We start from the raw sequence: 53,809 nt of genomic DNA, 5'->3' as shown, positions 1-53,809 counted from the left end.
GAGCAATGCGCCCGCACCGCCCTGCCCCGGCTGGCCGCGCCGGTGAAGCTGGACGCGCTGCTGCGCGGGTGGGATTCGGCGCGCGCGCTGTTCTTTGCCGACGAGAATGGCGGCGATCCGGCCGCTGCCGCCTTTGCCGCGCACACCGGCCCCGCCGCCTTGCTGACCGGCCCGGAAGGCGGCTTCGACGCGGAGGAGCGCACCGCGATCCGCGCCCACGCCGCCACCCGCGCGATCACGCTGGGGCCGCGCATCCTGCGCGGGGAGACGGCCGCGATGGCCGGAACCGCGCTGTGGATGGGGACAGCGGGCGACTGGTAGCAATGCTTACAATTTGCTGGCATCGCGGCCTGCAAAGCACTAACTCCCGCCCATGAGCACCCGACAGGTTTCAGATCGCAACGATCCCGTGATCGAAAGCACCGCCCAGCTGATCGCCCCGATGATCAAGGGCGAAAAGCCGCGCGACCGCTGGCGGATCGGCACCGAGCACGAAAAGCTGGTCTTCGCCCGCAGCGATCATCACGCCCCGTCCTACGAGGAACCGGGCGGCATCCGCGACATGCTGAAATCGCTGGAGGATTTCGGCTGGGAACCGGTGGTCGAAGGCGGCAACGTCATCGCGCTGTCGGGCAGCGACGGGGCGATCAGCCTGGAACCGGCGGGCCAGCTGGAACTGTCCGGCGCGCCGCTGGAAAACCTGCACCAGACCTGCGCCGAAACCGGCCGCCACCTCGATCAGGTCAAGGCGATTGGCGAGCGCACCGGCACGGGCTTCCTTGGCCTCGGCATGTGGCCGGACAAGACCCGCGAAGAACTGCCGATCATGCCCAAGGGCCGCTATGCGATCATGCTGCGGCACATGCCGCGCGTGGGCACGATGGGCCTCGACATGATGCTGCGGACCTGCACGATCCAGGTGAACCTCGATTATTCGAGCGAGGCGGACATGGTGCAGAAATTCCGCACCAGCCTGGCGCTGCAACCGCTGGCGACCGCGCTGTTCGCCAATTCGCCGTTCACCGATGGCAAGCCCAACGGGTTCCTCTCATACCGCAGCCATATCTGGTCGGATACCGATCCGGCCCGCACCGGCATGCTGCCGTTCGTGTTCGAGGACGGGTTCGGCTACGAACGCTACGCCGAATACATGCTCGATGTGCCGATGTACTTCGTCTACCGCGACGGCAAGTACATCGACGCGGCGGGGCAAAGCTTCCGCGATTTCCTCGACGGGAAACTGCCCGCGCTGCCCGGCGAACGCCCGACGGCGAGCGACTGGCAGGATCACCTGTCCACCGCGTTCCCCGAAGTGCGGCTGAAAAGCTTCCTCGAAATGCGCGGTGCCGATGGCGGGCCGTGGAGCCGGATCTGCGCGCTGCCCGCGCTGTGGGTCGGCCTGCTCTATGACCAGACCGCGCTCGATGCGGCATGGGACTTGGTCAAGGGCTGGGACATGGACGGGCGCGAAGCCCTGCGCTCCGCCGTGCCGAAGCTGGGGCTGGATGCGCCGCTGCCCAAAGGTGTTTTTGGGGGCGGCGGCAAGCTGAAAGATATTGCCGCCGAAGTGCTGGCCATCTCGCGCAGCGGCCTCGCCGCGCGGGCGCGGCTGAACAAGGCGGGCGACAACGAATGCGCCTTCCTGAACCCGCTCGACGAAATCGTCGCCAGCGGCAAGGTTCCGGCGCAGCGCCTGCTCGACAAGTTCCACGGCGAATGGAACGGCGACCTGTCGCGCGTGTACGAGGAAGCGTTCTGATGACGGTCGCGGTGATCGGGCAGTTCCGCATTCCGGCCGAGCGGATGGACGAAGCCCGCCCCGCGATGCGCAAGGTGATGGACGCCACCCGCGCCGAGGACGGCTGCATCGAATACAATTATGCCGAGGACGTGCTGGACCCCGGCCTGATCCGGGTCAGCGAAGTCTGGGCCAGCCGCGAGCAGCTCGCCGCGCATCTGAAAACGCCGCACATGGCCGTCTGGGCCGAAGAACGCGCCGGGCTGGGCCTGACCGGGCGAGCCATCACGGTTTATGAAGTGAGCGGATCGGAAACGATCTGAGGCGGCAGGAGGCGGGCTTACTCCGCCGCCTGCAACACCGGACTGCGCCGCCCCGCAATCCCCTGCCACAGCTGGTGCAACGGCGCGGTGATGAGGCCGTGGCGGTTCATCCACGCATGGTATTCGCCATACTTCGGGTCTTCGCCCAGCAGGTGGGCTTCCTCGGTCTTGGCCCGCCAGAAGTAAATCGCGCTGACACAGCCCAGGAAAAACGTGTTGCGCACCGCATCGACCAGCGACCCGCTGGTGACGAGGAACGGCAGCACCGACACCCACCAGAACGCATTCTTCGACAAATAGGCCGGATGGCGCGTGTAGGCATAGGGGCCGTTGGTCAGCACGCCGCGATAGGTCAGGTTGGAAAAGCGGATGCCGAACGCGATGGTCGCCCAGGCGTAAATCGCGGTGAGCAGCACCAGCAGCCCGGCCCAGCCCCACATCAGCGCGGGGTATTCGCCCAGCCAGAACGTCCAGTCCGCCGTGTTCGACTGATAGAACAGCGGCCCACCGCCCTGCATCAGCTGGAACGGCGGATAACACGCCAGCGCCGCAACCCAGCCCGCGAGGTAGGGGTTGGCCGAGCGGATCTGCGCGTCGAGCGGCTTCATGGTGAGGATATAGCCGACCGTGCCGATCTGTTCGTCGAACACGAACATCAGCAGCACCAGAATGCCGGCGAAGGCCACGGGATTGGCGAACTGATCGGACCAGTCTTTGCCCACCAGTTCCGCGAACGCGGCGGGGACGATGGCGATCATGAAGGCGGTGAAAAAGCCCTTCACCGCCCAGGCGCGCAAGTGAATCCAGATCATCTGCGGATCGTGCGCCTCACGCCCGACCAGCGCCGCGCCGAAATGCCAGGACGCGTCGCGCGGCTCCACCAACACCCGGTCGAGCCAGATGACGTAGGGGATGGAGAGCAGGAACAGCGGCACCGCCGCCAGCCCCAGCACCTGCATCGAGATCGCGTAGAAATCGTCCCAGTACCACCGACCGAGGCAATAGAGCCCGGCGATCAGCGCCCACGTGGCCCACAGCCCCGCCAGTTTCGTGATCGAAATGTCGATAATGTCCGCCACAGGGCGCGGATTGTCCCAGTCGATTCCGGTCGAGGGGCGGCGGTGGACCTTGTCCACCAGCACCGACCACAACACCATCGGCAGCGCGGCGGCAACCAGCCCGAACAGCGCCGCCATCGGCCCGGTCAGCCGCCCGCGCTCTGCCGACAGGCCCAGCAGCGAGGCGATCTCGGGATAGAAGTGACAGAACAGAATCCACGCGCACAGCCCGCCCACGCCGACAAAGCCGACGGCGGACGAAACATCGCTGGCGGGCCGGGGATCGGCCACGGGATTGCGCGCGGTCATCCCTCCGCCTTAACGGCGAAGGGTTAAAGGGCCGGTAACGCGGGTCAGCGGAACGCGGTGATCCGGCCGCTGTCGTCCAGCACATAGAGCGTGCCGCCCGCCACGATCGGGGCCAGCGTGACCGGCTCCTTCAGCTCGGCAAACAGGCGCGGCTGGCCATCGGCGATCCCGGCGGAGTGGATTTCCCCGCGCGAGTTGGCAAACCACAGGCGCTCCCCGGCCAGCACCGGACCGGTCCAGAAGATCGGGTTCTTCTTCTTTTCCGGATTTTCATACTGGGCCAGCTGCGCCAGCCAGCGGACCTTGCCGGTGGTGCGCGCCATGCACAGCAGCTTGCCATCGTCGGTCAGCGTGAAGATCCAGTCGCCCGCGATCGCCGGGGTGGAAATCCCCGCGAGGTTGAGTTCCCAGATGCGCTGGCCGGTCACCAGTTCATAAGCGGCCATGCGCCCGCCCTGACCCAGCGCATAGACCCGGCCGCGGTCGATGATCGGATCGGCGTCGATGTCGGTCAGCACGCCGACCGACGTCGACAGCGAAGTGCGCGCCAGCGCGTCGTTCCACAGCTGGCGGCCGTTTTCATAGCGGAACGCGGTCAGTTCACCGGTGGAAAAGCCCGCGATCACGGTGCCCTGCCCGGCAGCGGGCGCGGCCACGCCGAACACCCCGGTCTGCCCGGTGGAGGAGGTTTCGTTCCAGAGCGGCGCGCCATCCGCCGCGTTGAGCGACCACAGCTGGTTGTCCATGGTCATCACGAACACCGCGTTATAGGCGATGGTCGGCGAACCGCGCAGCGGCCCGGCCGGCTTGACCTTCCACAGCACCTTGCCGTCGGTCGCGTCCAACGCGGCGACTTCGCCCATGCCGGTGGTGATGTAAACGCGCCCGCTGTCATAGGCCGCGCCGCCGCCATAGACCGAGTTGGAGCCATCGCCCTGGATCTGGAAGCCCTGCCGCCAGCGGGCCGCGCCGGTCTGCGCGTCAAACGCGTGAACCACGCCATCGGTGTCCATCACGAACAGCTGTCCGCCGCCGACCACCGGCGAAGCGCCCAGGCGCTGCTTCTTGGTCGAACCGGCGATCTGCACCGACCACGAGCGGGCCGGGCTGGCCGACAGGGCCAGGTTGCCGATGTTCTTGTTGGCGGTGCCGCCGGCCTGCGGCCAATCGGCATTGGCCGTGGCGGGCGGCACGATCACGCTGATGCCGGCCAGCGCCGGATCGACCTTGGCCGACGTATCGACCTTCGACAGGATCGGGATGCGGTTGCCGATGGTCGGCGTCGTCGGCTTGTCCTTGCCGCCGAACACGCCGCAGCCTGACAGGGCGACGGCCAGGACCACCGCCAGCGGGGCGGCCAGACGGCGGGTAATTTGGGGTGACGGCATCATCTCGTCCTTGTGACTTTGGGTCAGTTCTGCGCCGGGGCCACAGTGGCGGCGGCATCGCCTGATTCGTATCCGAGCTGCCCCGCCAGCTGCCGCATCCGCGACGCCAGCGATTGCGGCACATCCTTGTCCTTGCCGATCGCGGCGAACAGCGGCCCGGCCAGATCCGGCTTGCCCTGCTTGAGGTAGGCCATGCCCACCAGCTCGCCCGCGCTGCCGAACCACGGATTGCCCGGCACGGCCAGCGGCTTCAGCCGGTCGATGACCTGCTGCGGCGGCACGGCGTCGAACCGGATCGCCAGTTCGCGGATCGCGGCCAGATCGCGCAGCGGCTGCGGCGCTTCCGGATTGGCGGCCAGCGCGGCAAATTCCTTGGCGGCTTCCTCTGCCTTGCCGGTCTGGACCAGCGCGGCGGCATGGAGCATCGCGGCATTCGCGCGCGCGCCCGCGCTACCTTCGCTCTTCAGCGCTTCCAGATCCTTGAGCGCGGCCCCGGCAGAGGTCGGCCCGGCAGCCAGCCGATCGAGCACCAGCGTGGTCTTTTCGCTGACTTCGCCAGCGGCCTGCTTGACTGAGTGATCCCAGTACAGATAGCCGCCCAACCCCGCCAGCAACAGCGCGATGCCGCCGCCGATCAGCTTGCCGTAACGCTTGGCAATATCGACCATCTGCTGCTCGCGCAGCGCTTCATCCACTTCGCGCAGGAACACGTCCTGCTGGGCCGCATCGCGATCATTCGCAGGCTTGCCGGAAGGTGCGGAAGGAGTGGTAGGCAGGGCCAATTCGGTATGCTTTCTGGTAAACTACGCTCTGGCGGGCTGTTTAGCGCAAGGGTGGGCCTTTTCAACGCCCGATCTGTGGCTTTTGCCCGCTTAAGCGCGGGTGAATGAGAGTAGAGCGCGGATCAGGGAAACTTTACCTTCCCCATCGCCCCGGCATAGATCCGCGCATAAGTCGCGACCATCGTCGCTTCGTCATACTCCGCCTCCACCTTCGAGCGGTTTGCGGCTCCGATCACCGCGCGGGTCTGGGCATCTGCGGCAAGGTCGGCCAGCGCTGCGGCCAAGGCCGCGTCATCGCCGATGGGGGTCAGGAACCGGCGGTTCGGCTCGGCCACCATCGCCGCCACATCGCCCACTTGCGGGGCGACCACGGCAAGCCCGGCGGCCATCGCCTCCACCACCGAAATCGGGAACTGTTCGCTGTCGGACGAGAGCGCGAACAGGTCGAACAGGCCCACCACCCTGGCCGGATCGGGCGCGAAGCCGGGCAAGTGGACGCGGTGGCCGATGTTCAGCGCGACCGCCTCTGCCCGGATTGCATCGCGTTCCGGCCCTTCGCCGACAATCACCAGCTGCCATTCCTCGGGCAGCGCGGCAAAGGCGCGGACCAGCCGGGGCAGGTTCTTGACCTTGCGCAGGCCCGCCAGCGTGCCCAGCCAGTATTCGCCGGGATGCTTGATCAGGCGCGGCAGGACATCGGGCTCTGGCCGGTGGGCATAGGCTGCAACGGGAATGCCGTTCGGCACCCGCCGGACCCTGGCTGCCGGTTGCTGCCACACGGTGCGCGCGATCTGTTCCAGCCGCTGCGAGGGCACCACCAGCGCCTGCGCGCGGAACAGCGCGATGCGGCGGAACAGGTTGCGCGCGGGCTTCAGCCGCTCCGCCTCGTCCTGGTTGAAGCCATCCTCGTGATGCACCAGTGGCGGCAGGTTGAGCGCCTCGGCAAACAGGGTGTGGGCCATGACCGCGTCCATGGCGCCCCAGTTATAGGTCAGCACCAGATCGAACCCGCGCATCGCCTGCGCAATTCCCATCAGCCGGCGCGGCCAGGGGCGGCCCGCCAGCGCCGGGAAATCATCCGGATAATGGACGCTGATCGCCGGATCGACCGCGCTGGCCGCGCCCAGTTCCCCCGGCACCGCCGACACGACGGTGTGGTCGATTCCCGGCCCGAACGCGTTCATCAGCTTTGCCGCGCGCAGTTCCTTGCCGCCCGGCGAAAAGCTGGAATGCAGATGCAGCAACCGCAGGCGCGGCGCCGCTGGTTTCGCGCTCATCCAGCCACTTTGGCCAGCAGCCGCTGGATCGCGGCGAACGATTCCGGCTCATCCAGCGTGGGCGCATGGCCAACGCGCGGGACGGTGACGGTTTCGCAGCCCGGCAGGCGCGCGGCCATCGCCGCCAGCGTTTCCGGCGTGAACAGGTCCGACAATTCGCCGCGCAGCAGCAGCACCGGCTTGCCCGCCAGCCCGTCAACGCCGGGCCACATGTCGACCCCGGCTTCGCCACCCGGCTGCGAGAACGGTTCGGCGATCTTCATGTCGTAATCGAACACGATCCGCCCGTTGCTGCCCACCACCATGCAGCGCTTGGCCATCGCCAGCCAGTCCTCGGCCGTGAAATCGGGGAAGGCCGACCCTTGCGATTCCTCCAGCGCGCGCGCGGCGTGCATCCACGTGGGGAAATTGCGGCCCTGCCCGACATAGCCGCGAATGCGCTCCAGCCCCTCGGGGTTGATTTCCGGCCCGATGTCGTTGAGCACCGCCCCAGCCAGCTTTTCGGGCGTGGTCATCGCCATGATCATCGTCAGCAGCCCGCCCAGCGAGGTGCCGATGGCCACGAACCGCTCGATCCCGGCTTCCTCGAACAGCGCGCCCAGATCCTGCACGTATTGCAGCGGGTTGTAGGTGGCCGAATCCTTGGCATAGGCGCTGTCGCCCCGGCCCCGGTTTTCAGGGCACAGCACCCGCCATTCGCCCGCCAGCCGTTCGGCCAGGGTTTCGAAATCGCGGGCATTGCGGGTCAGGCCGGGCAGGCAGATTACCGGCGGACGGTCTTCGCGCCCGACATATTCGCGGTAATGCAGTTTCAGCCCGTCCCGGCTGGTCCAGAAACGGTCGGCGTAAGCGGTCATGGTAATGCCAGAAATCCTTGTTGGCGCAGCTTGTGCCGCGCGAGGTTCATCGCCACTATTGCCCGATGCGCGCAGAACCGCAAGCCGCCGGCTATTCACCTGACACGCCCATTTCGGCACTGGCCCCGTGGCTGGCCGATCCGGTGCGCGCGGCGGACTTCCCCGCCACCACACTGCGCTTTCGCAACCGCCGCTGGGACAACGCGGTTGGCCTGGCCGACCTGACGGATGCGGACTGGACCCGCCATTTCGGCCGGTTCGAGGCCCTGCCCGGCAATCTGCCCCAGCCACTGGCGCTGCGCTATCACGGCCACCAGTTCCGCGTATACAACCCGGAACTGGGCGATGGCCGGGGCTTTCTGTTTGCCCAGCTGCGCGATGGTGCGGGCCGCTTGCTGGACCTGGGCACCAAGGGCTCCGGGCAGACACCGTGGAGCCGGCAGGGCGACGGGCGCCTGACGCTGAAGGGCGCGGTGCGGGAAATCCTCGCCACGGAAATGCTCGAGGCGCTGGGGGTCAACACCAGCAAGACATTCTCGGTGATCGAGACGGGCGAGGACCTCTACCGGCAGGACGAGCCCTCGCCCACCCGCTCCGCGGTGATGGTCCGGCTGAGCCACGGTCATATCCGGATCGGCACGTTCCAGCGGCTCGCGGTGCTGGAGCAGCCGGACAACATGGCCGCGCTGATAGAATATTGCCTGGCGCAATTTCCCGGACCGCCCCCGCCCGCCGACGCGCCGGGGCGGGATGAACCGGCGGTGATCCTGCTGCACCAGGTGGTCGAACGGCTCGCTGCGCTCGCCGCGCAGTGGATGGCCGCCGGCTTCGTTCACGGCGTGCTCAACACCGACAACATGAACATTTCGGGCGAAAGTTTCGACTATGGCCCGTGGCGCTGGCTGCCCCGGTGGGACCCGGCCTTCACCGCCGCCTATTTCGACCACAACGGGCTTTACGCATTTGGCCGCCAGCCGGAAGCGCTGCACTGGAATTGCGGGCAACTGGCCATCGCGCTGCGCCAGCTGGTCCCGGCTGAGCCGCTGATTGCCGCGCTCAATCGCTTTGCCCTGCTTTACCAGCAGGCGCTGGCCCGCCAGTTCCTGTGGCGGCTGGGGCTGGAATCGCAAGGGTTCGAAGCCGATTCCGCGCTGATCGCCCACGCCGAGCGCGCCATGCGCGACAGCGGCTCATCGCCCGACGTGTTCTTCCACCGTCATCGCCATGGCGCCAATCCGCCTGACGGGGACTTTGGCACGGCGCTGCGCGGCTATCGTCCGGCTGGCGCGGCGCACCCGTTGTGGAACGAGCCGGCTCCGCCAACCCTGGTGCTCGACGAGGTCGAACGGATCTGGTCAGCCATCGATACGGCGGACGACTGGGCGCCACTGGCCGAGCAGATTGCTGCGATCCGGCGGCTGGGCGAAGCACTCGGAGTGCCGTGGTAAGCAAAAAGTCAGGGTTTGCGGTTATCAGGGGCGCAAGGCTTTTCTTGGACAAGCGGACCAGCTAAGGCTGGGCCTCTCCCCGGGGTCGCAACCGGCATACCAGAACTGGGACGGGAATTTTGGGCACTTCGCAGATCATTTCCTTTGAACCCGCCACTGGGGCGGAACTGTGGCGCGGCAAGCGCGGCAACGTGGACGATATCGTGGATCGCGCCCGCCGGGCTTGGCCGGCCTGGGCCGCGCAGCCGCTGTCCAACCGCATGGAACTGATGCGCCGCTTCGCCAACGAAGTGCGCAAGGACGCGGAAAAGCTCGCTACCCTGATCTCCCGGGAAACCGGCAAGCCGCTGTGGGAATCCCGCACCGAAGTCGAGAGCGTGGTCAACAAGGTCGAGATTTCGATCCGTGCCTATGCCGAGCGGACTTCGCAGCGCAAACTGGACGGCGCGCTGCAGGGCACCGCCGCACTCCGCCACAAGCCGCACGGCGTGATGGCGGTGCTGGGCCCCTACAACTTCCCCGCGCACCTGCCCAACGGCCACATCGTCCCCGCGCTGATCGCGGGCAACGCGGTGGTGTTCAAGCCGAGCGAGAAAACCCCCGCCACGGGCGAGGCGCTGGTGCAGTGCTTTCACCGCGCCGGGATTTCCGCCGCCATCGTGCAGCTGCTGGTCGGCGGCCCGGAGGAAGGACAGGCGCTGGTCGCGCATGACGGGATCGACGGCGTGCTGTTCACCGGCAGTGCCCACGCCGGGATCGCGATCAACCGCAAGCTCGCCGCCCGGCCGGACAAGATCGTCGCGCTGGAAATGGGCGGCAACAACCCGATCGTGCTGTGGGACACGCCCAAGATCACCGATGCCGCGGCGCTGGTCGTGCAATCGGCCTTCACCACTGCCGGGCAGCGCTGCACCGCCGGTCGCCGCCTCATCATCAAGTCGACCATGTATGACGCCGTGATCGCCGAGGTGAAGCGCCTGGCCGACCGGATCATCGTGGGCGCCCCGTTTGACGATCCCGCCCCGTTCATGGGCCCGGTGATCGACAACCAGAGCGCCGACGGGCTGACCGAAAGCTTCCTCTACCTGCTCAGCCACGGCGGCAAGGCGATCAAGCACCTGGTCCGCCCGCGCGACGACCTGCCGTTCCTGTCCCCCGCGATCATCGACGTGACCGGGGTGAAGGACCGGCCAGATGTCGAACTGTTCGGCCCGCTGCTGCAAGTGATCCGCGTGGGCGATTTCGACGAAGCCATTGCCGAGGCGAACAATAGCCGCTTCGGCCTGTCCGCCTCGCTGGTGGGCGGCACCCCGGCGGAATATAACCGCTTCTGGGCCAACATCCGCGCCGGGGTCATCAACTGGAACCGCCCGACCAACGGCGCTTCCTCGGCCGCGCCCTTCGGCGGCGTGGGCCTGTCGGGCAACCATCGCCCCAGCGCCTATTACGCCGCGGATTACTGCGCCTATCCGGTGGCCTCGAACGAGATGGAACAGCCGCGCGCGATGATCGGCGTGGGCCTGCGCGAAAGCTGATCAGCCGCCGCTGGTGACCAGGTTGACCTCGGTCACGCCCGCACGCTCACGCACGAACAGCGCGAACACGCTGCCGCCCGCTTTCCCGGTCAGCGTCAGGTCGGCACCCGCCCGGCCAGCGGTCAGGGCAAAGCCGCCCTTGCCCGCCACGGTGGCATAGAAATCCACGACTTCGCTGCCGGGAACCGGCGTCTGGAAATTGACGGCGCGAATGCGGCACCCGGCGGCATCGCTGCCAGCCGCTTCCTGCACGTGTCCGCGCGGGTAGACCGGCAGGGCTGGCGGCAGTTTCGCGGCCCATGCGGCGGTATAGCCCAGTTTGTCGGCACAACTGCGGCCCCACGGGAGCGCGCGCACCAAGGCTGCGGCAGTGGCGGCATCGGCCGGCGAAGTTTCCTGCTCCGCACTGGCCGCAGGGGCCGCGCGCAGGGCCCCGCCCACCAGATCGAGTGCAGCGGCTCGGGCCGCGTCGAGTTCGGCCTGACCGCGCTTGAAGGGCGGGATTTCACCCGCCGCCGGTCCGCCCCCGGTCAGCGCAGCGTTGCCCCGGTTCTGGCTGGTCAGGTCCGGGTCGGCCATCAGCGGGTCGGCCAGCGCAGCGGTGACTGCCGGGTCGCGCTCGGCCAGCGGGTCGGCCTCCGGCGCGCCCGAACCGCAAGCGGTGAGCAGCAACACGACGGGCAGAAGCATGGCGCGGGCGGCGGACATCACCGCACCTCTAACCCACCGCTGGTTAACAAGAAAGCGCCCCCGGATCGCACGGACCCGGAGGCGCAAGGTTCAGGGAGAGGGAAGTCCCGTGAAAAAACTCAGCGGCAGCTCGATCCGCCGCGATCGATCGCGCGGCCCAGCAGTGCCCCGCCCGCAGCGCCGAGAATTGCGCCAACCGTGCGGTCGCCCCGGCGGCCAGCGACTTCGCGGCCAATCAGCGCACCCGCCACGCCGCCGATCACAAGGCCCGTCGTGCCGTCGCTGCGGCGGCAGTAATAGCGGCCATCGTCACCATGCCAGACGCGGGTGTTGGCATAGATCGGCTCGTCATAACGCACGCGGGTCTGGTAGCGGCCATAGTCGCCATAGCCCCGATCGCGGCGGTAATCGCCCCGACGGGTTTCGTAACGGCCTTCGTAGCGGTCATACCGGTCCCGCTGTTCCCAGCGGCCACCGCGATCGTCCCAGTCGCGGTCGCGGGCGGCGGCAGGCATCGCGGTTGCCAGCACGGCGGGAACGGTCAGGGCAAGGGCGGCAGTCTTGAGGAACTTCGACATGATCGTTCTCCTGATCTCTTGCGTTCAGCTATAAGCCCCTCAACCTGAACGAGCGGCAACCGCGCTGTCAGGAACGCACATTTTGCGTGTCGCGGTGATTTTTCTTCGCTAGCGCGACCAGCGGATGGAACACGATCAGCCCGTGCCGCGCAAAAGCGGCCTGCCTTTCGCGCTGGGCGCACACCTCATCTGGGGTCTGCTGCCGCTCTACCTGGTGCTGTTCAAAACGGTGCCACCGTTCGAATTCGTCGGCTGGCGGATCCTGTTCACGCTGCCGGTCTGCGCGCTGTTCGTGGCCGTCGCGGGACAATCAAAGGAACTGTGGGCCGCGCTGACCAATCGCCGCGTGCTGATGCTGCTGACGCTCAGCGCGCTGCTGATCGCCACCAACTGGCTGACCTATATCGTCGCGATCCAGCAGGGCCACGTCTTCGCCGCCAGCCTGGGTTACTACATCAACCCGCTGGCAAACGTGCTGGCGGGCACGCTGTTCCTGGGCGAACGGCTGAGCCATCGCCAGTGGGGGGGCGTGGCGCTGGCGGCGGCGGGGGTTTCGCTGCTGGCATGGGACGCGCTCGACATGCTGGGGATCAGCCTCGCGCTGGCGGTCTCGTTCTGCGGCTATGGGCTGGTGCGCAAGCTGACCCCGGTGGGATCGCTGCCGGGGCTGACGGTGGAAACCATCGTCCTGCTGCCGCTGGCCGTGGGCCTGATCGGCTGGGCGGCCACGACCCCGCAGGGCATTTCGTTCGGCCACGAATGGTCGCTCAGCGCGCTGCTCGCCTGCGCCGGGCTGGTAACCGCCGTGCCGCTGATCCTGTTCGCGGTGGCGGCGCAGCGGATGGATTATTCGGTGCTGGGCATGGTCCAGTATATCGACCCGACGATGGTGTTCGTGCAGGCCTTCTTCCTGTCGTCCGAGCCGCTCGGCACCACGCAGGTCGTGTGCTTCATCCTGATCTGGTGCGCGATTGCGCTGTTCGTGTGGGACCTGCTGGCCAAGCGCAAGGCCGCGCGGGCGGCTTAGAGTCTGTTTCAGTTACACTGAAACAGTCGCGGCACCGGCCCACTCCCCCGCCCGGCCACCCATAGGGTACTATTGTTGGGTGGCCGGGCGGGGGAGCGGGCCGGTGCCGCTTCCACGCTAGTGGAACAGAATCTAAACCAGCCGCCAGCCCAGCGTTTCGCCCGCGTGGAACGGCACGATGGCGGTCCCATTCGCGTCGATCACCTCTGGCACCACCACGTCCCCGCGCTCCAGCGTCACCGTGCCTTCGTTCAGCGGCAAGCCGTAGAAGCGTGGGCCGTTTTCGGATGCGAACGCCTCGAACTTGTCGAGCGCCCCTTCCTGATCGAACGCGGTGATATAGCTTTCCAGCGCGAACGGGGCATTGAACAGACCCGCACAGCCACAGGCGGCTTCCTTCAGGTGCTTGGCATGCGGCGCGGTATCGGTGCCCAGGAAGAACTTCGCGCTGCCCGAAGTCGCCGCCTTGCGCAGCGCCAGCCGGTGCTTTTCGCGCTTGGCCACCGGCAGGCAATAAGCGTGCGGGCGAATGCCGCCGACCAGCATGGCGTTGCGGTTGAGGTGCAGGTGCTGCGGGGTGATGGTCGCGGCCACCTTGTCGCTCGCCTCGGCCACGAACTGCGCGGCTTCCTCGGTCGTGATGTGTTCGAACACCACCTTCAGGTCAGGCATGTCGCGCACCAGCGCGGTCATCGTGCGGTCGATGAACACGGCCTCGCGGTCGAAGATGTCGACGTGCGCATCGGTCACTTCGCCATGCACCAGCAGCGGCATGCCGATCTTCTGCATCGTTTCCAGCACCGCGCGAATGTTGGCGATGTCCGTCACCCCGTGGGCGGAGCCAGTGGTGGCATGCGCCGGATAGAGCTTTGCCGCAACGAACACGCCCGCCGCAAACCCGCGCGCGACCTCCTCCGGGTCGGTCGAATCGGTCAGATAGAGCGTCATCAGCGGGGTGAAGTCGCTCCCCTCCGGCAGCGCCGCCAGGATCCGGTCGCGGTAAGCCGCAACGCCCGCCACGTCGGTCATCGGCGGCGAAAGATTGGGCATCACGATGGCGCGGGCGAACTGGCGCGCGGTCCACGGGGCGACCCCGGCCAGCAGCGCTCCATCGCGCAAGTGCACGTGCCAGTCATCAGGGCGGCGGATCGTCAGGCGAGTCGGGATGGTCATCCCTTCCCCTTAGGCAAAGCGCCCCCTATCTGTCATCCATGACTGCAACCCGCCTCACCGCTCGCGCCGTAATCCGCCTGTCCCCGAGTGAGCCGGACGAGGATGTCCGCGCCTTTCTGCAGGGGTTGGTGACGAACGATGTGACCGGCGCGCTGCCGGCCTGGGCGGCACTGCTCTCGCCGCAAGGCAAAGTGCTGTTCGACTTCATCGTCCACGGTGACGGCGCGGACCTGCTGATCGACTGCGAAGCCGCCCATGCCGATGCGCTGGCCAGGCGCCTGTCGCTCTACCGCCTGCGCCGCAAGATCGCCATCGCCCGGGACGATTCGCTGGCGGTTCACTGGCAGGCCGGCACCGGCCCCGCCCCCGATCCGCGCCTGTCCGCACTTGGTCAGCGCTGGCTGGGCGCGCAGGAAGGCGAAGCGGCGGATGCGGCGTGGCTCGCGCACCGGCTGAGCCACGGCGTGTGCGAAGGCGCGGCAGAACTGACCGACCTGCTCTGGCTGGAATGCAACGCGGCCGAACTGGGCGGCGTCAGCTTCACCAAGGGCTGCTATGTCGGGCAGGAAAACACCGCGCGGATGAACTGGCGGCAAAAGGTCAACCGGCGGCTGGTGGTGCTGCCGCTGGCGGCATCCGATCCGGCCCGCCAACGGACGACCTACCCGGAGCTAGGGCTTGCCGTCGATCATCGCCGGGTCGAGGACATCGCCCCCGAATGGTTGCCGGAGTGGCTGAACCTGGCCTAGCCAATCGGCCCCGGCACCACGATTCCGGCGTGGACTGCCGCTTCGACCAGCATCTTTTCCGCCGTATCGCGCGCCGAACTGCGCGGCAGGCCCAGCGAGTGCGTGAGGGCGCCGCCCATCAGCGCATCGCCCAGCGCGAGAAGGCACAGGGCGTGAGTCGTGTCGCGCATCTGCCCGGATCCGAAATCATCCAGCCCGGTCACCAGATCGTGAATCACATCGACGATCGGATCGAGCGCATCCTCGTTCCCGCTGACCAACATCCAGCTGGCCAGCGCGGCACCGCCTTCCTTGTCGAAGGCATCGAACGTCAGGTCGACCACGTCGCGCGGGCTGCCCTGCCCCGTCCGGCTGGCGATCACCGCGTCCTCGATCGTGGCGCAGATGGTGACGGCCAGGTGTTCGGCCAGCGCCTTTTGCAGCCCTGCGGCCGAGCCGAAATGGTGGAGCAGGTTGGCGTGCGTACGCCCGATTCGCGAGGCAACCGCCTTCAGCGTGACCGCCTGCGGCCCCAGTTCGATCAGCAGCGCGCGCGCGGCTTCCAGGGCCGCAGTGCGGCTCTCTTCCTGGGTGAGACGCTTCCTTATTGACATTGGTGTCAGTTACTCTATCTTTAGCGGCATGAACGCACCGACCAAGTTCCCGCTGGAACCCAACTCCGCCCTAGAACCCACCGCCCCGTCGGGCAAGGCACCTGTGGCCGATCTGGTCACGCCGACCCCGGACGATCTGGTGATCACCATTCGCGACCAGCGTTTTGGCCGCACCAGGCAGCCCAGCCGCTGGTGGCTGAACAACGATCCCATCGCCACCGCCTGGCACAACGCCCTGTCGGCCACGTTCCCGCGCGGCGAGGCCATGTTCATCGAAGCGGTCAAGGCCCACCGCGATGGCGTGCCGCCGAAGCTGGAAGAAGAAATCCGCGCTTTCGTGAAGCAGGAAATCAACCACACCCGCGAACACGTGGTGTTCAACAAGGCGGCAGTGGATGCCGGCTATGACCTCTCGAAGATCGACGCGCGGCTGGAAGAACTGATGGCGATGATCAAGCAGCGCCCGGCGATCGTGAACCTGACCGCGACGATGGCGCTGGAACACTACACCGCGATGATGGCGCACGAATTCCTGGCCAACCCGCAGCACTTCGCGGGCGGTGAGCCGGAAACCGTGGCGATGTGGCGCTGGCACGCGATCGAGGAGATCGAGCACAAGGGTGTCGCGTTCGACACCTTCCGCCATGCCACGCGCGACTGGAGCCGCTGGCGCCGCTGGAAGCTGAAGTCGCTGATGATGCTGGTCATCACCGTGAACTTCATCCGCAACCGCTGGAACGACACGCTGGAACTGCTGGCGCAAGACGGGCTGACCGGTCCGAAAGTGAAGCTGAAGCTGGCCTGGTACCTGCTGGGCACTCCCGGCGTGCTGCGCCGGATCATCCCGGCCTGGTTCGCCTATTTCATGCCCGGCTTCCACCCGTGGAACCACGACGACCGCGCCCTCATCGGCAAGGCCGACAGCGAGTTTCAGGACGCCCGGCTCCAATCGGCCTGAGCGTATTCCTCAGAAAAGAAAGGGCCCCGAACCGCGCTGGTTCGGGGCCTTTTTGTTGGGTTCAGGCGGCGCGCATGGCCGGAACGCCATCGTCGCCGCCGTCGCAGCTGCCGGGTTCCCCCAGCTCGATCGCGTGGATGGCGGCTGGCACCGTGCGCCCGCGCGCGCGGCTATAGCAGGCGCGCATTTCGCCGGTCGGGCGAAAGCCGGCCTTGCGCAGCACCCGCGCCGAAGCGGGATTGTCGGTGAACGGCCCCGCCGTCACCCGGCGATGCCCCAGCGTCCGCGCCAGACCCAGAACCGCGCGCGTGGCCTCGGTGGCATAGCCCTGCCCCCAATGGTCAGGCGCGATCCAGTAGCCCAGTTCCGCCCCGCTCTCACCGCGCATCAGCGCAATCCCGCCGATGATTTCGGCCGGTGCGGCGCTGGTCGGCAGGGTCACGAAAAAGTTCGGCAGGCGCGGATCCTGCGGCTGGCGCAGGAAGGCGCGGGCGTCGTCCGCGGTGTAGGGCCACGGTGCCTGCGCCAGATTGCGGACCACCGCCTCGTCAGCGATGCCGCCCAGCAGTTCTTCCCAATCCTCCGGCCAGCCGGGCCGCAGGAACAGCCGTTCGCTGCGAATAAACATTTGATCGCACTCCCTTCGTCGCCCCGCAGCCCGCGTAGGGGCCTTGCGTGACATTGCCATTACGGCTTTCCTCGGCGGAGCCGGGCCGCACCAGCCCGCACCGATACCAGTCGGAAAACCAGCCAAAGGGAGCACGAAAAAAGGGAGACAGGCCTGGCCCGCTCCCTTGTAAAGTCGGCTTCTGGTGCCGACTGGGCCATCCCGTCAGGATGGCCCTTTATCGACCATCCGCTTATTCGGCGGCGACAGCCATGTCGACCGACACGTACTTGCGGCCAAGCTTCCCATCGTGGAAGCGCACGCGGCCTTCGGTCAGCGCGAACAGGGTGTGATCCTTGCCCATGCCGACGTTGGCGCCCGGGTACACCTTGGTCCCGCGCTGACGGATGATGATGTTGCCGCCGATCACTTCCTGACCGCCGAACTTCTTCACGCCAAGGCGGCGGCCTGCTGAGTCGCGACCGTTACGCGAAGAGCCGCCTGCTTTCTTATGTGCCATCTCGAACTACTCCGGAATCTTATTCAGCAGCTGCGGCCGGTTCGGCCTTCTTGGCGGCGGCCTTCTTCGGCGCAGCCTTGGCTTCGGCGCCACCCACGGCGACGATGCGCAGCAGGGTCATCTGCTGGCGGTGGCCGTTGCGACGACGATAGTTGTGACGGCGACGCTTCTTGAAAACGATCACCTTTTCCGACTTCGCCTGCGCGATGATCTCAGCCGAGACGACAACGCCCGCAGCATCCTTCACTTCGCCGCCGTCGCCGGCCAGCAGAACGTCGCTCAGCGTGATGGTCTCACCAGCTTCGCCAGCCAGCTTTTCAACCGCGATCTTGTCTCCGGCGGCAACCCGGTATTGCTTGCCGCCCGTGCGCACAACTGCGAACATCGTATCGTATCCGTTCGTTAATCCTGACCGCACCGCCCGGTTTCGGACAATGCGCCAGACGCCCCACCTGAACGGCAGGGGTCCGGAAGAAGGGCCGCCGATAGTGCAAGGCCGCCGTGCTGTCAACGCTGGAAGCGCCGGAAAGTCACGCCCTATGGCAGTCCGCGCCCGGCATGCTATGGCCGGACGATGCACCGCTCATCCCCCATCCTGCTGCTCGCCGCAAGCGCACTTTCTCTGGCCGGCTGCGCCAATGACATTGCCGAATATCCCTCGCTCGCGCGGCGTCCGGCCGAACGGGTGAGCGGCGCGGCATTGCCCGCTGCCGCCAGCACGCAGCCCGGCCCGGCCCCATCGGCGGCGGTTCTGGGCCGACTCGATTCGCTGGTCTCCACCGCCCGCGCCGCGGACGAACGCTTCTCCGCGCGCGAGGCGCAGGCCCGCGCGCTGGTCGGCAGTGCCACCGGCGCGGCGCTGGGCAGTGAAAGCTGGGCGGTGGCGTCGGTTGCGCTGTCGCAGCTAGAATCGGCCCGCAGCGATGCAATGGTGGCGCTGGCGGAACTGGATGAGCTCTATGCCGCCGCGCGAATCGACGCCGCTGACGCCCGCGCGATTGCGGCTGCCCGCGATACCGTCATCGCGCTGGTGGCCCGGCAAGACCATGTGGTGGGCGAACTGGGCGAGCGACTCGCGCGCTAGATCCAACGGTCCAGATCGGCATAGTCCTGCGGGCGCGGCTCGATCCAGCGCCACACGCCGCCCGTCTGCTCGCGCTTCCAGAACCAGCTTTCGGCCTTGAGGTGGTCCATCGCGAAGTCCGCCGCGGCAAAGGAGTCGCGGCGGTGGCGCGATGCGGCCGCCACCAGCACGATCGGTTCGGCCGGCCGCATCACACCGCTACGATGCAGGATCAGTATCCCGTCAAGCGCCCAGCGGCTGTGCACGATCCCGGCCAGCCGTTCCATCCCCGGCAGGGTCAACGGGCCATAGTGCTGCAGCTCCAGCGCCTCGACCGCGTCGTCCTGGCGGACCTGCCCCAGAAAGCTGACCACGCCCCCGGCGCTGGGATGGGCGGCGGTGAACCGGCGCAGTTCCTCGGCAGGGTCGAAGGCAGCGGTCAGCAGGCGGACATCGTCGGCCATGCTATCCCCCGCTCACCGGCGGCAGGAATGCCAGCTCATCCCCGGCAGCTAGCACCACGCCGCGATCCCCGATCAGGTCGCCGTTGAGTGCGATTCGCACGCGTTCATCCAGCAGGGCCAGCGCCAGCGCCGGATCGAGCCCAGCCAGCACCGTTTCCAGCGGACCGGGCGCAACCTCCAGCTCTGCGCAGCCCGCCAAGTCGGTCAGCCGCCCCAGGAACACCAGCCGTGCCATCGCCTAGCCTCCGGTCATCGACATATGCCGCGCCAGCGCCGGGGCGGCGCCGGGCCGGTCGATCGCAAAGGCGTGGCGCAGCGGCTTGATCCGCATGGCCGTATCGAGCGCCGCCGACAATGCCGCATCGGGATCGTCGGATCGCAGCGCGGCGCGCAGGTCCACCTGCTCCGTCCCGCCCAGGCAGGCAAAAAGCTGCCCCGTCGCGGTCACCCGCACCCGGTTGCAACCATCGCAGAAGTTGTTGGTGAGCGGGGTGATGAACCCCAAGCGCCCGCCCGTTTCGGCCACCTCGACATAACGCGCCGGACCGCCGGTGCGGTGGGGGCTGTCGGCCAGGGTGAAGCGAGCCTCCAGCGCGGCGCGCACAGCGGTCAGCGGCAGGTAGTGGTCGAACCGGTCGGCCTCTACCTCGCCCAGCGGCATGACCTCGATCAGGGTCAGGTCCATCCCCTGCCCGTGCGCCCATGCGATCAGTTCGGGCAGTTCCGCTTCGTTGATGCCTTTCAGCGCCACGGTGTTGAGCTTGACCCGCAAGCCCGCCGCCCGCGCCGCCGCGATCCCTTCCAGCACCTGCGGCAGCGAATCGCGCCGGGCCAGCCGCGCAAACCCGGCCCGGTCCAGCGTATCGAGCGAAACGTTGATTCGCTTCACCCCCGCCGCAGCGATAGAATCGGCAAACTCGGCCAGCCGGGTGCCGTTGGTGGTGAGCGTCAGCTCCTCCAACCCATCACCCAGCTTGCGCCCCAGCGCCTGCACCAGTTCGATCATGTCGCGCCGCACCAGCGGCTCGCCGCCAGTCAGGCGCAGCTTGGTCACCCCGCGCGCGATGAAGCCCAGTGCCAGCCGGTGCAGTTCCTCAAGGCTGAGCACGTCCTTGCGCGGCAGGAATTCCTGCCGTTCGGGCATGCAATAGCCGCAGCGCAGATCGCACCGGTCGGTCACCGACAGGCGCAGATAGGAAATGCGCCGCTGGAACTGGTCGATTAAGGGTACTGGCTCGCTCATGCGCCAGACGGTAACACAGCCCCGGCCCCGGCGTCATCCAGTGGCAGATATTGCCCGGTCAGCCCCTGCGCCGTGGCGAGATAGGCCAGCGCAGAATCCACTGCGTCCGGATTGTCGCTGGCGATGGCGTTGATCCGGCGCGGAGCGAAAGCGCGGCCCAGCGCGCCAACCGCCGCTTCGCGCCAACCCCGGTGCGGGTGCTCGGCCGGGGCGAATACCAGCAACACGTCACCCTCTGTCGGCAGGGCGGGAACCAGTTCGGCGTGGAACCGCGCGGCGGCAGCCAGGGGATCATCCGGCAAGCCCGCGATCCGCACCGGCTGCATCACTTGCGCTCCCGCGTCAGGGTCATGCCGATCCGTTCGCCATTCTCGCTGATCGCCAGCTTGACGATCTTCACCGTCACGGCCTCCACCCGCGCGTCCTGCACGAACAGGGTTTCGCAGATGTGATCCGCGACCGCCTCGATCAGCTTGAAATGCACGCCCTGCGGCAGGGCTTCGGACGCGGCGAACTTCAGGTCCATGTAGTTTTTGCTGGCGTCGAGCGGCGTGTCCGGCTCGTACCGGTCTGCGGGCTTCAGCCGCACGGTGATGGTGAAGCGCAGCGGCTGCGGGCGGCCGGTTTCCTCCGAATAGATGCCAGTCAGGACATCGTGTTCGAAATCAGCAACCTCAAGGATCAGACTGTCGGTCATAATTAGTATGCTTTACTTACTAAATTGCGGGCCGTCCAGATAGCAGTTGCGGCACCGGCCCGCCGAAACGGACAAGTCATCTAGCCGTTCCGCCAGCGGGCGAAAATGGCCGTGGGCAGCATGCGGCCTGCGCCGATTCCGCCCTCGCCCTCTTCGCGCACCACCAGTTCGCCGTGCTCGACCACGCCGGGCAGGTCCGCACAGGCTTCGGCCAGCAGGCCGCCGATCGCCAGCGACGACATGCGCACCGCGTAAACCGTCAGGAACAGGAACTTGCTGTCCGCATCGAGCAGCTTGGCGCAATCATGCACCAGCCCCGGCAGGTGATCCTCCAGCCGCCAGACTTCGCCTTCCGGTCCGCGACCGAACTTGGGCGGGTCGAGGATGATCCCGTCATAGCGCTTGCCCCGCCGCACTTCGCGGGCGGTGAACTTGGCCGCATCGTCCACGATCCAGCGAATCGGCCGCCCGTCCATGCCTGACAGCGCGGCATTGGCGCGCGCCTGGGTGACGGATTTCTTCGACGCATCGACGTGCGTCACCGCGCCATAGCGCGACAGCGCCAGAGTACCGACGCCGGTGTAACCGAACAGGTTGAGCGTCGACGCATCGCGCCGCTCGCCCAGTTGCGTCCCCATCCAGTCCCACACCGGGGCCATGTCCGGGAAGAAGCCCAGGTGGCGGAACGGGGTGCACTGCGCGGTAAAGCGCACGGCGTCCTCACCGTTGGGCCAGCCCAGCGGCCAACCGTCGCGCGGAACCGGGTTGGCAAACTGCCAGCGCCCGCCGCCGTCCTCGTCCGATCCGGGCACGAACTCCCCATCAGACTTCCAGCGTTCCAGCCGGGGCGCCCACAGCGCCTGCGCATCGGGGCGGATGAAGCGGTGCGGGCCGTACCGTTCCAGCTTGCGCCCGTCGCCGCTGTCGATCAGGCCATAATCGGACCAGCCCTCGCCGCAGAGCAAGCGGGCCTGCGGATCGAGATCGGCCATTATCCCCGCGCGACCGCATGGGCCGCAACATGGGCGGCAATCGTGTCATAATCGCCGGGCAACTCGATCAGGCGCTCCTCGCGCTCGAACAGGTCGCCGATCCGCGCGGGCAAGGTCGGCCGCTGGCCGGTTGCCCGTTCCACCGCGTCGCGGAACTTGGCCGGATGGGCCGTCGCCAGCGTGACAACCGGAACATCCGCGGGCAGCCCCGCGTTCCGCGCCGCATGCAGGCCGATGGCGGTGTGCGGATCGAGCAGCTCACCGCATTCTTCCCAGGCCCAGCGAATCGCGTTGGCCATGTCGCTGGCATCGGCACGGGCGCTGGTGAACAACCGGGCCGCGCCTTCGCGCTGCGCGTTGGTCAGCTGCATCACCTTGGTCGATTCGAACCCGGCCATCTGCGCCGCCAGCGCCGCGCCATCGCGTCCGCCGAGGTCGAACAGCAGCCGTTCGAAGTTGGAGGAAACCTGGATGTCCATCGACGGCGCCGCCGTGGGCGTGACCGTACCGGCGGAATAGTCGCCCGAGGTCAGCGCGCGATGCAGGATGTCGTTGACGTTGGTCGCCACGATCAGCTTCGCCACCGGCAGGCCCATCTGCGCCGCAACATAGCCCGCGAACACGTCCCCGAAATTGCCGGTCGGCACGGCAAAGGCCACTTCGCGGTGCGGCGCGCCCAGTTGCAGCCCGGCGGCGAAGTAATAGACCACTTGCGCCATCAACCGTGCCCAGTTGATCGAATTGACCGCGCCGATGCTGAACCGGCTGGTCATGCCCTGATCGTTGAACATCCGCTTCACCATCGCCTGCGCATCGTCGAACGTGCCTTCGATGGCGATGTTGTGGACGTTGGGAGCCAGCACCGTGGTCATCTGGCGCCGCTGGACGTCCGACACGCGCCCCTTGGGGTGCAGCATGAAGATATCGACCCGCGCACGGCCCGCGACCGCGTCAATCGCGGCGGAACCGGTATCGCCCGATGTCGCCCCGACGATGGTCAGCGGATCGCCGCCCCGGCCCAGGAATTCCTCGAACAACAGGCCCAGCAGTTGCAGCGCGACGTCCTTGAACGCCAGCGTCGGGCCGTGGAACAGCTCCAGCAGCCACTGCTGCTCGTCCAGCTGCTTCAGCGGGGTCACCGCCTTATGCGCAAAGCGGCCATAGGCCTGGGTAGTCAGTTCCAGCAGCCGTTCCGGCGTCAGGCTGTCTCCCACGAAAGGCAGCATGATCCGCTGCGCCAACTCGGCATAGGACAGCCCGGCAAACCCGGCGATCTCCTCTTTCGAGAAACGCGGCCATTCGCGCGGCACATACAGACCACCATCGCTGGCCAGACCGGCGAGCGTTGCGCCTTCGAAATCGAGCGCCGGGGCGCTTCCACGGGTTGAGATATATTCCATCGCGCGGCGGGCGTTAGCCGGAGTTTGCGCGAATTGAAACCCTAGAGCGCCATCCGCTTGCGCAGTGCGATCGCGTAGATCACCAGCGCGGTAAGTGCGAACAGGAACCACTGGATCGCATAGGACAGATGGTTGTTGGGAATGCTGGCCGGATCGGGCCGGGCGTTGGCATCCAGCCCGGCAAGCGGCGGATCGGCGATCAGGCGGACCGTTTCCCCGGCCCCCAGCGCGACGGTGCCGGTCACCACGCCGCCGGTCCACACGCGGGGCTGCAGATCTTTCGACCAGCCGATCAGCACTTCCGCACTGCCCCCACCCGGCAGCGGGCAGATGAAGGCATGGGCCCAGCCGGTGGTGCCAGCGGCGTTATGCCCTGCAACCGGCGCGTCCGGTCCGCTCGGTCGGCAATCCACCCGGCTGCGGCGGAACAGCACCGGCTCGGCCGCTTTGGCCGTGGCCGGGAACGGCACTTCGGCCGTGTTGCCGCCGACCGCCGCATAGCTTGCCAGCAGGGCTTCCTTCTGCTGCGCGCGGCCGAGCTGCCACACGCCCAGCGCGATCATCACGCCAATCGCTCCGACCACCAGCAGCGTCGCAAGAACCGGAATCCGCCTCATTGATCCTTCAACCGCCCTTCACCGGCATCGCGCCGGAATTCCGTTATCAGCAGTGCCGCCTTGGCGACGCGAAGGCCCCATAGCGTGGTCCCGGCCACGAACGGGATCCAGACCAGGGCATGGACCCAGACCGGCGGATGCCAGCTGAACTCCAGCCACAGCGCCAGCACCAGCGTGAGCGCGCCGATCAGCAGCGTCAGGAACGCCGCCGGTCCGTCACCCACGTTGAACTGCCCATAGTCCAGACCGCAGACCCGGCAACGCGGTGCGAACCGCGCCAGTCCGGCAAACAGCGTGCGCGCGCCGCATTGCGGGCACAGACCGAAAAGGGCAGCCGGAACGAGTCCCGGCTGCCCTTCGGATGCTTGGTTGCTGCCGTCAGGCATCAGTGCGTGGGATAGCCCCAGCCGCCCCAGACATAGACCGCGACGAACAGGAACAGCCACACGACGTCGACGAAGTGCCAGTACCAGGCAGCGGCTTCAAAACCGAAGTGCTGCTTGGGCGTGAAGTCGCCGTTGTAGGCGCGCTTCAGGCAGACGATCAGCATGATCGTGCCGATGATCACGTGGAACCCGTGGAAGCCGGTCGCCATGTAGAACGCCGAGCTGTAGGTGTTGCCACCGAAGCCGAACGGAGCGGCGGCATATTCATACGCCTGGATCGAGGTGAACAGCAGGCCCAGCGCCACCGTGGCCCACAGCCCCTTCTTCAGGCCGTCGCGATCACCGTGGATCAGCGAATGGTGCGCCCAGGTCACCGTGGTGCCCGAGCACAGCAGGATGAGGGTGTTCAGCAGCGGCAGATCGAAGGCGTTGATCACTTCCTCGATGGCCACCGGCGGGAATTGCCCGCCCACCACTTCGGCCACTTCCGAGGGGAACAGCGCGAAATCGAAGAACGCCCAGAACCAGCCGACGAAGAACATCACTTCCGAAGCGATGAACAGGATCATCCCGTAGCGCTGATGCAACTGCACCACCGGGGTATGATCGCCCGCGTGGGCTTCCTGGATGATCTTGGCGAACCACTGCCAGGCCGAAGCGATCAGCAGCGCCAGCCCCAGCCAGGGCACGACCTTGCCACCGGCCATGTCGTGCATGTTCAGCACCATGCCGGTCGTGAAGGTGAACGCGCCGATGGTGGTCATCAGCGGCACCAGATCGGGCGGCAGGATGTGAAAATCGTGATTCTTGGTTCCGGCCATGATGGTTTGGTCCCCGTTTATCCCTCTGCCCACCGCGAACGCGCGGGCCAAAATTCCAGACGCCCTTATCGTGCTGACTTCACCCGGTCCAGTGTCTTTGCGCGGCTATTCCGCAGCAACGTGGAAAGTGTAGCTCAGCGTGATCTGCTCGACGTTCTTCGCTTCCGGATCGTCGAGGATCTTGGGGTCGACGTAATAGATCACCGGCATGTCGATCGACTGGCCGGGCTGCAGCGTCTGCCGCTCAAAGCAGAAGCACTGGATCTTGTTGAAGTACTTGCCAACGTATTCCGGCTCGACGTTGAAGCTGGCGACACCTGTCACCGGCTTGTCCGACAGGTTTTCCGCCTTGTAGAACGCCATCTTGCGCGTGCCGATCCGCATCTCCTGCGTGACCTGCTGCGGCGCGAACTTCCACGGCATGCCACGGTCGACGTTGGCATCGAAACGGACCGAGATGCTTCCGGCTGCAACCTTGACGGTCGAGGCCTGCGCCTCGCTGACCTTCATGGTCGTGCCGCCAAAGCCGGTAACCTGGCAGAACAGCCGGTAAAGCGGGACCGAGGCGAACCCCAGGCCGAGCATGGCAAGGGCCCCGCCCAGCGCGATCAGGCCGGTGCGGGCGTTGCGATTGCGGGGGAGCGCGTCAGCCAGCATTGCCTTGCGGAGCCATCTTCACAAAGGTGAGGAAATAGAACAGCACGACAAAGCCCAGCAGCACCAGGCCCAGCGCAATGTTCCGCCCTTTCTGGATACGGCGGCGTTCGGCATCGTTGTTTTCCGGTAGGGTCATCGACTTATCCCATGATCCAACGGTCGGCCACCAGCGCGCCGAACAGCGCGAACAGGTAGATGACCGAGAAGGCGAACAGGCGCTTTTCAGGGCGCATGTCCATGTCCGTCGCGTCCCCCCGGAACACCGCGACACGTAAGCTGAGCAGCAGGAACACTGCCGACAGCAGCAGCGCCGAAGCGCCATAGACCGCCCCAGCCCCGGCAAACCAGAACGGTGCCAGGCTGAGCGGAAGCAGCAGCACCGCATAGACCAGGATCTGGCGGCGCGTGGAATGATGCCCGGCCACAACCGGCATCATCGGAATTCCCGCCTTGGCATAGTCCGTCTCGACGAACAGCGCGAGCGCCCAGAAATGCGGCGGGGTCCAGAAAAAGATGATCGCGAACAGCAGGATCGGCATCAGCGTGATCTCGCCGGTCGCGGCGATCCAGCCGATCATCGGCGGAAATGCCCCGGCCCCGCCACCAATCACGATGTTCTGCGGCGTGCGCGGCTTGAGCCAGATCGTGTAGACGACCGAATAATAGACGATCGAGATCGCCAGGATCAGCGCGGCCAGCCAGCTCACTGCCACGGCCATGACAAACACCGATGCGAGCGCCAGAATCAGGCCGAAACTGAGCGCGGAGTGGCGCTGCATCCGACCTGATGGCAGCGGACGATCAGCCGTGCGCTTCATCAGGGCGTCAAGGTCGGCTTCCCACCACTGGTTGAGCGCGGCCGATCCGCCCGCGCCGATGGCGATGCACAGGATCGCGGTGAACCCGATCAGCGGGTTGACCGGCCCCGGCGCGGCGAGCAGCCCGCACAGCCCGGTGAAGATCACCAGCGTCATCACGCGCGGCTTGGTCAGCGCGAAGAAATCGCGCCAGTCAGCGGGCAGCGGATGCACGGCAGGGGCAGCTTGGGCAGTCATGATCGTCGGCGCTATAGTCTGCCGCGGCGTCGCTGGAAAGGCCGATTGCTACAGTCTTTCGAGCCAATCGACGAGCAGCGCATTGACCTCTGCCGGTCGCTCCTGCTGGGTCCAGTGGCCGCAGCCTTCCAGAATGTGGCCTTCCACGTTGGGAACGAGCGGACGCATCATCGCCACCGGGTCTGCCACGGCGCCGAACAGCGACGTGGCGGGATCGCGCGTGCCGCCGATGAACAGCGCCGGGCACTCGATTCGCCGACCCCGGAACTGCTGTGCCCAGGCAAAATCGGCCTCGTGGTTGCGATAGCGGTTGAGCGGACCGCGAAAGCCCGAAGCGGTCATTTCACCGGCATAGAACGTCAGGTCCGCATCGCTCAGCCAGCCGGGCAGCCCGTCCGGGTCGGCGACATCCGGCAACCCTTCAAGGAACGTCGCGCCCAGCGGCTTGTCCCAGTGGTTGCCCAGCGGCGCATCGCCCGAGATTGAATAGAGCATCTTGCGCAGGAACGCGCGCGGATCGGCCTCGGCCTCCGCCTCGGCCACGCCGGGTTCCTGAAAGAACTCCTGGTAAAAGAACCGGCCCTGGCTGGTGAAGTGTTCGCGGAACACCTCGGTAAACGGGCGGTCCGGCACGCCCGCGAACGGGACCGACATCGCCGCCACCGCGCGGAACACGTCCGGCCGGGCCAGCGTGGAATTCCAGACGATCGGTGCGCCCCAATCGTGCCCGATCAGCACCACCTGCTGGCCCGGCACCAACGCATCGCGCAGGCAGACCAGATCGCCGACCAGCCGCTCCATCGCATAGGCGTCGACCGCATGGGGCTTGTCCGACCCGCCATAGCCGCGCACGTCGATGGCGCATGCGGTAAACCCGGCCGCCGCGACCGGCCCCAGCTGGTGACGCCACGAATACCAGCTTTCCGGAAAGCCGTGGACCATGATCGCCAGTGGCGCGGTACCGACGACAGGCCCCTCGATGGCGCAACGCAAGGTAACTTCGCCGCAGTCGATCTGGCGCAATTCGGGCATCGTTCGTCCTTCCCCTGTCGTCATCGCGTGCAGCACCACCGCACCGCGATCCGGCGCATCTTGGCGCTTCGCCAATGGATTGCCGCGTCCCTGCACGGCCCGCAATGCGGAAAGCGCACGAGCACACGAAAACGCCCCGGCTTTATGGGCCGGGGCGCGTTCGTTTCAGCAATCAGGCAAGCTTGCCGTCAGACCGTTCTCAGTGATGACCCTTGTCGTCGATGACGGGCAGGGTTTCGAACTGGTGGAACGGCGGCGGGCTCGACAGGGTCCATTCCAGCGTCGTCGCGCCTTCGCCCCAGTAGTTGGCCGGAGCCTTCTTGCCAGCGGTGAAGGCGTAGATGATGTTGATGAACCAGATCACGAGGCTTGCGGCCATGATCTTGTAGCCCAGCGTCGAGATCGCGTTCCAGTATTCATAGGCCGGGGTGTAGTCCGGATAGCGGCGCGGCATCCCCTGCAGACCCAGGAAGTGCTGCGGGAAGAAGATCAGGTTCACGCCGACGAAGAACACCCAGAAGTGCAGGTGCGACAGGAACTCGGAGTGCATCCGGCCGCTCATCTTCGGGAACCAGTAGTAGAAGCCCGCGAACAGGCCCGTCACCGCGCCCAGCGACAGCACGTAGTGGAAGTGCGCCACCACGTAGTAGGTGTCGTGCAGCACGTCGTCCACGCCGCCGTTGGCCAGGACCACGCCGGTCACGCCGCCCACGGTGAACAGGAAGATGAAGCCCAGCGCCCAGACCATCGGCGACTTGAACTCGAGGCTGCCGCCCCACATCGTCGCGATCCACGAGAAGATCTTCACGCCGGTCGGCACGGCGATCACCATCGTCGCGGCCGTGAAGTACATCTTGGTGTTAACCGACAGGCCCGAGGTGTACATGTGGTGCGCCCACACGACGAACCCGACTACGCCGATGGCGACCATCGCGTAGGCCATGCCGAGGTAGCCGAACACCGGCTTCTTCGAGAAGGTCGAGACGATCTGGCTGATGATGCCGAAGGCCGGCAGGATCATGATGTACACTTCGGGGTGACCGAAGAACCAGAACAGGTGCTGGTACAGGATCGGATCGCCACCGCCCGACGGATCGAAGAAGGTGGTGCCGAAGTTACGGTCGGTGATCAGCATGGTGATCGCGGCGGCCAGCACCGGCAGCGCCAGCAGCAGCAGGAACGCGGTGACCAGCACCGACCACACGAACAGCGGCATCTTGTGCAGGGTCATGCCCGGCGCGCGCATGTTGAAGATGGTGGTGATGAAGTTGATCGCGCCCATGATCGACGCGGCACCGGCGAGGTGCAGCGAGAAGATCGCGAAGTCCATCGCCGGACCGGTCGAGCCATAGGTCGACAGCGGTGCATAGGCCGTCCAGCCCACGCCGGCACCGTTGGCCACGCCGCCCGGCACGAACGCCGAGCAGAGCAGCGAGACGAAGCCCGCCACAGTCAGCCAGAACGAGATGTTGTTCATGCGCGGGAACGCCATGTCCGGCGCGCCGATCATGATCGGGATGAACCAGTTGCCGAAGCCACCGATGATCGCCGGCATGACCAGGAAGAACACCATGATCAGGCCGTGCGCGGTGATCAGCACGTTCCACAGGTGAAGCTGCTGGTCAAAGCTGGGGTTCGGGTTGCCGAACCACTTGGCGAACATGTCGAGATACTGGATGCCCGGCTCGGCCAGCTCGAAACGCATCATGCCCGAGAAGGCGCCGCCGATGATCCCCGCGATGATCGCGAAGATCAGGTACAGCGTCCCGATGTCCTTGTGGTTGGTCGACATGAACCAGCGGGCGAAGAAACCCGGCAGGTGATCATGATCGTCGTGTGCATGCGCCCCGTCGTCGTGCGCCTGGAAATGGTCTGCGGTAGTAGCCATGGCTAAACCTTGTCCTTGTCTAATCGGGTTCAGGCGGCAGGAGCCGGAGCGGCTTCGGCAGCGGGCGCGGCGGCAGCGGGAGCGGCTTCAGCAGCGGCGGGCGCTTCGGGCAGCCCGTCGATCTTGCCGCCCGACTGCGTCAGCACCCAGGCATTGAACTTGTCACGCGGCAGCGCTTCGATCGCGATCGGCATATAGCCGTGGCGGACGCCGCACAGTTCCGAGCACTGGCCGTAGTACACGCCCGGTTCGCGGATGGTCAGGGTCTTTTCGTTGATGCGACCCGGAACGCCGTCGATCTTGTACCACAGCGAGGGGATCGCGAACGAGTGGATCACGTCGGCTGCGGTCACCTGCAGGCGGATCGGCTCACCCACCGGCACGACCATGCGATAGTCGACGCCCATCTTGAGCGGTTCGCCGCGCTTGGCCGCTTCCTCGTCCGGCAGCATGTTCGAGATCACTTCGAACCCGCCATTGTCGGGGTAGGTGTAGGTCCAGAACCACTGGTTGCCGGTGGCCTTGATCGTCAGGGCCTTGGCTGGAGCGGGTTCGAACTGCTTGGCGATCAGCGAGATCGAGGGCACCGCGATACCCAGCAGGATCAGGATCGGCACGGCCGTCCACACCACTTCGAGGGCGGTGTTGTGGCTGGTCTTAGACGGCACCGGGTTGGCGCGCTTATTGAAGCGCAGCACCACGAAGGCGAGCAGCAGGAACACGAAGATCGTGATCGCGACGATGATATAGAGCAGCGCGTCGTGCAGGGCGTTGGCCTGATCGCCGACGTCGGAGAACTGGGTCTGGGTGCCCAGGCCGCCATCCACCGGCATGCCCTTGCCCGGAGTCGGCTGCATTGGCGTGTAGCCGCCGGGCGCAACCTTGAAGCGCGGATCGTTGGGATCAACCGCCGGAGCCGCCGGAGCGGGAGCCGGGGCGGCGACCGCCGGGGCAGCCGTTGCCGCGGCGGCATCGGTCGCAACCGCAGCCGCTTCGGTGGCGGTCGCTTCGGCGGCAGCCGCCTGGGCATTCGCCACCTGCGGCGCGGCGAGCAGCGCCAGGGAAAGTCCGATCGCCTTGATCGTGCGACCCGCTGAACGGGCAGATTGGCCGAATTTCATCGTTCTTGTGCTTTCGCTTTCCTTTGTCGGCAAGAGAACAGCATGCCCCCTCCTGCCCCATGGGAGTCACAATTTGGGAGGGCCTATACGCGCGCTTGCGAGGGCACTCAAGCGCCTCTAGGGGATATTTTTGACAGATCGCAACGACGCCCTTCGCCCGGGCGATGCAATATCGGAAAAGGACCGTAACCAATATGCAGGACGAAGACGTTCTGGCCGAGTTCCGCGCCAGCAAGGCCTTGCTGGAGGGGCATTTCCTGCTTTCGTCGGGACGCCACAGCGCGCACTACCTGCAATGTGCGCGGGTTCTGATGGACCCGATGCGGGCCTCGCGCCTCGCCGCCGCGCTGGCCGCAAAGCTCCCGCGCGAGCTGCGCAAGGAGCTGACCAAGGTGGTCGCGCCGGCCATGGGCGGGGTGATCATCGGCCATGAAATGGGCCGCGCACTAGGTCTAGAGGCCGTATTCGTGGAGCGCCCCACCGGCACGTTCGAACTGCGCCGCGGCTTTACCATCGAACCGGGCGAGAAAGTGCTGATGGTGGAAGACGTCGTCACCACCGGCCTGTCGAGCCGCGAGGCGATCAAGGCCGTTCAGGAAGCCGGCGGCGAAGTGATCGCCGAAGCCGCGCTGGTCGACCGGTCGGGCGGATCGGTCGACCTGGGGGTGCCTTTCTACCCGCTTATCGCCATCAACTTTCCGACTTATGCCGAGGACGAGCTGCCGCCCGAACTGGCCGCAACCCCTGCGGTCAAGCCGGGCAGCCGCGCAAATCCCTGATTACAGGACTCCGCACAGGACTTTGCCATGATCCCTTCCCGCCTCCGCCTGGGCGTCAACATCGACCACGTCGCGACGATCCGCAACGCGCGCGGCGGCGATCATCCCGATCCGGTCCGCGCGGCGGAAATCGTCGCGGCCTGCGGCGGCGACGGGATCACCGCGCACCTGCGCGAGGATCGCCGCCATATCCGCGACGAGGACCTGGCCCGAATCCAGGCGGCGACCAACCTGCCGCTCAACCTGGAAATGGCCGCAACCGAGGAAATGCTGGCGATCGCCCTGCGCCACCAGCCGCACGCGGCCTGCATCGTTCCCGAACGGCGCGAGGAACGCACCACCGAAGGCGGACTGGACGCGGCCGGGCAGCACAACCGGCTCTACCCCATCGTGCAGAAGCTGGCGGATGCCGGCATCCGGGTCAGCCTGTTCATCGCCCCCGAAGTGCGCCAACTCGACGCCGCGATCCGGCTGGGTGCGCAAGTGGTGGAATTCCACACCGGCGAATATGCCCATGCGGACGGCGAAGCGCGCGCGGTGGAGCTCAAGCGCATTGCCGACATGGCCGCGCTCGCCGCGCGCAACGGCATCGAACCCCACGCCGGGCACGGCCTTACTTATGACAACGTCCAGGCCGTGGCCGCGATTCCGCAACTGGCGGAATTGAACATTGGCCACTATCTCATTGGCGAGGCAGTATTTGTTGGGCTGGAGAATGCGGTGGTGAAGATGCGCGAACTGATGGACGCGGCGCGGTGATCATCGCCATCGGGTCCGACCTCTGCAACATTGACCGGATCGCCAATTCGCTGGCCCGCTTTGGCGAGCGCTTCGAGAACCGGGTCTTCACCGACATCGAACGCGCCAAGGGCAACAGCCGCCCCTTCACCAAGGCGGGCACGCTGGCCAAGCGCTTTGCCGCGAAGGAAGCTTTTTCCAAGGCGGTCGGCACGGGGTTCAAGGCCGGGGTGTTCATGAAGGACATCGGCGTGGTCAATGCCCGCTCGGGCGCGCCGACGCTGGCGCTGACGGGCGGCGCGGCGGCGCGCCTGACCGCGATCACCCCGCCCGGACACGCCGCCGTCATCCACCTGACCCTGACCGACGATCACCCCTGGGCCCAGGCTTTCGTGGTGATCGAAGCCCGCAAATTGCCGGAACCGACTGACGCATGACCGACGAGACTGTTTCCGATCCTGCCGCGCCCGCAACTGCGGATACCCCGACTAAGGCCCAGGATAAGGTGGACTGGCTGGCCGAGATTCGCAGCCTTGCGGTGATGCTGCTGGCGGTGCTGGCGTTTCACAGCTTCATTGCCAAGCCGTTCTACATCCCCTCGATCTCGATGATGCCGAACCTGCTGGTCGGCGACCGGCTGGTCGTGTCGAAGTTCCCCTATGGCTGGAACTGGGCCTCGGTCAGTTTCCACCTGCTGCCGCGCTCGGACTGGCGCGTGGCAGGCAGCACGCCGGACTATGGCGACATCGTCATCGCCGTGCCGCGCAACCGCAACGAGGACCTGATCAAGCGCGTCGTGGCCCTGCCGGGAGACCGGATCGCGCTGAAGGAAGGGCTGATCATCCTGAACGGCAAGCCGATCCGGCGCGAAATCGTGCCGACCGTGCAATTGCCCGCCGACGACCAGCTGATGTGCGGCGATGCCGTCTACCAGTCGCACTGCTACGACGCGTTCGGGCCCTATCGCACCCGGCTGCCCAGCGGACGCGATGTCTATGAACTGCCCGCCTACCGCGAAACGATGCCCAACGGCGCCAGCTTCATCGTGATCGATCATGTCCGCCAGACGCTCGACAACATGGCCGAAGTGACGGTTCCGGCGGGGCACGTGTTCCTAATGGGCGACAACCGCGATCATTCCGCCGACAGCCGCGTGTCGCTGGAGGAAAGCGGTCTGGGCGGTCCAGTGCCGCTGTCCGATGTGGGCGGGCGCGCCGAATTCACGACATTCAGCCTCAACGGCAGCGAAAGCTGGAACCCGCTGAGCTGGTGGGGCGCCTTGCGCGAAGGCCGCGCGTGGCGCAGCCTGCGGCCGGTGCACGTGCCTGAAGGAGGGAAATGATGGCCGATCTGGAAAAGGCGGGTCCGACCGACATCAGCGATCCGCTGATGCGGCAAGAGGCCAAGCGCGCCGCCGTGTGGATCGGCATGGCGGTGCTGGTCGCGCTGGTGGCGTTCCTCGCCCAGCCCCTGCTGGTGATTTTCGGCGGCATGGTGTTTGCCGCGATGATCGATGGCGGCGCCCGCCTGCTTGGCCGGGTGCTGCCGCTGCCACGCGGCATCCGGGTCACGATCGTCCTGCTGGCCGGCGTGGCGTTTCTGGGCTGGACCGCGATGTTCGCCGGGCAGCAGATCGCGGCGGAAGCCGCCGCCCTGCCCGCCATTGTCGAGACGCAGGCCCTGCGCGCGATCGACTGGCTGCAGAGCCACGGCTTCGCGATCAACGCCGCCAATATCCAGGGCATCGCGGAAAAGGCGCTGGGCGGCGTCAGCCAGCTGACCAGCGCGGTCGGCGGGGTGCTGGGCGGGCTGACCACGGCGTTCCTGATCCTGGTGATGGGCATCTATTTCGCGGCCGAGCCGCAGCTCTACCGGCGCGGCGTCGCCTGGATGCTGCCCGTGCGCGAGCGTGAGCATTTTGCCGGCACGACCGCCGAAATGGGCAAGACGCTGCGGATGCTGATGTTCGGGCGGCTGCTGGGGATGTTCGTCGAAGGGATCGCCACCTGGGCGATGCTGGCGATCTATGGCGTGCCGATGGCGGGGCTGCTGGGCCTGCTGACCGGCCTGCTGGCGTTCCTGCCGAATATCGGCGCGCCGATTTCCGGCTTGCTGATGGTCATCGTCGGCTTTTCCGGCGGCGTCGACATGGGGATCTATTGCATCATCGTCTACATCGTGGTGCAGACGGTGGACGGCAACATCATCGTCCCGATGGTGGCCAAGCGCACGGCGGACCTTGCCCCGGCGCTGGTGCTGGGCGCGCAGCTCATCATGGGCGCGCTGTTCGGGATCATCGGGCTGATGCTGGCCGACCCGCTGGTTGCGATGATCAAGGTCGCGCTGGAGCGCCAGTCGCTCCGCAATGCCCCCAACGAAGGTTGAAGAATGGCTCGCAAGTTCCTGTATTTCATCGCGGTCTGCATTGCGATCTTCATCGCCGGACGGCTTGCGCTGACGTTCTATCCCGACACGCTCAGCCGGCTGGCGTTCAAGCCATCGGGGCAGTTCGAATCCCAGAGTGCGCTGAGCTCAGCCCAATATGCCGAACCGGGGATGTGGCTGGTCAGCCCGAATTCACGCAACGATCCGGCGCGCTGGGCGCCCAAGGGCCCGCCCGCCCCCACCCCGGTCCGCGCGGCGGTGTTCTTCGTCCACCCCACCAGCTACCTCGCCAAGGCGCACTGGAATGCGCCGCTGGGTGATAACGAGGCCCGCACCCGCGCCGTCACGTTCATTCGCGCCATGGCAAGCCCGTTCGCCGGGGCCGAGCAGATCTGGGCCCCGCGCTATCGCCAGGCCGCGTTCGGCGCGTTCCTGACGCAGGGCGAGGACCGCGCGAAGGCGCTGGATCTGGCTTATGGCGACGTGCTGCAGGCCTTTGATCACTTTGTCAGCCAGATCCCGGCGGATATGCCGATCGTGCTGGCCGGGCACAGCCAGGGCGCGCTGCACTTGCGCCGCCTGATGGCCGAGCGGGTGAAGGACCAGCCGCTTGGCCAGCGGATTGCCGCCGCCTATCTGGTCGGCTGGCCGCTGTCGCTGAAGCATGATCTGCCGCAAATGGGCCTGCAACCGTGCAACATTGCCGAGCAGCCCGGCTGCGTGATGAGCTGGCTGAGCTACGGCGAGCCGGCCGATCCGGCGATGACGATTGCCGCCTACGAAGCCGACAAGGGGCTGGATGGCCAGTCGCTCAAGGGCAGCGCGTTCCTCTGCTCCAACCCGCTCACCGGCAGCGCGGGCGGCACGGCCCCGGCCAGCGCCAACCTTGGCGCACTGGTGCCCGACGACAAGCTTGAGAATGGCGAGATCAAGCCCGCCTTCGTCCCCGCCACCTGCCGCCCCGACGGGATGCTGTCGCTGCAATCGGCCCCGGAAATGGGCGATTACGTGCTGCCGGGGAACAATTATCACGTCTACGACATCCCGCTGTTCTGGATGAACGTGCGGGCAGACTTCACCCGCCGGGTCGCGGCGTGGCAGGCGGCCCGGTGAGTGACCCGCTGATCACCACCAGCGCGCTCGAACTGCGCGATGCCCTGCCCGCCGCCGGAGCGCTGCTGGGGCTGGACCTGGGCACGCAGACCATCGGCACCGCGTTCTGCGATGCGGGCTGGCGCTTTGCCTCGCCCGGCAAGACGCTGAAGCGGGGCAAGTTCGGCGCGGACAAGGCGCTGCTCGCCGCGCTGATTGCCGAGCGCGACATCAAGGGCATCGTCATCGGCCTGCCGCTGAACATGGACGGCAGCGAAGGACCGCGCAGCCAGTCCAGCCGCGCCTATGCCCGCAACCTGGCAGTGCTGGGCCTGCCGATCCTGCTGTGGGACGAGCGCTGGTCCACCGCCAGCGCCACCAGCGCCCTGATCGCGCAGGATTTCAGCCGCGCCAAGCGCGCCGAGCGAATCGATTCGGCGGCCGCAGCGGTGATCCTCCAGGCCGCGATCGACGCGCTGGCCGGCGGGTTCGCCTAAGCCCCGGCCAGTTCGGCCCGCCGCCCCTGCGCTTCCTTCGCCACCAGCAGGCTTCCGGCCCCTTCCGCCTCGCGCCACAGGGCATCGCGCGCCTCGGGTGCTTCCTCGCGCCCGGCCAGTGCATCCCATGCGGCCAGCCGCAGCCGGTCGCTGGGGTGGCGGCGGGCGAACCGGTGCGCCAGGTCCAGCGCCTCGTCGCTGCCCAGGCCCACCGCAAGTTTCAGGAACACCTCGCTCGGCCCCGGTGAAATGATGGCGCCGATCTCGCGCCGCTCAAGGTCGAAGCGGTACTGGTCAAGCCAGCCCTGTGCCCCGCTGGTATGCATCACGTTCAGGGAAACGGACAGCGCATCGGCGGGCAGTTGCGCATGGACATCCACGTGGGCGCGATAGAGCATCAGCTTCCCCGGCTCGAGCCGCGCCCGCTCGACAAACCGCAATGACGGCACCGATTCACCCCGGAAACCGGCCACTTCCGCGTAATCGAACTCGTAATAATCGCTCCAATACCCCGGCCCGAAATAGCCCAGCGTCAGAAACGAAAAGTTGTGATCGTGCGGCAAACCATAGGCAAACGATGGCCCGCCACTCGCCCGCACCATGTGCTCATCGGGCGAAGGCCACAGGTTCGCGCGAATGAAGAACTGCCCGCATGGCGGCGCCAGCATGACCACCTGCGGCCCATAGGCATTGTCCAGCACGTCATCGCGGTGGCGCTGGGCCAATTCGCGGATCAGGATATCGCCAAGGAAATCCCGATCATTGCCCAGCCGCCGCAACCACAGTGCGGCGTGGCTCAGACTGGCATCATCGTGCGGATCGAAGCCGCTGCCCGCGATGGCCTCCACCGTCTCTGCGAGCGTGGCGGTTTGGGCATCTTCCAGTTCGATTACGCGGGGCATCGGGCTACTCCGGCCAGTTCAGGGTATTGTTCAAGCAACTGCGCCAGCAGGGCACCCGCCGGTGCGGCAAGCGGATCGTCGCCGCGCTGGGCCACGGTCCGCAGCGCAGCGAACCCCAGCGCGGTATCCAGCCCCAGGCATTCGCGCAGCGCCTGCCAGCGCAGGCCGACCCCGCCCTGTTCCTCCGCCATGGCGGCAAGCAGCGGGGCGGCATCCCTGCGCCCCATCCGCCCCAGCAGCGCCGCGGTCAGTTCCAGCCGGCTTTCGCGCGGACTGCCCGCGGCCTGATGAAGCAAGACCCCGTCAGACATCCGGTATTCCCGCGTTGGCGCGCTGGGATCGAGGGTGCGCTGCAGCTTCAGCACCACCATCGTCCCCGGCACCTGACGCAGAACCTGGGCCTCTTCCGCACAATAGCGGTGGCCGGTCGTTCCCGCGCTCAGTTGCCGAGAATCTCGCTGCAGCACCGCCCGGTCGGGCAAAACTTGCTCGATCCGCACCCGCTCCACCGTGGCGGAACCGGCCAGCACGTGCTCCCAGGTCTCTGTCGCTGCGAAGCTGGCCGACAGCGGCTCTGGCCGGCGGGCCAGCGCCGCACCGTCGATGGCCTGGAGTGCCAGCACCGCGCTGCCCCGCCGCGCCAGCACCAGCGAGGCCAGCAGGCCATCGCTGAAGTGGCGCATAGGCACCTGTCCCAGCGGATCAGCCCCCAGCTCTGCGACCAGCACGTTCACCAGCGCACTGGTGAACTGCTGAGCGGAGGGATCATCCGCGGCAAACAGCGCCGAAAGCAGGGGCAACTCGTCAAGCGCGCGCCCCTGCCCGAAGCGCTCCAGTTCGGCCGTGGCGGCGGCGACCGGCGGGGTCGCCCGCCAGCCATCCACCGCCGCGATCAGGCGGGCCTGGGCGTGGCGCTGCGGAGTGTCATCACTCCGCAGCGCCGCCAGTTCCGGTCGAATGTGCATCCGGAATCCGCCCGGCTCAGGGCATCAGGATTTCACAGACGAACACCATCGCAATGATGACCGAATCGTCAGCCTGGGCCGGTGCCAGCGGACTGGCGATGCTGCCGAACACGCCGATCAGGTGATCCAGATCGGGCAGCGCGGACACGTCGATTTTCGGAAGGTTCATGGTCATTCCCCTGCAATCGCGAGACACTGCGCCTCGCCCTTGCAGCCATCGCCGGGTCAGCCCGCCAGCTTAAATTAAAAGATTGTAATCCGGCCTTCGGCTGCGCAGAGAAACCGCATGAGTGAAGTGTCCGCACCCAAGAGTCTGCACGATCTGCCGCCGGGCAGCGTGTTCGATCCGGCCCGCGCGGCCAAGCTGATGACCCGACACGGCCACGGTGGCTGGCTGGGCCTGACGTATCACGCACACGGCACCGGCTGGATGGAGCTGGCCCTGCCCTGGCGCGAGGAACTGGTCGGCGTGGCGGAAACCGGCGTGCTGGCATCCGGTCCGATCATCAGCCTGATGGACAATGCGACATCGATGTCGGTCTGGGCGCTGTGCGGCAAGTTCGTGCCGCATGCCACGCTGGACTTGCGGGTGGACTACATGCGGGCCGCCGTGCCGGGGCGCACCGTGATCGGGCGCGGCGAATGCTACAAGCTGACGCGCACGATCTCGTTCATTCGCGGCATCGCCCACGATGGCGATCCGGAAGACCCGGTGGCGCACGTCACCGGCACGTTCATGGCAACGCACGGAACCTACCTGTGAGCACGATCGGATCGACCCTGCCGCCCTATGCCACCGCGCTGGGCATCCACATCGACCGCGAGGAAGATGGCATGCCCGTGCTGGCGGTGGACTTCACCGACCGGATGATGGGCCGCCCCGGCTTTCTCCATGGCGGCGCGATGAGCGGGCTGATGGAAATGGCCGCCGTGGCCGCCCTGCGCGCCGAAATGGAGCGGCGCGGCGAAAATATGCGGCTGAAGCCCGTCAACGTGCAGGTCGAATTCATGCGCGGCGGGACCCAGCAGGTCACTTATGCGCTGGGCAACGTCACCCGCGCGGGCCGGCGCGTGGCGCTGGTCAATGCCGAAGCCTGGCAGGACGACCGCAAGAGGCCGATCGCGCTGGCGCAGATGAAGATCCTGCTCAGCCCGATTGACGGCGAATAACCACGGTCAGACCGGACCCATCCGGCGCTGCCGCGCCAGGGGGCAGTTCCACCCGCACGGCATCGGCGCGCGCGCGGATCAGGATCGCCTCCGCTGTCCCGGGTTCATGCGCGACCACATCTGCGCTGCCCAGCCAGCGGGCCTGACGCAACGTCAGGTCATCGGGATCGTCCGAGCGGACAGTGAATTCCCGCACCCCGCCCTCACCCGGTTGCGCGCCGTCCAGCCATGCCTCCAGCGCCGCAGCACTGCCTGCCGCCAAGGGATCCAGCGCGCCCCCTTCCGCCAATGCGGCATCCAGCGCACGCCGACGTTGCCCCGCATCCGGCCAGCGCGCGCGCAGCCTGGCACGCCCTGTCGCCAGGCCGTTGGCAAGTTCGCCCAGCGATGCCGGCAACAGCGTTTCCAGCCGCAGCCGCAGCGCCTTGGCAAGGCCGGCGGACGCCCCGCCCGTGCCCACCGCCACCAGCACCGGCCCGCGTTCCAGCAGGCTGGGCACGGTAAAATCGCACAAGTCCGGACGGTCGACCGCATTGACCAGCAGGCCGCGCGCCTTGAGCCGCGCGACCACCGCATCGGGATCGTCCAGCGCCACGAAGGCCAGCCGCGCGTGTGGGTTATCCTCTCCCACGATCCGCGCGCCAGCCCGTTCCAGCAGCCGTGCCTTGGCCGTTGCCGCCTCGCCTTCGCCCAGCACGATCACCGGCTGGCCGTTCAGGCGATGAAGCAGCGGCAGGCTGTGCATCGCGTCTCAGTCCTTCAGGAAGTCGGGCACCCGCTCCGCCGCCAGGATCGTGGCAGGCTGGATGCGGTCGGCCACCACGGCCCACTTGTCACCATCGACCATGACTTCGGGCACCAGCGCGCGGCTGTTGTACGTGCTGGCCATCGTCGCGCCGTAAGCACCGGCAGTGCGGAACACGGCAAGATCGCCCTGCGCCACTTCGTCGATCACCCGGCCCATCGCAAAGGTGTCGGAACTCTCGCAGATCGGACCGACGATATTGGCGGTCATCGTGCGGCCATTGGGCCTGACCGCCACGAAATCGTGCCATGCGTCATACATCGCCGGACGGGCCAGATCGTTCATTGCCGCATCGACGACCACGAACGGTGCGACCACGCCCTGCTTCACCCGGATCACCTCGGTCAGCAGCACCCCGGTGTTGCCGGTGATGACCCGGCCCGGTTCGAACATCAGCGTTACGTCCCAGTCCGCGGTGACGCGGGCGACCATCGCGGCATAGTCCTGCGGATCGGGATAGACGTCGCCCGCCTTGTAGGTCACGCCCACGCCGCCGCCCAGGTCCATGTGGGTCACGCTGTGGCCCTCGGCGCGGATCGCGCGCATCAGGTCGCCCATCTTGGCGAAGGCCGCTGCAAGCGGGTCGAGGCTCTGCAACTGGCTGCCGATATGCACGGCCAGCCCGCGCAGGTTCATCCCCGGCAGGGCAGACAGACGCGCATAGATGCCGCCAGCGCGGTCATAAGGCACCCCGAACTTGTTTTCGGCCTTGCCGGTCGAGATCTTGCCGTGCGTGCCGGCATCGACATCCGGGTTCACCCGCAGCGCGCACGTCGCAACCTTGCCGCGCGCGGCGGCCAGTGCGGCCAGCTCGACGCCTTCTTCCTCGCTTTCCAGGTTGAACTGGCCAATCCCGGCTTCCAGCGCGGCGATCATCTCTACCGCGCTCTTGCCCACGCCCGAAAAGACCACGCCCGATGCCGGAACCCCAGCGGCCAGCGCCCGTTCCATCTCGCCCTGCGACACCACGTCCGCGCCAAACCCTTCGGCCGCGACGACCTTGATCACCGACAGGTTGGGGTTGGCCTTGATCGCATAGGCCACCTCGAACCGGGGCAGGATGGACAGCGCCTCGCGGAACACGCGCGCATGGCGGGCCAGCGTGGCGCGCGAATAGACATAGACGGGAGTGCCAACCGCCTCGGCAATGGCGGTCAAGGGGACGTCCTCGGCGTAAAGCACGCCGCCACGAAGTTCGAAATGGTCCATGGGTAATTCTCAGTCTTCGGAAGGGGGCAGGTCAAACGGATCGTCGGTGCGCGGCTGCGAGCTTTTTCGCAGTTCCACGCTGCGTTCCGGCGCTGACTGGGGCGTGGTTTTCAGCAAGGCCTCGGCCTTGGGCTGCACGTCGCGGCCATAGGGAGCGGGCGGGAGCGATTCGCCAGCCTGCGGTTTCAGGTCGGCCCGCTGGCCGCAGGCGGCCAGCATCAGGGCCGGGGCCAGAACCGCAACAGGGAAGAGCAGGCGGCGCATCACGGTCACTCCAGGCCCAGCGCCACGCGCGCTTCGGCCACGCGGGCCTTTACCTGTTCCGGCGCGGTTCCGCCATAACTAGCGCGCGCGGCGACCGACGCCTCGACCGAGAGCGCGGCATAGACCCGCTCATCCACCCGCGCGTCGATGGCCTGCAAGTCGGCCAGCGGCAACTGGTCCAGCGCGATGCCCCGGCTTTCCGCCAGCTTCACCGCGCTGCCGGTGATGTGGTGCGCCTCGCGGAAGGGGATGCCCGCCTGCCGCACCAGCCAGTCGGCCAGATCGGTGGCGGTGGCATAGCCGAGCTCCGCCGCGGCGCGCATCCGGTCGGTGCGGAATGTCGTGGCTTCGACCATCCCGGTCATGGCGGCGATACACAGTGTCAGCAGCCCGGCGGCTTCGAACACCGGCGGCTTGTCGTCCTGCATGTCCTTCGAATAGGCCAGTGGCAGGCCCTTCATGGTGATCATCAGGCTGGTCAGGCACCCCACAATCCGCCCGGCATGACCGCGCACCAGTTCCGCCGCGTCGGGGTTCTTCTTCTGCGGCATGATCGAGCTGCCGGTGGAGAGGCTGTCCGGCAGACGCACAAAGCCGAACGGTTGGCTGGCCCAGATGATGAATTCCTCCGCCAGCCGCGACAGGTGCAGCGCGGTCTGGGCCGCGGCCATCAGGTAATCGAGTGCGAAATCGCGGTCCGATACGGAATCGAGGCTGTTGCGCGTCGGCGCGTCAAACCCCAGCGCGGCGGCCGTGGCATGGCGATCAATCGGGAAGCCGGTGCCCGCCAGCGCCGCCGCCCCCAGCGGCGACTGGTTCATCCGCGCGCGCGCATCGGCAAAGCGCGACCGGTCGCGCGCGGCCATCTCGTAATAGGCCATCAGGTGATGCCCCAGCGTAACCGGCTGCGCGGTCTGCAGGTGGGTAAAACCGGGCATGATGCTATCCGCATGTTCGTCCGCGCGGGTGACTAGCGCGACTTGCAGCGCGTGCAGCCCTGCGTCGGCCTGCTCCATCGCCTCGCGCACCCACAGGCGGAAATCGGTTGCCACCTGATCGTTGCGGCTGCGCGCGGTGTGCAGGCGCCCCGCGACCGGGCCGATCAGTTCGGCCAGCCGGCTCTCGGTGGTCATGTGAATGTCTTCAAGGTCCCAGTTTTCGGGAACCCCGTGCGCCTCATACTCGGCGGCGACCCGGTCCAGTCCGGTGGTGATCGTGGCGGCATCCTCGGCCGAAACGATTCCCTGCGCGCCCAGCATGGCGACATGGGCTTTCGATGCGGTGATGTCCTGTCGCCACAGCGCCTTGTCGAACGGGATGGAGGCATTTATCTCCCGCATGATTGCGGAAGGCCCTTCGGCGAACCGCCCGCCCCACATCTGATTGGAGCCGCTCTTGCTGTCGTCCCGCTCGTTCAAAGCCCTTGTCCTCGGCTGCACTGTCCTGATCGCCGGGTGCGATAGGGAAAGCGGGGACAAGGCGCAACCGCAAGCATCAACCGCCGCGGACGCAGCGTCAAAGGAACTGCACGGCACCATCGACCGGTCCAAGCGGGGCAGCCAGCTACCAGACTTCACCTTCAAGGACCCGGCGGGCAAAAGCCTGACGCTGGCCAGCCTGAAGGGCAAGCCGGTGCTGATCAACCTGTGGGCCACCTGGTGCGCACCCTGCGTGGCGGAGCTGCCGACGCTGGACAAGCTTGCGGCGGACCGCGCGGGCGAATTGAAAGTGCTGACCATCAGCCAGGATCTGGGCCAGCCGGAGCGCGTGGGCGAATTCCTGGCGCAGCGCGGCGTCAAGAACCTCGAGCCGTGGCTCGACCCCGACAACGCCCTGGCGATGCACTACGAAGTGCAGACTCTGCCGACCACGATCTATTACGACGCCGAGGGGCGCGAGGTGTGGCGGTTTGTCGGCGGGCATGACTGGGCCAATGCCGAAACCGCCAGGATGCTGGCGGAGACAGTTTCCAACTGATCCGAACTGCGCCACAATAGGCCGTTTCCCGCTTTCGCTCCAAAGGATGAGCCATGCCGCTGACCTCCCCCCTGCCCACCACCACCGCGAAATGGCGGCTGGCGATCTGGAGTCTGGCTGCCTTGGTCATGCTGGTGCCGGTCATTGCCCAGCTGACCGTGACCGGAATGAACTGGGACGCGTTCGACTTCGGGGTGTTCGCGGCCATGCTGCTGGCCGGATGCGCCGGGTTTGAAGTGGTGCTGCGGCTGGGCGCCGCCAACGCCGCCTACCGCGTTGCCGCCTGCCTTGCGATTGGCGGAGCGTTCCTGATGGTCATGGCCAATCTGGCCGTTGGCATCATCGGTAACGAGGGCAACCCGGTGAACCTGCTGTTCTTCGCGCTGCTGGCCATGGGGGCGTTCGGCGCACTGGCAGTGCGGTTCGAAGCCGCGGGCATGGCCCGGGTCATGACGATGCTGGCGGCGGCGCAGGCCTTGCTGGGCCTTGGCCTGGCGGTGACCGGGATCGGCTTCACTCCGGTGTTCACGCTGTTCTACGTCCTGTTGTGGCTGGGCGCGGGCAAGCTGTTTCGCCAATCGGCCGCCTGATCGCGGTCAATGGACGACTTGATAGCCGGGCCAAGCGGGGCTAAGCGCCCGCTTTTCCGGAACTGGGGACAGATCGAGTTGACGACCAGCGCAATTCCCGATGGGCAGCTTCATCTTGCCGGGCCAAGCCTGCCGCTCGACGCGGCCCATTGGCCCGTGCGCGGGGATCTGGCGCACATCCGCCTGGCGGGAAAGGTGTTCGTCCCGCATTATGCCGTGCCGATGGAACACCGGGTGAGCGCGGCCGGAGCAGACCTGCTTGCGGCCAACCGCACCGATGCCGATGTGCGCGACCGGTTGCCGGGCGGCACCGTGTTCAACGTGCTCGACATGGCGGGCGGCTGGGCCTGGGGTCAGGTCGGCGAAGATGGCTTCGTCGGCTACCTCCCGCTGGACGTGCTGGAAGCGGCATGACCCATTCGGTCTTCATCGACGGCGCGGCGGGCACCACGGGCCTAGAGATCGTCGAACGGCTCAGCCCGCGCAGCGAATTCGAACTGATCATTCTGGACGAGCAGCAGCGCAAGAGCGCGGATGCGCGCCGCGATGCCTACCACGCGGCCGATTTCGCGGTGCTGTGCCTGCCCGACGATGCCGCGCGCGAAGCGGTGGCCATGGCCGAAGGCAGCAAGGTCCGCATCGTCGATGCATCGACCGCGCACCGCGTGGCCGATGGCTGGACCTATGGCTTCCCCGAACTGGTGGGGCGCGATGCGATTGCCGCCGCCACGCGGGTGTCCAATCCGGGCTGCTATCCCACCGGCTTCCTCGCGCTGGTCGCGCCGCTGGTGCGCGCCGGACTGCTGCCAGCCGACTGGCCCTATACCGTCAATGCCGTGTCGGGCTATTCCGGCGGCGGCAAGGCGCTGATCCAGCGGTTCGAGGATGATGGCGACATCGCGTTCCGCGCCTATGGACTGGGCCTGGGGCACAAGCACCTGGCCGAAATGCAGCGCTATGCCGGCCTGACCCACGCCCCTCTGTTTGCCCCGGCCGTGATCCCCGCGCACCGGGGCATGCTGGTCGAAGTGCCGGTGCCGCTGGCCGCGATGCCGATGACCGGTTCGCCCGAAGTGCTGCGGCTGGCCCTGGTGGAATTCTACACCGGCAGCGCACTGGTGACCGTGCATGACGAGCCGCGTGACGAGCTGCTGCTGCGCTGCTCGATGCAGCCGAGCGACCGGCTGGACCTGTGGGTGTTCGGTGCGGCAGACGGTTCGCAGGCGCGGCTGGTGGCCAAGCTGGACAACCTCGGCAAGGGTGCCAGCGGCGCGGCCGTGCAGAGCCTGAACCTAATGGCGGGCTTGCCCGAAACGGCGGGCCTGTCCCTCTAGAACGCGTGCACGCCTAAATTTTAGGCATGCCGTGCTGAAAATTTAGGCGTTCCTTGCGGTCTGTTTGCGCACAAATCTTGTCACCCTCTGCCCCGTTTCGCACCGGATATTGCAAATTCCGCTCTTTTCCGTGGGTTGTGGATCGCCTAGAGCCTGGTCATCGCCACTGGCACGATTCTTGATTCCGGGGTTGGAGTGGCATTCGGACAGTCGGGCCGCGAGAGCGGATCCGGCGTAGCTGCGCAGGGGAATTTGGAACGTGAAAAAGATCGAAGCGATCATCAAGCCGTTCAAGCTGGACGAAGTGAAGGAAGCGCTGCACGAAGTGGGCGTATCCGGCATCACCGTCACCGAAGCGAAAGGCTTTGGCCGCCAGAAGGGCCATACCGAGCTCTATCGCGGTGCGGAATACGTGGTCGATTTCCTGCCCAAGGTGAAGCTTGAAGTCGTCGTTCCCGACGCCATGGCCGAACGCACCGTCGAAGCCATCGCCGCCGCCGCCCAGACCGGGCGCATCGGCGACGGCAAGATTTTCGTCAGCGCCATCGAAAGCGCGATCCGCATCCGCACCGGTGAGCGCGACGACGACGCGATCTGATTACCCACACCACTCCAGTTCAATCATCCGCCCCGACCATTGCCGGGCGGGGCATCCAGAAGGACGACAAATGGCTAACGCGAAGGACATCCTCAAGCGCATCAAGGATGAGGAAATCGAATGGGTCGATCTGCGCTTCACCGATCCCAAGGGCAAGTGGCAGCACCTGACCATGGTCGCCTCGGTGCTGGGCGAGGATGAGCTGGAAGACGGCCTGATGTTCGACGGTTCGTCGATCGAAGGCTGGAAGGCCATCAACGAATCCGACATGATCCTGAAGCCCGATCTGGACGCGGTCTACACCGATCCGTTCAGCGCCACGCCGATGCTGATCATCTGCTGCGACATCGTCGAGCCCTCGACCGGCGACCTCTATGCCCGCGACCCGCGCTCGACCGCGAAGCGCGCTGAAGCCTATGTCCGCTCGGCCGGTTTCGGTGACACCGTCTATGTCGGTCCGGAAGCCGAATTCTTCGTGTTCGACGACGTCCGCTTCTACGACGGCTACAACGGCAACGGCTTCAGCATCGACGATATCGAACTGCCGACCAACTCGAACAAGCAGTACGAAGGCGGCAACATGGCGCACCGTCCGCGCGCCAAGGGTGGCTACTTCCCGGTGGCGCCGGTCGACAGCCTGGTCGACGTGCGCGGCGAAATGGTCTCGACCATGCTCGAAATGGGCCTGCCCTGCGACAAGCACCACCACGAAGTGGCAAGCGCGCAGCACGAACTGGGCCTGACCTTCGGCACGCTGGTGCAGACCGCTGACCGCATGCAGGTCTACAAGTATGTCGTGCAGCAGGTTGCCCATGCCTATGGCAAGACCGCGACCTTCATGCCGAAGCCGATCAAGGCCGACAACGGTTCGGGCATGCACACCCACATCTCGATCTGGGACGGCGGCAAGCCCCTGTTCGCGGGCAACGGCTATGCCGGTCTGTCGGACATGTGCCTCTACTTCATTGGCGGCGTGATCAAGCATGCCAAGGCCCTGAACGCGATCACCAACCCGACCACCAACAGCTACAAGCGCCTGGTGCCGGGTTACGAAGCCCCCGTGCTGCTGGCCTATTCGGCCCGCAACCGTTCGGCTTCGTGCCGCATTCCGTACGGTGCGGGTGACAAGGCCAAGCGCGTGGAATTCCGCTTCCCCGACGCGATGGCCAACCCCTACCTGTGCTATGCCGCGCTGCTGATGGCCGGTCTCGACGGGATCAAGAACAAGATCCACCCGGGCGAAGCCATGGACAAGAACCTGTACGATCTGCCGCCGGCCGAACTGGCCGAAGTGCCGACCGTCTGCGGCAGCCTGCGCGAAGCGCTGGAAGCCCTGGAAGCCGATCACGACTTCCTGCTGCAGGGCGGCGTCTTTACCAAGGACCAGATCGAAGCCTATATCGAACTGAAGTGGCCGGAAGTGATGCGCTGGGAAACCACGCCGTCGGCGGTCGAGTTCGACATGTACTATAGCCTCTGATCTCTGCGACCCGGTCAGAGGGTATCAGGAAGGGCGTCCGGAGCGATCCGGGCGCCCTTTTTGTCATGCCGGCGGCGCGACATTTCATTTTCCTACAGGGGTCCGTCTGGCTTAGTTGAATCGCCTCCTTTTCCCGCATGCGGAGGCCCGCCATGATTCCCCAGATTGATCGCAAACCCGTGTTCGATGCCGTGCGCCGCATGCTGCGCCGCAGCTTTACGGCGCGCGAGGTGCAGGCGCTCGACGCCGCGCTGGACCACGCGGCAGCACACCGCCCCCACGACCCGCCACCGCGCGCGGTCAGTCCGGCGGGGCTGGCCTTGATCCAGCGCTTTGAAGGTTGCGCCCGGGCGCTGGGCGACGGCACGTTTGCCGCCTATCCCGATCCCGGCACCGGTGGCGATCCGTGGACCATTGGCTGGGGAGCGACCGGCCCGGGCATCGGGCCCGGCACGATCTGGACCCAGGCGCAATGCGATGCACGGCTGGCATCCGACCTTGAGCGCTTTGCCGCCGAAGTGAACCGCGCGCTGGGCGATGCGCCAACCACCCAAGACCAGTTCGATGCGCTGGTCAGCTTTCACTACAACACCGGCGCCATCGCGCGATCGACGCTGATGCGGTTGCATCGCGCCGGCGATCACGCGGGCGCGGCGGCCGAATTTGGCAGGTGGGTGCATGCCGGAGGCCGAAAACTGACCGGGCTGGTGCGCCGCCGCGCGGCCGAAGCCGCGCTCTATGCAGGCAATTGCGTCGATTGTTAGTAATGCATACAAAAACCGACTTGCAATCCGGCGCGTGCGACCCGACATATCACGCAATTAATCGATCCATTAAGGGAGATTCGAGGATGCGCGAACTGCTGCAACATTACATCGACGGCAAGTGGGTGGACAGCGAAGGCGGCCAGCGCCGCGAAGTCATCAACCCCGCCACGGAAGAACCCTGCGCGGTCATCTCGGTCGGCACCAAGGCCGACGTGGACAAGGCCGTTGCCGCTGCCAAGCGCGCGTTCAAGACCTGGAGCCAGACCACCCGCGAGGAACGCCTCGCCGTGCTGAACCGCATTGTCGAGGAATACAAGAAGCGCGGCGCTGACCTCGCCGTCGCGATGGCCGAGGAAATGGGCGCGCCGGTCTCCTTCGCCGGGACGGCGCAGGTCGGTGCCGGGATCGGCGGCTTCCTGGGCACGATTGCCGCGCTGCAGGATTTCAACTTCCTCGAAGACGGCCCGGGCTACAAGGTCGCCTATGAACCGATCGGCGTCGTCGGCATGATCACGCCGTGGAACTGGCCGCTCAACCAGATCGCCCTGAAGGTCGCCCCGGCGCTGGCCGGTGGCAACACCATGGTGCTGAAGCCGTCCGAAGAATGCCCGACCAACGCCAAGATCTTTGCCGAGATCCTGGACGCCGCCGGCGTGCCGCCGGGCGTGTTCAACCTGGTCCAGGGCGATGGCCCGACCACCGGCAACGCGATTTCCAGCCACCCCGACGTCGACATGGTCAGCTTCACCGGCTCGACCCGCGCCGGCATCGCCGTGGCAATCGCCGCCGCGCCGACGGTCAAGCGCGTCCACCAGGAACTGGGTGGCAAGTCGCCGAACGTCGTCCTGCCCGACGCCGATTTCGCCAAGCACCTCCCGCCCACGCTCAGCGGCCCGCTGGTCAACACCGGCCAGTCGTGCATCTCGCCGACCAAGGTGCTGGTCCCGCGCGAGCGCATGGGTGAAGCAGCCGAATTCGCCAAGGCGATGTATTCGGCCACCCCGGTGGGCGACCCGATGGCCGAAGGCAACCACCTTGGCCCGGTGGTGAACAAGGCCCAGTTCGAAAAGGTCCGCGGTCTCATCCAGTCGGCCATCGACGAAGGCGCAAAGCTGGTTACCGGCGGCCCCGACCTGCCGGCCAACGTCAACCGTGGCTACTACATCCAGCCGACCGTCTTCACCGACGTGACCCCGGACATGCGCATCGCCAAGGAGGAAATCTTCGGCCCGGTCATCACCCTGATGGCCTATGACAACCTCGACCAGGCGATCGAACTGGCCAACGACACCGAATACGGCCTGTCGGCGGCGATTTCGGGCGATCCGGCCAAGGCGGCGGAAGTGGCACCCAAGCTGCGCGCCGGCATGGTGGCGATCAACAACTGGGGCCCCACCCCCGGCGCACCGTTCGGGGGCTACAAGCAGTCGGGCAACGGCCGCGAAGGCGGTCTGGCCGGCCTGAAGGACTTCATGGAAATGAAGGCGATCAGCGGCCTGCCCGCCTGATCATCCCGATCTCGCAAGAGCCAACAGCAGCCCCCTTCCCGCCCGCGCGGGGAGGGGGTTCTGCTTTGCGAGTGAAACAGACACGCAAACACCGCGCGGGCAGACCCGCCAAATGCCTGGAATTCCAGCGATCGGCGCGGATCAGAGGTCGAGCTTGTACTGCCCCTGCCCGCCGTGGGCGCCATCCTTGGTCGCTCCATCCACCAGCGGTTTGCCATCGAAGCGCTTGGCGGCGGCGGCGGCGATCAGGCGGTCCTGTTCTTGCTCATCGAAGCGTTCCCACCCGTCGCGGCCCAGCTTTTCCAGCGGCCTATAGCGCACCTTGTACTGCATCCGCGCCGAGCCATCGACCCAGTAGCCGAGGTAAACATAGGGCAAGCCCAGTTCGGCCGCGCGGCGGATGTGGTCAAGGATGATGTAAGTGCCAAGCCCCGTCCGGTTGGTCTGGTCCGGTTCGTAGAAGCTGTAGATCATCGACAGCCCGTCGCCCTGCTTGTCGGTCAGGCAGGCCCCGACCAGACGGCCCGGCGTGCCATCAATCGACGGTTCGCGGTATTCGATCACGTAGCTGTCGACCGGCGTGTGCTCCACCATGTCGGCAAAATCGACCTCGTCCATCGTCGCCATACCGCCGCCAGGGTGGCGGGCACCCAGGTAGCGTTGCAGCAGTTCGAACTGCTCCGCCGTGGACCAGGGGCGGCACAGCGTGGCAACAAGGTCGGAATTGCGCTTCAGGTTGCGGCGCTGGGTGGACGAAGGGCGAAATTCCTCTGCCACCACCCGCACGGACACGCAGGCCGTGCAATCAGCGCAGGACGGGCGATAGGCCACCGTCTGGCTGCGGCGGAAGCCGATCCGGCCCAATGCGTCGTTCAGTTCCCCCGCGTGCGGGCCCTTCAGTTCGGTGAACACCTTGCGCTCGCTGCGCCCCGGCAGATAGGGGCACGGGGCGGGGCTGGTGACAAAGAACCGGGGGAAGCGAACGGGAGCCGTCACGGGGCTGGGCAATCCTTCTGTACGACGCGATGCGACCGATATGGACAGCCGGACTCGGCGTTGAAAGAGTTTTAACCACAAATCACGGTTAACCGAGTCTTATTTTGCACAGGCGGACGCAAACCTGCGGCTCCGGCCGTGCAAAACGGGACAGCAGTGGCCGTGTTAGTTAAGTTCGACCTGAGTCACCGCGTAACCAGCCGCCTTGAGGCTGACGACCAGCTCGTCCAGTTGCTCCTTGTCGCGGGCCTCGCACTCGATATCGGTGATCAGGCCCTTGGCTGGCAGCGTGGTGAAGATCCGCTGGTGATAGATTTCGATGATGTTGACGTTGTGCGCGTCAAACAGCCCCATCACCTTAAACAGCGCGCCAGGGCGATCCTGCAAAGTCAGCCGCAGGCGCGCGAGGCGGCCCGACCGGGCCAGATCGCGCAGCAGCACGTTGGCCAGCAGGCGGGTGTCGATGTTGCCACCGGTCAGCACCACGCCAACCTTGCGGCCCGCGAACATCTCGCGGTTGGCCATGACGGCGGCCAGGCCGGCAGCCCCCGCGCCTTCAACCACGGTCTTTTCGATCTGCAGCAACAGCGCCAGCGCGCTTTCCAGCTGGCTTTCGTTGACCAGCACCACGTCGTCGAGCAGGTTGCCCAGCATCCGCGATGTGAAATCGCCCGGCACCTTCACCGCGATCCCTTCGGCCAGGGTATCCCCGCCGCAGCGCAAGTGCTGGTGCTTCAGCTTGTTGTACATCGACGGGAACAGCTTGGCCTGCACGCCGACCAGCTGGATATCCGGGCGGATCGCCCGCGCCGCCACACCCATCCCGGTGGACAGTCCGCCGCCGCCGATCGGGATCGCCAGCGTGTCGATCTCTGGCGCGTCTTCCAGCATTTCCAGCGCGACAGTCCCCTGCCCCGCCGCCACGTGCGGATCGTCGAACGGGTGGACGAACGTCAGGCCCAGTTCGGCTTCCAGCTGGCGGGCATGGGCATAGGCTTCGTCGAACGTTTCGCCATGCAAGACCACCTTGCCGCCCACCGCTTCGGTCTGCATGACCTTCACCGTCGGCGTCGGACGCGGCATGACGATAGTAACCGGCAGCCCCAGCCGGGTGCCGTGATAGGACAGGCCCTGCGCATGGTTACCAGCCGATGCCGCGATCACCCCGCGCTGGAGCCGCTCCGGATCAAGCTGCAGCATCGCGTTGAGCGCACCGCGTTCCTTGTAGGCGGCGGTGAACTGCAGGTTCTCGAACTTCAGCCAGATTTCCGCGCCGGTGATCTGGCTGAGCGTGCGCGAATAGAGCGTGGGCGTGCGCACCACCGCGCCCGCAATTCGCCCCGCCGCCGCGCGTACGTCGTCGATCGTCAGCAGCGAAGCCGCAGTGCCTGCGGCAAGGGGAGCGGGCTTGGTCATATCCCGGCGGCCCTAACGGAAACGGGGTTGGCATGCAAACGGCTTGGGCAGTGACGCTCTTTTGCCACTTATCGTTAAGCGAGAAGGCTTGGCGAATTAACCGTGTTGGTTGAGGTAATCGCGACCTCCAGTGGCTAAACCTGCCGTCCGTTCCCATGGGTCGCACAACCATGAGGAAGCGCCCGGCATGATCAGCAAGCGTCCAGACCCCCTGCTGGCCACCGGCGTTGCGCTGGCGCTGCTAGGCACCCCGGCCACCGCGCAGGCTGGTGCGACCGTGACCGGCCCTGTCACTGCGGAAGTGCTGGAAGAAATCCAGTTCGCCGTGCTGCTCGACATGGATTTCGGACGGATCGCGGTCAACGGCGCGGGCGGCGTGGTCGAACTGGACCCCGGCAGCAACAACCGGATGTGCGACAGCGGCCTGATCTGCACCGGCAGCTTTGCGGTATCGCAGCTGCATCTGACCGGCTCCGACGCCAACGTGCAGGTCAACTTTACCCCGACCTTCACGCTGACCGGCCCCGGCGATCCGATGCTGGTGGAGCCGCAGTTTCCCGGCGGCCCCGGCGCGGTGATCAACCTGACGGGCGGCGCCCGCACGGTGAAGTTCGGCGCGCGGCTGCACATCAATCCGCTGCAGGCGCCCGGCGTCTACAGCGGCGATTTCTCGATCGATCTGGAATACCACTGACGCCAAGGTGGATTTGTCGGCCCGGCCCGATTAACACGCGTGGCATGACCGAACCGAAAAACGTATCGTTCCTGGGCCTGGGCGTAATGGGCGGCGCCATTGCCCGCCATATCGGCAATGCCGGGCACACCCTGACCATCTACAATCGCACGCCTGCGCGCGCGGAAAAGTGGCAGGCGGCCAACCCCGGCCTGACCGTGCGCGTTGCCACCAGCCCCGCCGAAGCAGCCGAGGGCGCGGACGTGGTGCTGACCTGCGTCGGCAACGACGATGACCTGGCGGACGTCGTGCTGGGGCCGACCGGCGTGTTCACCGCGCTGAAGCCCGGCGCGACCTTTATCGACCACACCACCGTGTCCGCACGGATTGCCCGCCAGATCGCCGTCGAAGCGCGCGATCTGGAAGTGCACTGCGTCGACGCGCCCGTCACCGGCGGGCAGGCGGGCGCGGAAAACGGCCAGCTGACCGTGATGTGCGGCGGCCGTGCCGACGCGATCGAGGCGGCCCGCCCGATCATGGAAGCCTATACCAAGCGGATCGTCCACGTCGGCAAGGCCGGGTCCGGTCAGAGCACCAAGATGGTCAACCAGATCGCCT

Annotated in this window: 65 protein-coding genes (2 of these 65 only partly in view); 28 read left to right on the top strand and 37 right to left on the bottom strand. The window is 66.6% G+C overall.

The window, feature by feature from the left end; translation table 11 throughout:
• The 3 genes in view from IE113_RS09825 to IE113_RS09815 are tightly spaced (at most 52 nt apart) and all read left to right on the top strand, a layout consistent with a single transcriptional unit that may run on beyond the window.
• On the top strand, positions 1-321 hold the end of the coding sequence (locus IE113_RS09825) for a 16S rRNA (uracil(1498)-N(3))-methyltransferase (RefSeq protein ID WP_189540926.1). The gene continues 423 nt to the left of window position 1, outside the view; 321 of the gene's 744 nt are visible here — the last part of the coding sequence; the start codon falls outside the window, past its left edge; the stop codon is at positions 319-321.
• A 52-nt stretch (positions 322-373) separates the two neighbouring features.
• On the top strand, positions 374-1,759 hold the full coding sequence (locus IE113_RS09820; RefSeq protein WP_189540924.1) for a glutamate--cysteine ligase: 1,386 nt from the start codon (positions 374-376) through the stop codon (positions 1,757-1,759).
• Positions 1,759-2,061: a putative quinol monooxygenase gene (locus tag IE113_RS09815; protein ID WP_189540922.1), complete on the top strand. Its 303-nt coding sequence runs from the start codon at positions 1,759-1,761 to the stop codon at positions 2,059-2,061. Before IE113_RS09820 ends, IE113_RS09815 begins: the two co-directional genes overlap by 1 nt.
• 17 nt (positions 2,062-2,078) lie before the next feature.
• On the opposite strand, the gene IE113_RS09810 is transcribed toward IE113_RS09815, so the two are convergent.
• From IE113_RS09810 to IE113_RS09790, 5 genes are all read right to left on the bottom strand, one after another.
• Positions 2,079-3,428: a methyltransferase family protein gene (locus IE113_RS09810; protein WP_189540920.1), complete on the bottom strand. Its 1,350-nt coding sequence runs from the start codon at positions 3,426-3,428 to the stop codon at positions 2,079-2,081.
• A 44-nt stretch (positions 3,429-3,472) separates the two neighbouring features.
• Positions 3,473-4,819, bottom strand: coding sequence for an outer membrane protein assembly factor BamB family protein (locus IE113_RS09805; protein ID WP_189540918.1), 1,347 nt, complete (start codon positions 4,817-4,819; stop codon positions 3,473-3,475).
• A 20-nt stretch (positions 4,820-4,839) separates the two neighbouring features.
• Positions 4,840-5,598: a tetratricopeptide repeat protein gene (locus tag IE113_RS09800; RefSeq protein ID WP_189540916.1), complete on the bottom strand. Its 759-nt coding sequence runs from the start codon at positions 5,596-5,598 to the stop codon at positions 4,840-4,842.
• A 122-nt stretch (positions 5,599-5,720) separates the two neighbouring features.
• On the bottom strand, positions 5,721-6,875 hold the full coding sequence (locus IE113_RS09795; protein WP_189540914.1) for a glycosyltransferase family 4 protein: 1,155 nt from the start codon (positions 6,873-6,875) through the stop codon (positions 5,721-5,723).
• Positions 6,872-7,732, bottom strand: a complete 861-nt coding sequence (locus tag IE113_RS09790; RefSeq protein ID WP_189540912.1) for an alpha/beta fold hydrolase — start codon at positions 7,730-7,732, stop codon at positions 6,872-6,874. Before IE113_RS09790 ends, IE113_RS09795 begins: the two co-directional genes overlap by 4 nt.
• 65 nt (positions 7,733-7,797) lie before the next feature.
• Here IE113_RS09790 and IE113_RS09785 point away from each other — a divergent pair, with 65 nt between their 5' ends.
• Together IE113_RS09785 and astD are read left to right on the top strand one after the other, a co-directional pair.
• Positions 7,798-9,180, top strand: coding sequence for a protein adenylyltransferase SelO family protein (locus IE113_RS09785; RefSeq protein ID WP_189540911.1), 1,383 nt, complete (start codon positions 7,798-7,800; stop codon positions 9,178-9,180).
• A gap of 119 nt (positions 9,181-9,299) precedes the next feature.
• Positions 9,300-10,715, top strand: a complete 1,416-nt coding sequence (gene astD, locus IE113_RS09780; protein ID WP_189540908.1) for a succinylglutamate-semialdehyde dehydrogenase — start codon at positions 9,300-9,302, stop codon at positions 10,713-10,715.
• Here the strand turns inward: astD and IE113_RS09775 are convergent, their stop codons facing one another.
• Both IE113_RS09775 and IE113_RS09770 read right to left on the bottom strand, forming a co-directional pair.
• Entirely contained in the window at positions 10,716-11,423 is a 708-nt protein-coding gene (locus tag IE113_RS09775; RefSeq protein ID WP_189540906.1) for a hypothetical protein, read from the bottom strand.
• A gap of 101 nt (positions 11,424-11,524) precedes the next feature.
• Complete coding sequence (locus IE113_RS09770; protein WP_189540904.1) at positions 11,525-11,983, bottom strand: glycine zipper 2TM domain-containing protein; 459 nt, start codon at positions 11,981-11,983, stop codon at positions 11,525-11,527.
• A gap of 124 nt (positions 11,984-12,107) precedes the next feature.
• Here IE113_RS09770 and rarD point away from each other — a divergent pair, with 124 nt between their 5' ends.
• Positions 12,108-13,010, top strand: coding sequence for an EamA family transporter RarD (rarD, locus tag IE113_RS09765; RefSeq protein WP_189540902.1), 903 nt, complete (start codon positions 12,108-12,110; stop codon positions 13,008-13,010).
• Positions 13,011-13,142: 132 nt separating this feature from the next.
• Here rarD and pyrC read toward each other — a convergent pair whose 3' ends face one another.
• Positions 13,143-14,177, bottom strand: a complete 1,035-nt coding sequence (pyrC, locus tag IE113_RS09760) for a dihydroorotase (RefSeq protein WP_189541366.1) — start codon at positions 14,175-14,177, stop codon at positions 13,143-13,145.
• Between the two features lie 44 nt (positions 14,178-14,221).
• Between pyrC and ygfZ the strand changes: the two genes are divergently transcribed.
• Positions 14,222-14,932: a CAF17-like 4Fe-4S cluster assembly/insertion protein YgfZ gene (gene ygfZ / locus IE113_RS09755; protein WP_189540900.1), complete on the top strand. Its 711-nt coding sequence runs from the start codon at positions 14,222-14,224 to the stop codon at positions 14,930-14,932.
• Here ygfZ and IE113_RS09750 read toward each other — a convergent pair.
• Positions 14,929-15,525 carry a TetR/AcrR family transcriptional regulator gene (locus tag IE113_RS09750; RefSeq protein WP_189540898.1) on the bottom strand — a complete coding sequence of 199 codons (597 nt, stop codon included), beginning with the start codon at positions 15,523-15,525 and terminating at the stop codon, positions 14,929-14,931. The two genes, ygfZ and IE113_RS09750, sit on opposite strands and share 4 nt — an antisense overlap.
• A 28-nt stretch (positions 15,526-15,553) precedes the next feature.
• Here IE113_RS09750 and IE113_RS09745 point away from each other — a divergent pair, with 28 nt between their 5' ends.
• Positions 15,554-16,483, top strand: coding sequence for a metal-dependent hydrolase (locus tag IE113_RS09745; protein WP_189540896.1), 930 nt, complete (start codon positions 15,554-15,556; stop codon positions 16,481-16,483).
• 61 nt (positions 16,484-16,544) lie between these two features.
• Here IE113_RS09745 and IE113_RS09740 read toward each other — a convergent pair whose 3' ends face one another.
• From IE113_RS09740 to rplU, 3 genes are all read right to left on the bottom strand, one after another.
• Positions 16,545-17,111, bottom strand: a complete 567-nt coding sequence (locus IE113_RS09740) for a GNAT family N-acetyltransferase (protein ID WP_189540894.1) — start codon at positions 17,109-17,111, stop codon at positions 16,545-16,547.
• A gap of 232 nt (positions 17,112-17,343) precedes the next feature.
• On the bottom strand, positions 17,344-17,610 hold the full coding sequence (rpmA, locus tag IE113_RS09735) for a 50S ribosomal protein L27 (protein WP_189540892.1): 267 nt from the start codon (positions 17,608-17,610) through the stop codon (positions 17,344-17,346).
• Between the two features lie 19 nt (positions 17,611-17,629).
• Positions 17,630-17,995, bottom strand: a complete 366-nt coding sequence (gene rplU, locus IE113_RS09730) for a 50S ribosomal protein L21 (protein ID WP_189540890.1) — start codon at positions 17,993-17,995, stop codon at positions 17,630-17,632.
• Between the two features lie 189 nt (positions 17,996-18,184).
• Here rplU and IE113_RS09725 point away from each other — a divergent pair, with 189 nt between their 5' ends.
• A complete protein-coding gene (locus IE113_RS09725; RefSeq protein WP_189540888.1) occupies positions 18,185-18,694 on the top strand; it encodes a hypothetical protein in 510 nt (169 codons plus the stop codon).
• On the opposite strand, the gene IE113_RS09720 is transcribed toward IE113_RS09725, so the two are convergent.
• From IE113_RS09720 to coxB, 16 genes are all read right to left on the bottom strand, one after another.
• Positions 18,691-19,137, bottom strand: a complete 447-nt coding sequence (locus IE113_RS09720; protein ID WP_189540886.1) for a molybdenum cofactor biosynthesis protein MoaE — start codon at positions 19,135-19,137, stop codon at positions 18,691-18,693. The two genes, IE113_RS09725 and IE113_RS09720, sit on opposite strands and share 4 nt — an antisense overlap.
• Before the next feature lies 1 nt (position 19,138).
• Entirely contained in the window at positions 19,139-19,372 is a 234-nt protein-coding gene (locus IE113_RS09715) for a MoaD/ThiS family protein (RefSeq protein WP_189540884.1), read from the bottom strand.
• 3 nt (positions 19,373-19,375) lie between these two features.
• Positions 19,376-20,380 (bottom strand): GTP 3',8-cyclase MoaA, encoded by a 1,005-nt coding sequence (moaA, locus tag IE113_RS09710; protein ID WP_189540881.1) that lies wholly within the window; start codon positions 20,378-20,380, stop codon positions 19,376-19,378.
• Positions 20,377-20,706 carry a Rossmann fold domain-containing protein gene (locus tag IE113_RS09705; protein ID WP_189541364.1) on the bottom strand — a complete coding sequence of 110 codons (330 nt, stop codon included), beginning with the start codon at positions 20,704-20,706 and terminating at the stop codon, positions 20,377-20,379. Before IE113_RS09705 ends, moaA begins: the two co-directional genes overlap by 4 nt.
• Entirely contained in the window at positions 20,706-21,077 is a 372-nt protein-coding gene (locus IE113_RS09700) for a dihydroneopterin aldolase (RefSeq protein ID WP_189540879.1), read from the bottom strand. Before IE113_RS09700 ends, IE113_RS09705 begins: the two co-directional genes overlap by 1 nt.
• An 80-nt stretch (positions 21,078-21,157) precedes the next feature.
• Complete coding sequence (locus IE113_RS09695; protein WP_189540877.1) at positions 21,158-22,069, bottom strand: RsmD family RNA methyltransferase; 912 nt, start codon at positions 22,067-22,069, stop codon at positions 21,158-21,160.
• Complete coding sequence (gene thrC / locus IE113_RS09690; protein WP_189540875.1) at positions 22,069-23,469, bottom strand: threonine synthase; 1,401 nt, start codon at positions 23,467-23,469, stop codon at positions 22,069-22,071. The genes IE113_RS09695 and thrC overlap by 1 nt, the downstream gene beginning before the upstream one ends.
• Before the next feature lie 41 nt (positions 23,470-23,510).
• Entirely contained in the window at positions 23,511-24,086 is a 576-nt protein-coding gene (locus IE113_RS09685; RefSeq protein WP_189540873.1) for an SURF1 family cytochrome oxidase biogenesis protein, read from the bottom strand.
• Positions 24,083-24,472 (bottom strand): DUF983 domain-containing protein, encoded by a 390-nt coding sequence (locus tag IE113_RS09680; protein ID WP_189540871.1) that lies wholly within the window; start codon positions 24,470-24,472, stop codon positions 24,083-24,085. Before IE113_RS09680 ends, IE113_RS09685 begins: the two co-directional genes overlap by 4 nt.
• Positions 24,472-25,293: a cytochrome c oxidase subunit 3 gene (locus IE113_RS09675; RefSeq protein ID WP_189540869.1), complete on the bottom strand. Its 822-nt coding sequence runs from the start codon at positions 25,291-25,293 to the stop codon at positions 24,472-24,474. Before IE113_RS09675 ends, IE113_RS09680 begins: the two co-directional genes overlap by 1 nt.
• A 105-nt stretch (positions 25,294-25,398) precedes the next feature.
• Positions 25,399-25,950 (bottom strand): cytochrome c oxidase assembly protein, encoded by a 552-nt coding sequence (locus tag IE113_RS09670; RefSeq protein WP_189540867.1) that lies wholly within the window; start codon positions 25,948-25,950, stop codon positions 25,399-25,401.
• Positions 25,940-26,086, bottom strand: a complete 147-nt coding sequence (locus IE113_RS09665) for a cytochrome c oxidase system small membrane protein (RefSeq protein ID WP_189540865.1) — start codon at positions 26,084-26,086, stop codon at positions 25,940-25,942. The genes IE113_RS09670 and IE113_RS09665 overlap by 11 nt, the downstream gene beginning before the upstream one ends.
• Positions 26,087-26,090: 4 nt before the next feature.
• A complete protein-coding gene (locus IE113_RS09660) occupies positions 26,091-27,005 on the bottom strand; it encodes a heme o synthase (RefSeq protein ID WP_189540863.1) in 915 nt (304 codons plus the stop codon).
• Between the two features lie 48 nt (positions 27,006-27,053).
• Entirely contained in the window at positions 27,054-28,112 is a 1,059-nt protein-coding gene (locus IE113_RS09655) for an alpha/beta fold hydrolase (RefSeq protein ID WP_229822262.1), read from the bottom strand.
• A 124-nt stretch (positions 28,113-28,236) separates the two neighbouring features.
• Complete coding sequence (gene ctaD / locus IE113_RS09650; protein WP_189540861.1) at positions 28,237-29,925, bottom strand: cytochrome c oxidase subunit I; 1,689 nt, start codon at positions 29,923-29,925, stop codon at positions 28,237-28,239.
• Between the two features lie 29 nt (positions 29,926-29,954).
• Positions 29,955-31,046, bottom strand: a complete 1,092-nt coding sequence (gene coxB, locus IE113_RS09645) for a cytochrome c oxidase subunit II (protein ID WP_189540859.1) — start codon at positions 31,044-31,046, stop codon at positions 29,955-29,957.
• Between the two features lie 194 nt (positions 31,047-31,240).
• On the opposite strand from coxB, the gene pyrE reads away from it, so the two are divergent.
• The 7 genes from pyrE to ruvX are packed head-to-tail and all read left to right on the top strand — an operon-like array spanning position 31,241 to position 36,537.
• Positions 31,241-31,825, top strand: a complete 585-nt coding sequence (pyrE, locus tag IE113_RS09640) for an orotate phosphoribosyltransferase (protein ID WP_189540857.1) — start codon at positions 31,241-31,243, stop codon at positions 31,823-31,825.
• Positions 31,826-31,852: 27 nt separating this feature from the next.
• The gene (locus tag IE113_RS09635) at positions 31,853-32,584 is read left to right on the top strand and encodes a pyridoxine 5'-phosphate synthase (RefSeq protein WP_189540855.1); all 732 of its coding nucleotides are present in this window, start codon (positions 31,853-31,855) and stop codon (positions 32,582-32,584) included.
• Positions 32,581-33,000, top strand: coding sequence for a holo-ACP synthase (gene acpS / locus IE113_RS09630; RefSeq protein WP_189540853.1), 420 nt, complete (start codon positions 32,581-32,583; stop codon positions 32,998-33,000). The genes IE113_RS09635 and acpS overlap by 4 nt, the downstream gene beginning before the upstream one ends.
• Entirely contained in the window at positions 32,997-33,905 is a 909-nt protein-coding gene (lepB, locus tag IE113_RS09625) for a signal peptidase I (RefSeq protein ID WP_189540851.1), read from the top strand. The genes acpS and lepB overlap by 4 nt, the downstream gene beginning before the upstream one ends.
• Positions 33,905-34,948, top strand: coding sequence for an AI-2E family transporter (locus IE113_RS09620; protein ID WP_189540849.1), 1,044 nt, complete (start codon positions 33,905-33,907; stop codon positions 34,946-34,948). Before lepB ends, IE113_RS09620 begins: the two co-directional genes overlap by 1 nt.
• A 3-nt stretch (positions 34,949-34,951) precedes the next feature.
• Entirely contained in the window at positions 34,952-36,061 is a 1,110-nt protein-coding gene (locus IE113_RS09615) for a DUF3089 domain-containing protein (RefSeq protein ID WP_189540847.1), read from the top strand.
• Positions 36,062-36,069: 8 nt separating this feature from the next.
• A complete protein-coding gene (ruvX, locus tag IE113_RS09610) occupies positions 36,070-36,537 on the top strand; it encodes a Holliday junction resolvase RuvX (protein WP_189541360.1) in 468 nt (155 codons plus the stop codon).
• Here the strand turns inward: ruvX and IE113_RS09605 are convergent.
• The 3 genes from IE113_RS09605 to IE113_RS09595 are packed head-to-tail and all read right to left on the bottom strand — an operon-like array spanning position 36,534 to position 38,573.
• Positions 36,534-37,439, bottom strand: a complete 906-nt coding sequence (locus IE113_RS09605; RefSeq protein ID WP_189540845.1) for a transposase — start codon at positions 37,437-37,439, stop codon at positions 36,534-36,536. The genes ruvX and IE113_RS09605 overlap by 4 nt on opposite strands.
• The gene (locus IE113_RS09600; protein ID WP_189540843.1) at positions 37,427-38,404 is read right to left on the bottom strand and encodes a hypothetical protein; all 978 of its coding nucleotides are present in this window, start codon (positions 38,402-38,404) and stop codon (positions 37,427-37,429) included. The genes IE113_RS09605 and IE113_RS09600 overlap by 13 nt, the downstream gene beginning before the upstream one ends.
• A gap of 16 nt (positions 38,405-38,420) precedes the next feature.
• Complete coding sequence (locus IE113_RS09595) at positions 38,421-38,573, bottom strand: hypothetical protein (RefSeq protein ID WP_189540841.1); 153 nt, start codon at positions 38,571-38,573, stop codon at positions 38,421-38,423.
• Between the two features lie 117 nt (positions 38,574-38,690).
• On the opposite strand from IE113_RS09595, the gene IE113_RS09590 reads away from it, so the two are divergent.
• Positions 38,691-39,167: a PaaI family thioesterase gene (locus IE113_RS09590; protein WP_189540839.1), complete on the top strand. Its 477-nt coding sequence runs from the start codon at positions 38,691-38,693 to the stop codon at positions 39,165-39,167.
• On the top strand, positions 39,164-39,574 hold the full coding sequence (locus tag IE113_RS09585; RefSeq protein WP_189541407.1) for a PaaI family thioesterase: 411 nt from the start codon (positions 39,164-39,166) through the stop codon (positions 39,572-39,574). The genes IE113_RS09590 and IE113_RS09585 overlap by 4 nt, the downstream gene beginning before the upstream one ends.
• Here IE113_RS09585 and IE113_RS09580 read toward each other — a convergent pair.
• Genes IE113_RS09580 through argH form a run of 4 tightly spaced genes read right to left on the bottom strand, consistent with a single transcriptional unit; the run spans position 39,552 to position 43,231 of the window.
• The gene (locus tag IE113_RS09580; protein WP_189540838.1) at positions 39,552-40,319 is read right to left on the bottom strand and encodes a precorrin-2 dehydrogenase/sirohydrochlorin ferrochelatase family protein; all 768 of its coding nucleotides are present in this window, start codon (positions 40,317-40,319) and stop codon (positions 39,552-39,554) included. The two genes, IE113_RS09585 and IE113_RS09580, sit on opposite strands and share 23 nt — an antisense overlap.
• Positions 40,320-40,325: 6 nt before the next feature.
• Complete coding sequence (gene lysA / locus IE113_RS09575) at positions 40,326-41,588, bottom strand: diaminopimelate decarboxylase (RefSeq protein ID WP_189540836.1); 1,263 nt, start codon at positions 41,586-41,588, stop codon at positions 40,326-40,328.
• A 9-nt stretch (positions 41,589-41,597) separates the two neighbouring features.
• Complete coding sequence (gene lptM, locus IE113_RS09570) at positions 41,598-41,852, bottom strand: LPS translocon maturation chaperone LptM (RefSeq protein WP_189540834.1); 255 nt, start codon at positions 41,850-41,852, stop codon at positions 41,598-41,600.
• Between the two features lie 5 nt (positions 41,853-41,857).
• Entirely contained in the window at positions 41,858-43,231 is a 1,374-nt protein-coding gene (argH, locus tag IE113_RS09565; protein ID WP_189541359.1) for an argininosuccinate lyase, read from the bottom strand.
• Positions 43,232-43,247: 16 nt separating this feature from the next.
• Between argH and IE113_RS09560 the strand changes: the two genes are divergently transcribed.
• The 8 genes from IE113_RS09560 (at position 43,248) to IE113_RS09525 (ending at position 50,106) form a co-directional block, all read left to right on the top strand.
• Positions 43,248-43,829 carry a TlpA family protein disulfide reductase gene (locus IE113_RS09560; RefSeq protein WP_189540832.1) on the top strand — a complete coding sequence of 194 codons (582 nt, stop codon included), beginning with the start codon at positions 43,248-43,250 and terminating at the stop codon, positions 43,827-43,829.
• A gap of 53 nt (positions 43,830-43,882) precedes the next feature.
• Positions 43,883-44,419 (top strand): hypothetical protein, encoded by a 537-nt coding sequence (locus tag IE113_RS09555; RefSeq protein WP_189540831.1) that lies wholly within the window; start codon positions 43,883-43,885, stop codon positions 44,417-44,419.
• 78 nt (positions 44,420-44,497) lie between these two features.
• On the top strand, positions 44,498-44,833 hold the full coding sequence (locus IE113_RS09550; RefSeq protein ID WP_229822261.1) for an SH3 domain-containing protein: 336 nt from the start codon (positions 44,498-44,500) through the stop codon (positions 44,831-44,833).
• Positions 44,830-45,753 (top strand): N-acetyl-gamma-glutamyl-phosphate reductase, encoded by a 924-nt coding sequence (gene argC, locus IE113_RS09545; RefSeq protein ID WP_189540827.1) that lies wholly within the window; start codon positions 44,830-44,832, stop codon positions 45,751-45,753. The genes IE113_RS09550 and argC overlap by 4 nt, the downstream gene beginning before the upstream one ends.
• Positions 45,754-46,012: 259 nt before the next feature.
• Complete coding sequence (locus tag IE113_RS09540) at positions 46,013-46,351, top strand: P-II family nitrogen regulator (RefSeq protein WP_189540825.1); 339 nt, start codon at positions 46,013-46,015, stop codon at positions 46,349-46,351.
• A gap of 70 nt (positions 46,352-46,421) precedes the next feature.
• Positions 46,422-47,831, top strand: coding sequence for a type I glutamate--ammonia ligase (gene glnA / locus IE113_RS09535; RefSeq protein WP_189540823.1), 1,410 nt, complete (start codon positions 46,422-46,424; stop codon positions 47,829-47,831).
• A gap of 152 nt (positions 47,832-47,983) precedes the next feature.
• Positions 47,984-48,595 (top strand): lysozyme, encoded by a 612-nt coding sequence (locus IE113_RS09530; protein WP_189540822.1) that lies wholly within the window; start codon positions 47,984-47,986, stop codon positions 48,593-48,595.
• An 86-nt stretch (positions 48,596-48,681) separates the two neighbouring features.
• Complete coding sequence (locus IE113_RS09525; RefSeq protein WP_189540820.1) at positions 48,682-50,106, top strand: aldehyde dehydrogenase family protein; 1,425 nt, start codon at positions 48,682-48,684, stop codon at positions 50,104-50,106.
• Positions 50,107-50,247: 141 nt separating this feature from the next.
• Here IE113_RS09525 and IE113_RS09520 read toward each other — a convergent pair whose 3' ends face one another.
• Both IE113_RS09520 and IE113_RS09515 read right to left on the bottom strand, forming a co-directional pair.
• Positions 50,248-51,102, bottom strand: a complete 855-nt coding sequence (locus IE113_RS09520; RefSeq protein ID WP_189540818.1) for an arginyltransferase — start codon at positions 51,100-51,102, stop codon at positions 50,248-50,250.
• Positions 51,103-51,267: 165 nt separating this feature from the next.
• The gene (locus tag IE113_RS09515; protein ID WP_189540816.1) at positions 51,268-52,518 is read right to left on the bottom strand and encodes a threonine ammonia-lyase; all 1,251 of its coding nucleotides are present in this window, start codon (positions 52,516-52,518) and stop codon (positions 51,268-51,270) included.
• A gap of 187 nt (positions 52,519-52,705) precedes the next feature.
• On the opposite strand from IE113_RS09515, the gene IE113_RS09510 reads away from it, so the two are divergent.
• Together IE113_RS09510 and IE113_RS09505 are read left to right on the top strand one after the other, a co-directional pair.
• Positions 52,706-53,212 (top strand): DUF4402 domain-containing protein, encoded by a 507-nt coding sequence (locus tag IE113_RS09510; protein ID WP_189540814.1) that lies wholly within the window; start codon positions 52,706-52,708, stop codon positions 53,210-53,212.
• 44 nt (positions 53,213-53,256) lie between these two features.
• A protein-coding gene (locus tag IE113_RS09505; protein ID WP_189540812.1) for an NAD(P)-dependent oxidoreductase crosses the window boundary here: on the top strand, positions 53,257-53,809 show its 5' portion. The gene runs 344 nt beyond the window's last position; only the first 553 of its 897 coding nucleotides appear in the window; its start codon is at positions 53,257-53,259; its stop codon lies off the right edge, out of view.

Origin of the sequence: Novosphingobium arvoryzae, from assembly GCF_014652615.1 — a bacterium.
GTDB classification, from domain to species: Bacteria; Pseudomonadota; Alphaproteobacteria; order Sphingomonadales; family Sphingomonadaceae; genus Novosphingobium; species Novosphingobium arvoryzae.
The sequence above is the reverse complement of the archived record's forward strand: the minus strand, read 5'-3'. Positions and strand labels throughout refer to the sequence as shown.

Excerpts from the sequence above, each read along its gene's own strand:
- IE113_RS09820 (WP_189540924.1), top strand. The coding sequence starts at position 374 with ATGAGCACCCGACAGGTTTCAGATCGCAACGATCCCGTGATCGAAAGC.
- IE113_RS09815 (WP_189540922.1), top strand. The coding sequence starts at position 1,759 with ATGACGGTCGCGGTGATCGGGCAGTTCCGCATTCCGGCCGAGCGGATG.
- IE113_RS09810 (WP_189540920.1), bottom strand. The coding sequence starts at position 3,428 with ATGACCGCGCGCAATCCCGTGGCCGATCCCCGGCCCGCCAGCGATGTT.
- IE113_RS09805 (WP_189540918.1), bottom strand. The coding sequence starts at position 4,819 with ATGATGCCGTCACCCCAAATTACCCGCCGTCTGGCCGCCCCGCTGGCG.
- IE113_RS09795 (WP_189540914.1), bottom strand. The coding sequence starts at position 6,875 with ATGAGCGCGAAACCAGCGGCGCCGCGCCTGCGGTTGCTGCATCTGCAT.
- IE113_RS09790 (WP_189540912.1), bottom strand. The coding sequence starts at position 7,732 with ATGACCGCTTACGCCGACCGTTTCTGGACCAGCCGGGACGGGCTGAAA.
- IE113_RS09785 (WP_189540911.1), top strand. The coding sequence starts at position 7,798 with ATGCGCGCAGAACCGCAAGCCGCCGGCTATTCACCTGACACGCCCATT.
- IE113_RS09775 (WP_189540906.1), bottom strand. The coding sequence starts at position 11,423 with ATGTCCGCCGCCCGCGCCATGCTTCTGCCCGTCGTGTTGCTGCTCACC.
- IE113_RS09770 (WP_189540904.1), bottom strand. The coding sequence starts at position 11,983 with ATGTCGAAGTTCCTCAAGACTGCCGCCCTTGCCCTGACCGTTCCCGCC.
- rarD (WP_189540902.1), top strand. The coding sequence starts at position 12,108 with ATGGAACACGATCAGCCCGTGCCGCGCAAAAGCGGCCTGCCTTTCGCG.
- ygfZ (WP_189540900.1), top strand. The coding sequence starts at position 14,222 with ATGACTGCAACCCGCCTCACCGCTCGCGCCGTAATCCGCCTGTCCCCG.
- IE113_RS09750 (WP_189540898.1), bottom strand. The coding sequence starts at position 15,525 with ATGTCAATAAGGAAGCGTCTCACCCAGGAAGAGAGCCGCACTGCGGCC.
- IE113_RS09745 (WP_189540896.1), top strand. The coding sequence starts at position 15,554 with ATGAACGCACCGACCAAGTTCCCGCTGGAACCCAACTCCGCCCTAGAA.
- IE113_RS09740 (WP_189540894.1), bottom strand. The coding sequence starts at position 17,111 with ATGTTTATTCGCAGCGAACGGCTGTTCCTGCGGCCCGGCTGGCCGGAG.
- rpmA (WP_189540892.1), bottom strand. The coding sequence starts at position 17,610 with ATGGCACATAAGAAAGCAGGCGGCTCTTCGCGTAACGGTCGCGACTCA.
- rplU (WP_189540890.1), bottom strand. The coding sequence starts at position 17,995 with ATGTTCGCAGTTGTGCGCACGGGCGGCAAGCAATACCGGGTTGCCGCC.
- IE113_RS09725 (WP_189540888.1), top strand. The coding sequence starts at position 18,185 with ATGCACCGCTCATCCCCCATCCTGCTGCTCGCCGCAAGCGCACTTTCT.
- IE113_RS09720 (WP_189540886.1), bottom strand. The coding sequence starts at position 19,137 with ATGGCCGACGATGTCCGCCTGCTGACCGCTGCCTTCGACCCTGCCGAG.
- IE113_RS09715 (WP_189540884.1), bottom strand. The coding sequence starts at position 19,372 with ATGGCACGGCTGGTGTTCCTGGGGCGGCTGACCGACTTGGCGGGCTGC.
- moaA (WP_189540881.1), bottom strand. The coding sequence starts at position 20,380 with ATGAGCGAGCCAGTACCCTTAATCGACCAGTTCCAGCGGCGCATTTCC.
- IE113_RS09705 (WP_189541364.1), bottom strand. The coding sequence starts at position 20,706 with ATGCAGCCGGTGCGGATCGCGGGCTTGCCGGATGATCCCCTGGCTGCC.
- IE113_RS09700 (WP_189540879.1), bottom strand. The coding sequence starts at position 21,077 with ATGACCGACAGTCTGATCCTTGAGGTTGCTGATTTCGAACACGATGTC.
- IE113_RS09695 (WP_189540877.1), bottom strand. The coding sequence starts at position 22,069 with ATGGCCGATCTCGATCCGCAGGCCCGCTTGCTCTGCGGCGAGGGCTGG.
- thrC (WP_189540875.1), bottom strand. The coding sequence starts at position 23,469 with ATGGAATATATCTCAACCCGTGGAAGCGCCCCGGCGCTCGATTTCGAA.
- IE113_RS09685 (WP_189540873.1), bottom strand. The coding sequence starts at position 24,086 with ATGAGGCGGATTCCGGTTCTTGCGACGCTGCTGGTGGTCGGAGCGATT.
- IE113_RS09680 (WP_189540871.1), bottom strand. The coding sequence starts at position 24,472 with ATGCCTGACGGCAGCAACCAAGCATCCGAAGGGCAGCCGGGACTCGTT.
- IE113_RS09675 (WP_189540869.1), bottom strand. The coding sequence starts at position 25,293 with ATGGCCGGAACCAAGAATCACGATTTTCACATCCTGCCGCCCGATCTG.
- IE113_RS09670 (WP_189540867.1), bottom strand. The coding sequence starts at position 25,950 with ATGCTGGCTGACGCGCTCCCCCGCAATCGCAACGCCCGCACCGGCCTG.
- IE113_RS09665 (WP_189540865.1), bottom strand. The coding sequence starts at position 26,086 with ATGACCCTACCGGAAAACAACGATGCCGAACGCCGCCGTATCCAGAAA.
- IE113_RS09660 (WP_189540863.1), bottom strand. The coding sequence starts at position 27,005 with ATGACTGCCCAAGCTGCCCCTGCCGTGCATCCGCTGCCCGCTGACTGG.
- ctaD (WP_189540861.1), bottom strand. The coding sequence starts at position 29,925 with ATGGCTACTACCGCAGACCATTTCCAGGCGCACGACGACGGGGCGCAT.
- coxB (WP_189540859.1), bottom strand. The coding sequence starts at position 31,046 with ATGAAATTCGGCCAATCTGCCCGTTCAGCGGGTCGCACGATCAAGGCG.
- pyrE (WP_189540857.1), top strand. The coding sequence starts at position 31,241 with ATGCAGGACGAAGACGTTCTGGCCGAGTTCCGCGCCAGCAAGGCCTTG.
- IE113_RS09635 (WP_189540855.1), top strand. The coding sequence starts at position 31,853 with ATGATCCCTTCCCGCCTCCGCCTGGGCGTCAACATCGACCACGTCGCG.
- lepB (WP_189540851.1), top strand. The coding sequence starts at position 32,997 with ATGACCGACGAGACTGTTTCCGATCCTGCCGCGCCCGCAACTGCGGAT.
- IE113_RS09620 (WP_189540849.1), top strand. The coding sequence starts at position 33,905 with ATGGCCGATCTGGAAAAGGCGGGTCCGACCGACATCAGCGATCCGCTG.
- IE113_RS09615 (WP_189540847.1), top strand. The coding sequence starts at position 34,952 with ATGGCTCGCAAGTTCCTGTATTTCATCGCGGTCTGCATTGCGATCTTC.
- IE113_RS09605 (WP_189540845.1), bottom strand. The coding sequence starts at position 37,439 with ATGCCCCGCGTAATCGAACTGGAAGATGCCCAAACCGCCACGCTCGCA.
- IE113_RS09600 (WP_189540843.1), bottom strand. The coding sequence starts at position 38,404 with ATGCACATTCGACCGGAACTGGCGGCGCTGCGGAGTGATGACACTCCG.
- IE113_RS09595 (WP_189540841.1), bottom strand. The coding sequence starts at position 38,573 with ATGAACCTTCCGAAAATCGACGTGTCCGCGCTGCCCGATCTGGATCAC.
- IE113_RS09590 (WP_189540839.1), top strand. The coding sequence starts at position 38,691 with ATGAGTGAAGTGTCCGCACCCAAGAGTCTGCACGATCTGCCGCCGGGC.
- IE113_RS09580 (WP_189540838.1), bottom strand. The coding sequence starts at position 40,319 with ATGCACAGCCTGCCGCTGCTTCATCGCCTGAACGGCCAGCCGGTGATC.
- lysA (WP_189540836.1), bottom strand. The coding sequence starts at position 41,588 with ATGGACCATTTCGAACTTCGTGGCGGCGTGCTTTACGCCGAGGACGTC.
- lptM (WP_189540834.1), bottom strand. The coding sequence starts at position 41,852 with ATGCGCCGCCTGCTCTTCCCTGTTGCGGTTCTGGCCCCGGCCCTGATG.
- argH (WP_189541359.1), bottom strand. The coding sequence starts at position 43,231 with ATGTGGGGCGGGCGGTTCGCCGAAGGGCCTTCCGCAATCATGCGGGAG.
- IE113_RS09555 (WP_189540831.1), top strand. The coding sequence starts at position 43,883 with ATGCCGCTGACCTCCCCCCTGCCCACCACCACCGCGAAATGGCGGCTG.
- argC (WP_189540827.1), top strand. The coding sequence starts at position 44,830 with ATGACCCATTCGGTCTTCATCGACGGCGCGGCGGGCACCACGGGCCTA.
- glnA (WP_189540823.1), top strand. The coding sequence starts at position 46,422 with ATGGCTAACGCGAAGGACATCCTCAAGCGCATCAAGGATGAGGAAATC.
- IE113_RS09530 (WP_189540822.1), top strand. The coding sequence starts at position 47,984 with ATGATTCCCCAGATTGATCGCAAACCCGTGTTCGATGCCGTGCGCCGC.
- IE113_RS09525 (WP_189540820.1), top strand. The coding sequence starts at position 48,682 with ATGCGCGAACTGCTGCAACATTACATCGACGGCAAGTGGGTGGACAGC.
- IE113_RS09515 (WP_189540816.1), bottom strand. The coding sequence starts at position 52,518 with ATGACCAAGCCCGCTCCCCTTGCCGCAGGCACTGCGGCTTCGCTGCTG.
- IE113_RS09510 (WP_189540814.1), top strand. The coding sequence starts at position 52,706 with ATGATCAGCAAGCGTCCAGACCCCCTGCTGGCCACCGGCGTTGCGCTG.